Annotated in this window: 49 protein-coding genes (1 of these 49 running past the window's edge); 28 read left to right on the top strand and 21 right to left on the bottom strand. The window is 42.9% G+C overall.

Going from position 1 to position 57671, the window contains the following annotated elements:
• The 4 genes from L4C33_RS03995 to luxS all read left to right on the top strand — a co-directional run.
• A protein-coding gene (locus L4C33_RS03995) for a M16 family metallopeptidase (RefSeq protein WP_428811160.1) crosses the window boundary here: on the top strand, positions 1 to 191 show its final stretch. 2668 nt of this gene lie to the left of the window's left edge; 191 of the gene's 2859 nt are visible here — the last part of the coding sequence; its start codon lies off the left edge, out of view; the stop codon is at positions 189 to 191.
• Positions 192 to 292: 101 nt separating this feature from the next.
• Complete coding sequence (gshA, locus tag L4C33_RS03990; protein WP_428811159.1) at positions 293 to 1861, top strand: glutamate--cysteine ligase; 1569 nt, start codon at positions 293 to 295, stop codon at positions 1859 to 1861.
• Complete coding sequence (locus L4C33_RS03985; RefSeq protein ID WP_428811166.1) at positions 1854 to 2474, top strand: transglycosylase SLT domain-containing protein; 621 nt, start codon at positions 1854 to 1856, stop codon at positions 2472 to 2474. Before gshA ends, L4C33_RS03985 begins: the two co-directional genes overlap by 8 nt.
• A gap of 23 nt (positions 2475 to 2497) precedes the next feature.
• Entirely contained in the window at positions 2498 to 3016 is a 519-nt protein-coding gene (gene luxS, locus L4C33_RS03980; protein ID WP_428811158.1) for an S-ribosylhomocysteine lyase, read from the top strand.
• A 102-nt stretch (positions 3017 to 3118) separates the two neighbouring features.
• On the opposite strand, the gene L4C33_RS03975 is transcribed toward luxS, so the two are convergent.
• Entirely contained in the window at positions 3119 to 4387 is a 1269-nt protein-coding gene (locus L4C33_RS03975) for an HlyC/CorC family transporter (protein WP_428811157.1), read from the bottom strand.
• Between the two features lie 130 nt (positions 4388 to 4517).
• A complete protein-coding gene (locus L4C33_RS03970; protein WP_428811156.1) occupies positions 4518 to 5312 on the bottom strand; it encodes a cytochrome C assembly family protein in 795 nt (264 codons plus the stop codon).
• A 201-nt stretch (positions 5313 to 5513) separates the two neighbouring features.
• Between L4C33_RS03970 and ffh the strand changes: the two genes are divergently transcribed.
• From ffh to rplS, 5 genes are all read left to right on the top strand, one after another.
• Positions 5514 to 6908: a signal recognition particle protein gene (gene ffh, locus L4C33_RS03965; protein ID WP_029223244.1), complete on the top strand. Its 1395-nt coding sequence runs from the start codon at positions 5514 to 5516 to the stop codon at positions 6906 to 6908.
• A gap of 212 nt (positions 6909 to 7120) precedes the next feature.
• Positions 7121 to 7369, top strand: a complete 249-nt coding sequence (rpsP, locus tag L4C33_RS03960; RefSeq protein ID WP_428811155.1) for a 30S ribosomal protein S16 — start codon at positions 7121 to 7123, stop codon at positions 7367 to 7369.
• A 24-nt stretch (positions 7370 to 7393) separates the two neighbouring features.
• Complete coding sequence (rimM, locus tag L4C33_RS03955; protein ID WP_009847609.1) at positions 7394 to 7948, top strand: ribosome maturation factor RimM; 555 nt, start codon at positions 7394 to 7396, stop codon at positions 7946 to 7948.
• A gap of 26 nt (positions 7949 to 7974) precedes the next feature.
• Positions 7975 to 8733, top strand: a complete 759-nt coding sequence (gene trmD, locus L4C33_RS03950; RefSeq protein WP_428811154.1) for a tRNA (guanosine(37)-N1)-methyltransferase TrmD — start codon at positions 7975 to 7977, stop codon at positions 8731 to 8733.
• Positions 8734 to 8773: 40 nt separating this feature from the next.
• Positions 8774 to 9127, top strand: coding sequence for a 50S ribosomal protein L19 (gene rplS / locus L4C33_RS03945; RefSeq protein ID WP_428811153.1), 354 nt, complete (start codon positions 8774 to 8776; stop codon positions 9125 to 9127).
• Between the two features lie 170 nt (positions 9128 to 9297).
• Here rplS and yacG read toward each other — a convergent pair whose 3' ends face one another.
• The 8 genes from yacG to nadC all read right to left on the bottom strand — a co-directional run bounded on the left by yacG (position 9298) and on the right by nadC (position 16373).
• On the bottom strand, positions 9298 to 9495 hold the full coding sequence (yacG, locus tag L4C33_RS03940; RefSeq protein WP_428811152.1) for a DNA gyrase inhibitor YacG: 198 nt from the start codon (positions 9493 to 9495) through the stop codon (positions 9298 to 9300).
• A gap of 60 nt (positions 9496 to 9555) precedes the next feature.
• The gene (zapD, locus tag L4C33_RS03935; RefSeq protein WP_428811151.1) at positions 9556 to 10296 is read right to left on the bottom strand and encodes a cell division protein ZapD; all 741 of its coding nucleotides are present in this window, start codon (positions 10294 to 10296) and stop codon (positions 9556 to 9558) included.
• A gap of 26 nt (positions 10297 to 10322) precedes the next feature.
• The gene (gene coaE / locus L4C33_RS03930) at positions 10323 to 10937 is read right to left on the bottom strand and encodes a dephospho-CoA kinase (protein WP_428811150.1); all 615 of its coding nucleotides are present in this window, start codon (positions 10935 to 10937) and stop codon (positions 10323 to 10325) included.
• 1 nt (position 10938) lies between these two features.
• Entirely contained in the window at positions 10939 to 11808 is an 870-nt protein-coding gene (locus L4C33_RS03925; RefSeq protein ID WP_428811149.1) for a prepilin peptidase, read from the bottom strand.
• Between the two features lie 64 nt (positions 11809 to 11872).
• The gene (locus L4C33_RS03920; protein ID WP_428811148.1) at positions 11873 to 13099 is read right to left on the bottom strand and encodes a type II secretion system F family protein; all 1227 of its coding nucleotides are present in this window, start codon (positions 13097 to 13099) and stop codon (positions 11873 to 11875) included.
• Between the two features lie 36 nt (positions 13100 to 13135).
• Positions 13136 to 14821 (bottom strand): type IV-A pilus assembly ATPase PilB, encoded by a 1686-nt coding sequence (gene pilB / locus L4C33_RS03915; protein WP_428811147.1) that lies wholly within the window; start codon positions 14819 to 14821, stop codon positions 13136 to 13138.
• A complete protein-coding gene (locus tag L4C33_RS03910; RefSeq protein ID WP_428811146.1) occupies positions 14821 to 15237 on the bottom strand; it encodes a pilin in 417 nt (138 codons plus the stop codon). Before L4C33_RS03910 ends, pilB begins: the two co-directional genes overlap by 1 nt.
• A gap of 248 nt (positions 15238 to 15485) precedes the next feature.
• Positions 15486 to 16373: a carboxylating nicotinate-nucleotide diphosphorylase gene (gene nadC / locus L4C33_RS03905; protein WP_428811145.1), complete on the bottom strand. Its 888-nt coding sequence runs from the start codon at positions 16371 to 16373 to the stop codon at positions 15486 to 15488.
• A gap of 134 nt (positions 16374 to 16507) precedes the next feature.
• On the opposite strand from nadC, the gene ampD reads away from it, so the two are divergent.
• The 5 genes from ampD to lpdA all read left to right on the top strand — a co-directional run bounded on the left by ampD (position 16508) and on the right by lpdA (position 24588).
• A complete protein-coding gene (gene ampD / locus L4C33_RS03900; RefSeq protein WP_428811144.1) occupies positions 16508 to 17056 on the top strand; it encodes a 1,6-anhydro-N-acetylmuramyl-L-alanine amidase AmpD in 549 nt (182 codons plus the stop codon).
• Between the two features lie 454 nt (positions 17057 to 17510).
• Positions 17511 to 18278 carry a pyruvate dehydrogenase complex transcriptional repressor PdhR gene (pdhR, locus tag L4C33_RS03895; protein ID WP_428811143.1) on the top strand — a complete coding sequence of 256 codons (768 nt, stop codon included), beginning with the start codon at positions 17511 to 17513 and terminating at the stop codon, positions 18276 to 18278.
• 56 nt (positions 18279 to 18334) lie between these two features.
• Complete coding sequence (aceE, locus tag L4C33_RS03890; protein WP_428811142.1) at positions 18335 to 20998, top strand: pyruvate dehydrogenase (acetyl-transferring), homodimeric type; 2664 nt, start codon at positions 18335 to 18337, stop codon at positions 20996 to 20998.
• Positions 20999 to 21025: 27 nt separating this feature from the next.
• Positions 21026 to 22915: a pyruvate dehydrogenase complex dihydrolipoyllysine-residue acetyltransferase gene (gene aceF / locus L4C33_RS03885; RefSeq protein ID WP_428811141.1), complete on the top strand. Its 1890-nt coding sequence runs from the start codon at positions 21026 to 21028 to the stop codon at positions 22913 to 22915.
• A gap of 242 nt (positions 22916 to 23157) precedes the next feature.
• The gene (gene lpdA, locus L4C33_RS03880; RefSeq protein WP_428811140.1) at positions 23158 to 24588 is read left to right on the top strand and encodes a dihydrolipoyl dehydrogenase; all 1431 of its coding nucleotides are present in this window, start codon (positions 23158 to 23160) and stop codon (positions 24586 to 24588) included.
• Positions 24589 to 24805: 217 nt separating this feature from the next.
• On the opposite strand, the gene L4C33_RS03875 is transcribed toward lpdA, so the two are convergent.
• The gene (locus tag L4C33_RS03875; protein ID WP_428811139.1) at positions 24806 to 25411 is read right to left on the bottom strand and encodes a LuxR/HapR/OpaR family quorum-sensing transcriptional regulator; all 606 of its coding nucleotides are present in this window, start codon (positions 25409 to 25411) and stop codon (positions 24806 to 24808) included.
• Positions 25412 to 25734: 323 nt separating this feature from the next.
• Here L4C33_RS03875 and hpt point away from each other — a divergent pair, with 323 nt between their 5' ends.
• Positions 25735 to 26265 carry a hypoxanthine phosphoribosyltransferase gene (gene hpt / locus L4C33_RS03870; protein WP_428811138.1) on the top strand — a complete coding sequence of 177 codons (531 nt, stop codon included), beginning with the start codon at positions 25735 to 25737 and terminating at the stop codon, positions 26263 to 26265.
• A 92-nt stretch (positions 26266 to 26357) separates the two neighbouring features.
• Here the strand turns inward: hpt and can are convergent, their stop codons facing one another.
• Complete coding sequence (gene can, locus L4C33_RS03865) at positions 26358 to 27017, bottom strand: carbonate dehydratase (protein WP_428811137.1); 660 nt, start codon at positions 27015 to 27017, stop codon at positions 26358 to 26360.
• Between the two features lie 285 nt (positions 27018 to 27302).
• On the opposite strand from can, the gene L4C33_RS03860 reads away from it, so the two are divergent.
• The 3 genes from L4C33_RS03860 (at position 27303) to L4C33_RS03850 (ending at position 30855) form a co-directional block, all read left to right on the top strand.
• Entirely contained in the window at positions 27303 to 28934 is a 1632-nt protein-coding gene (locus tag L4C33_RS03860; RefSeq protein ID WP_428811165.1) for a SulP family inorganic anion transporter, read from the top strand.
• 232 nt (positions 28935 to 29166) lie between these two features.
• Positions 29167 to 30084 (top strand): ABC transporter ATP-binding protein, encoded by a 918-nt coding sequence (locus tag L4C33_RS03855; protein WP_428811136.1) that lies wholly within the window; start codon positions 29167 to 29169, stop codon positions 30082 to 30084.
• Positions 30085 to 30855, top strand: coding sequence for an ABC transporter permease (locus L4C33_RS03850; RefSeq protein ID WP_428811135.1), 771 nt, complete (start codon positions 30085 to 30087; stop codon positions 30853 to 30855).
• Positions 30856 to 31035: 180 nt separating this feature from the next.
• On the opposite strand, the gene panC is transcribed toward L4C33_RS03850, so the two are convergent.
• From panC to sfsA, 7 genes are all read right to left on the bottom strand, one after another.
• A complete protein-coding gene (gene panC, locus L4C33_RS03845) occupies positions 31036 to 31926 on the bottom strand; it encodes a pantoate--beta-alanine ligase (RefSeq protein WP_428811134.1) in 891 nt (296 codons plus the stop codon).
• Between the two features lie 8 nt (positions 31927 to 31934).
• A complete protein-coding gene (panB, locus tag L4C33_RS03840) occupies positions 31935 to 32729 on the bottom strand; it encodes a 3-methyl-2-oxobutanoate hydroxymethyltransferase (protein ID WP_428811133.1) in 795 nt (264 codons plus the stop codon).
• A gap of 22 nt (positions 32730 to 32751) precedes the next feature.
• Positions 32752 to 33237, bottom strand: coding sequence for a 2-amino-4-hydroxy-6-hydroxymethyldihydropteridine diphosphokinase (folK, locus tag L4C33_RS03835; RefSeq protein WP_428811132.1), 486 nt, complete (start codon positions 33235 to 33237; stop codon positions 32752 to 32754).
• Positions 33234 to 34586 carry a polynucleotide adenylyltransferase PcnB gene (gene pcnB, locus L4C33_RS03830; protein ID WP_428811131.1) on the bottom strand — a complete coding sequence of 451 codons (1353 nt, stop codon included), beginning with the start codon at positions 34584 to 34586 and terminating at the stop codon, positions 33234 to 33236. Before pcnB ends, folK begins: the two co-directional genes overlap by 4 nt.
• A gap of 86 nt (positions 34587 to 34672) precedes the next feature.
• On the bottom strand, positions 34673 to 35563 hold the full coding sequence (gluQRS, locus tag L4C33_RS03825; protein WP_428811130.1) for a tRNA glutamyl-Q(34) synthetase GluQRS: 891 nt from the start codon (positions 35561 to 35563) through the stop codon (positions 34673 to 34675).
• Between the two features lie 132 nt (positions 35564 to 35695).
• Positions 35696 to 36142, bottom strand: coding sequence for an RNA polymerase-binding protein DksA (gene dksA, locus L4C33_RS03820; protein WP_428811129.1), 447 nt, complete (start codon positions 36140 to 36142; stop codon positions 35696 to 35698).
• 135 nt (positions 36143 to 36277) lie between these two features.
• On the bottom strand, positions 36278 to 36994 hold the full coding sequence (gene sfsA / locus L4C33_RS03815; RefSeq protein WP_428811128.1) for a DNA/RNA nuclease SfsA: 717 nt from the start codon (positions 36992 to 36994) through the stop codon (positions 36278 to 36280).
• A gap of 68 nt (positions 36995 to 37062) precedes the next feature.
• Between sfsA and hrpB the strand changes: the two genes are divergently transcribed.
• The 10 genes from hrpB (at position 37063) to L4C33_RS03765 (ending at position 53481) form a co-directional block, all read left to right on the top strand.
• Entirely contained in the window at positions 37063 to 39528 is a 2466-nt protein-coding gene (gene hrpB / locus L4C33_RS03810; protein WP_428811127.1) for an ATP-dependent helicase HrpB, read from the top strand.
• Positions 39525 to 41915, top strand: a complete 2391-nt coding sequence (mrcB, locus tag L4C33_RS03805) for a penicillin-binding protein 1B (protein WP_428811126.1) — start codon at positions 39525 to 39527, stop codon at positions 41913 to 41915. Before hrpB ends, mrcB begins: the two co-directional genes overlap by 4 nt.
• A 38-nt stretch (positions 41916 to 41953) precedes the next feature.
• Positions 41954 to 44320: a patatin-like phospholipase family protein gene (locus L4C33_RS03800; protein WP_428811125.1), complete on the top strand. Its 2367-nt coding sequence runs from the start codon at positions 41954 to 41956 to the stop codon at positions 44318 to 44320.
• 299 nt (positions 44321 to 44619) lie between these two features.
• A complete protein-coding gene (gene acnB, locus L4C33_RS03795; protein ID WP_428811124.1) occupies positions 44620 to 47208 on the top strand; it encodes a bifunctional aconitate hydratase 2/2-methylisocitrate dehydratase in 2589 nt (862 codons plus the stop codon).
• A gap of 188 nt (positions 47209 to 47396) precedes the next feature.
• The gene (locus L4C33_RS03790) at positions 47397 to 47768 is read left to right on the top strand and encodes a YacL family protein (RefSeq protein WP_428811123.1); all 372 of its coding nucleotides are present in this window, start codon (positions 47397 to 47399) and stop codon (positions 47766 to 47768) included.
• A gap of 193 nt (positions 47769 to 47961) precedes the next feature.
• A complete protein-coding gene (locus tag L4C33_RS03785) occupies positions 47962 to 48300 on the top strand; it encodes a P-II family nitrogen regulator (protein WP_428811122.1) in 339 nt (112 codons plus the stop codon).
• 27 nt (positions 48301 to 48327) lie between these two features.
• Positions 48328 to 49557 carry an ammonium transporter gene (locus L4C33_RS03780; protein WP_428811121.1) on the top strand — a complete coding sequence of 410 codons (1230 nt, stop codon included), beginning with the start codon at positions 48328 to 48330 and terminating at the stop codon, positions 49555 to 49557.
• A 152-nt stretch (positions 49558 to 49709) separates the two neighbouring features.
• Positions 49710 to 50726 (top strand): Fe(3+) ABC transporter substrate-binding protein, encoded by a 1017-nt coding sequence (locus tag L4C33_RS03775; RefSeq protein WP_428811120.1) that lies wholly within the window; start codon positions 49710 to 49712, stop codon positions 50724 to 50726.
• Positions 50727 to 50827: 101 nt separating this feature from the next.
• Positions 50828 to 52453, top strand: coding sequence for an ABC transporter permease (locus L4C33_RS03770; RefSeq protein ID WP_428811119.1), 1626 nt, complete (start codon positions 50828 to 50830; stop codon positions 52451 to 52453).
• Positions 52453 to 53481: an ABC transporter ATP-binding protein gene (locus L4C33_RS03765; protein WP_428811118.1), complete on the top strand. Its 1029-nt coding sequence runs from the start codon at positions 52453 to 52455 to the stop codon at positions 53479 to 53481. The genes L4C33_RS03770 and L4C33_RS03765 overlap by 1 nt, the downstream gene beginning before the upstream one ends.
• 120 nt (positions 53482 to 53601) lie before the next feature.
• Here the strand turns inward: L4C33_RS03765 and L4C33_RS03760 are convergent, their stop codons facing one another.
• A complete protein-coding gene (locus tag L4C33_RS03760) occupies positions 53602 to 55014 on the bottom strand; it encodes a phosphoglucomutase/phosphomannomutase family protein (RefSeq protein WP_428811117.1) in 1413 nt (470 codons plus the stop codon).
• A 74-nt stretch (positions 55015 to 55088) separates the two neighbouring features.
• The gene (locus L4C33_RS03755; protein WP_428811116.1) at positions 55089 to 57494 is read right to left on the bottom strand and encodes a glycoside hydrolase family 94 protein; all 2406 of its coding nucleotides are present in this window, start codon (positions 57492 to 57494) and stop codon (positions 55089 to 55091) included.
• Positions 57495 to 57671: the final 177 nt, after the last annotated feature.

Here is a 57671-nt window from a genome sequence, read left to right as displayed (position 1 = left end):
TAGATGAAGATTACTTACTGCAACGAAATGACATCGTTGAAAATATAAACAAGAAGACGCTCAATACACTGGCTGCTAAATGGTTTGACCCATCTGATTATCAAATAATCGTTGTTGGTGACGCTAAATCGTTGGCACCTAAACTAGAAAAGTTAGATATTCCAATGGAAGAGCTTGAAATCGTCCGTTAGAGTACATATTAATGGAGAGGGGGAAATGGCTCGAATGTTTTTCCCTCAACCTAATTTATGATAGTTCTAATCAGAACGATACAAGATAAGTGAACTGAATTTTGACTGATTTTGCTGCGCGACTTAAGCAAGTTGCAAACAACCCATCGACCTTTTCTCAATTTGGTCGTGGTGTTGAAAGGGAAACGTTACGTTACACTGAGGAAGGACATTTGGCTTCCACTCCTCACCCTAAAGCGCTTGGCTCAGCGTTAACAAATGAATGGGTAACGACAGATTTTTCGGAATCGTTGCTTGAGTTCATTACGCCAGTTTCACAAGACGTTCCAACGCTATTGAATCAGCTTTCGGACATTCACCACTTTACTCAAACTAAGTTAGAGGGTGAAAAGCTGTGGCCACTATCTATGCCTTGTTATGTTGGTAGTGAAGACGATATTCAGCTTGCTCAATACGGCACGTCAAACAACGGTAAAATGAAGACTCTTTATCGAGAAGGTCTTAAACGTCGTTATGGCAGCTTAATGCAGATCATTTCAGGTGTGCATTTTAATTTCTCTTTTCCAGAAAGCTTCTGGGACAGTCTATTTGGCGAGCAAGATGAAAAAGAACGCTGCGAATCGAAATCTGAAGCGTACTTTGGTCTTATTCGTAACTACTACCGCTTTGGTTGGTTGATCCCATATTTCTTTGGTGCTTCGCCTGCACTTTGTCCGTCGTTTATCAAAGGACGTGAGACTAAGCTACCTTTCGAAAAAATTGGTGAGACACTGTACCTACCAAAAGCGACCGCACTGCGTTTAAGTGACTTAGGCTATACCAACAGTGCTCAAAGCGTATTGAAAATTGGCTTCAATAGCTTAGGTCAGTACCTTGATGGCTTGAATCAAGCGATTCGTACTCCCTCTGAAGAGTTTGGAGAGATAGGCACAAAAGTTGACGGTGAATACCGCCAATTGAATACTAATGTTCTTCAAATCGAAAATGAATTATATGCGCCAATTCGCCCTAAGCGTGTGGCTAAAAGTGGTGAAAAACCATCAGAAGCATTAGCTCGCGGTGGCGTTGAATACATCGAAGTTCGTTCTTTAGATGTAAACCCATTTAGCACTATAGGTATCAACGAACAGCAGGTTCGTTTCTTAGATCTATTCCTAACGTGGAGCGTGTTAACCGACTCTGCCGAGATGGATAGCTGTGAGCTTGAGTGCTGGCGTGATAACTGGAATAAAGTGATTTTAGAAGGTCGTGAAACCGGTTTAGAGCTACAAATTGGGTGTGACGGTGAGAAGCTTTCTCTGCAAGATTGGGCCAAACGTGTATTTAAAGATCTACGTTTGATTGCTGAAATGATGGATGCAGAGCAAGGTGGTAAAGCTTATCAAGAGACTTGCGATACGCTAGAAGAGTGGATTGATAACCCTGAATTAACTATTTCTGGTCAGCTTCTTGCTGAAACTAAGAAACATGGTGGTTTGGGTAAAGTGGGTTGTGCATTAGGTAAAGCTTACGCTCAACAGCATAAAGACCATCAATATAAAGTTTACTCTGCACAGTTAATGGAAAATGAAGTGTCACGTTCCATTAAGGCTCAACAAGAAGTTGAGAGCGTTGAAGAGCAGGACTTTGATGGCTTCCTTAAAGGTTACTTTTCTTACCTTAATGCATAATAGTATTCCCAAAAGAGCGATTCAACTCGGAGCTAGCTGTACAGTGGTACTGCTAGCGGGTTGCGCAACTGCACCGCCCAAGCAGCAGAATAATATCTGTGACATCTTTCGTGAGCATCCTTCTTGGTATGAAGATGCACTCGATATGAAAGATGAGTGGGGCACTCCAATTAATATTTCGATGGCATTTGTTAAGCAAGAAAGCAGCTTTAGACATGATGCAAGACCACCGAAAGATTATTTACTTGGCTTTATACCCTGGGGGCACATAAGCAGTGCTTACGGGTATGCGCAAGCCCAAGACCCTGCGTGGGAAGACTTTCAAAAAGCGACTGACCACGGTGGGTCAAGAACGAATTTTGATGATTCACTAATGTTTATCGGCTGGTATACTAGTGAGACACAACGCCAACTGGGTATCTCTAAATGGGACCCTTATAACCAATACTTGGCTTACCATGAAGGTCGTGGTGGCTACAAACGTAAAAGTTATAACTCTAAGCCATCCTTACTTAAGGTCGCTAGAAAGGTTGAGCAACAAGCAAAAGATTATGGTTGGCAGTTAAAGCAATGTCAGCAGGAATTGGAAAATAATCGGAGTTGGTTTTTTTAAGCCGACCCTCACGGAGAAGAGCAATGCCTTTATTAGATAGTTTTACTGTAGACCACACTCGTATGAATGCGCCTGCGGTACGTGTAGCAAAAACAATGCAGACACCAAAAGGTGATACGATCACAGTATTCGATTTACGTTTTACTGCGCCTAACAAAGATATTCTATCTGAGAAAGGTATTCATACTCTTGAGCATCTTTATGCTGGTTTCATGCGCGCTCACCTAAATGGTAGCAACGTAGAAATTATCGATATTTCGCCTATGGGCTGTCGTACAGGTTTTTACATGAGCTTAATTGGTACTCCTTCAGAGCAAGAAGTGGCAGATTCTTGGTTAGCGGCTATGGAAGATGTTTTGAAAGTTGAATCACAAAACAAGATTCCTGAATTGAATGAATACCAATGTGGTACAGCTGCAATGCACTCATTAGATGAAGCAAAAGCAATTGCAAAAGCAATCATTGGCGCTGGTATCGCAGTGAACAAAAATGATGAACTAGCACTACCAGAAGCTATGTTACAAGAGCTGAAAATTGATTGATTAAATCAATAACGAGCTACTAAATAGCAATTAAAAAAGGCCTTGTTCATTGAACAAGGCCTTTTTAATTTTAGAGGCTGAAGAGTGTATCTAGTTTATCTGCTATTTAGCGATTTGAGGGTAAACCTTAACAAGTTTGATGCGGTTCTCTTCCAGTTCAACAATTTCCATAGGGTGTTTAGCAACTTGTACACTCAGGTGACTTTCGGGAATATCTTCTAGGTGCTCTAAGATAAGACCATTAAGTGTTCTCGGCCCGTCTGTTGGAAGTGTCCACTGTAAGCCTTTGTTGATATCTCGAATATTGGCACTACCTTCAATTAGGAAGCTACCATCGCTTTGTGGAGTGATCTCCTCGGATAAGCTTGGTGCAATAGACGTTGTAAATTCACCAACGATCTCTTCTAAGATATCTTCTAAAGTGACAAGACCATTGATATCGCCGTACTCATCAACAATCAAACCAATACGCTGCTTATTACGCTGAAATTTTAGTAGCTGCACATTCAAAGGTGTTGCTTCTGGAATAAAGTAAATTTCATCTGCGGCACGTAATAAGGTTTCTTTATTAAATTCGTTTTTCTCAAGCATCAAACGATAGGCTTCACGCAGTCGTAGCATACCAACGACTTCATCTATTTGATCTCGATACAACACAATACGTCCGTGAGGAGAGTGCGTTAACTGACGTACAATTGACTTCCAGTCATCGTTAATATCGATCCCCGTAATCTCATTACGTGGAACCATAATGTCATTAACAGTAACGTGCTCTAGATCGAGAATAGACACCAACATATCTTGGTGACGTTGTGGTATTAGAGTTCCAGCTTCATTTACTACAGTTCGAAGCTCTTCAGAACTTAAGTGATCTGTAGCGTTATGATCAGCCTTTACTCCAAGAATTCGAATGAATCCATTAGTAATGAAGTTCACCAAAATAACCAATGGTGATAATACTTTCATTAAGATCGTTAGAAGTATACTACTGGCGTATGACACCCGCTCTGGGAATAGTGAAGCGATGGTTTTAGGTGTGACTTCTGCAAAAACCAGAATAACAAGGGTAAGGGCACCTGTTGCGATAGCGACACCAATATCTCCATAGATACGCATACCTAGGATTGTCGCAATAGCAGAAGCCAATATGTTAACTAGGTTGTTGCCAATCAGGATCAGACCAATAAGTCGGTCAGGGCGGTTGAGTAGCTTCTCAACTCGTTTTGCTCCTTTATGACCAGTGTTGGCAAGGTGCTTTAGACGGTAGCGGTTCAGGGACATCATGCCCGTTTCAGAACCAGAGAAATAACCTGAGATGATAATGAGACACGCGAGTAGCGCAAATAAGATACCCGTTGATATGTCGTTCAAACTATTACTTTCCTATTAATATGTTTGCTTAATTAATTTAGTGACCAGTAAAGGCCAGTAAGTTAATTGAATATAGCGTGTTGTATGCTTGAAAGGCAAGGCGCCATAGTGCCTTACCTATAATGTTAAATTAACTCAGAATGATTTCTTGAACAAACCGACTACCGAAGTAGGCGAGAGTTAACAAACTGGCACCTGCAACTGCGAACCACGTGACTTTCTGACCGCGCCAACCTTTCTGGTAATGGCCCCAAAGTAGCGTAGTGTAAATAAGCCAAGCGATGAAAGAGAGAATAGCTTTATGTGCCTTTCCTTGGACAAACATGTCTTCAACAAATACGAACCCAGTCAGTAAAGTCCCCGTCAATAACAGGTTACCAATCAGGATAATCTTAAAGAGCTGTCTTTCTACCATCATTAAAGGCGGTATATTTGGATTTATCGCGAGAGCTTTCTTTTTCTTTAGCTTGTGATCCAACCATGCTAACTGTAAAGCGTATAAAGCCCCAATAGTTAAGGTGGCGTAGGAAAATAGCGCTAAAGATATATGCATTAATAATTTAGGATCGTTTTCGAGGTGCTTAATGAACGTGCTTGGCAGAAAAGAAGCCGCCATTAAGTTGATTGCTGCAAAGCTATAAACGACTGGAAGAATGAACCAAAGTCGGTTTTTGAGCATTGCGCCGCTCATTACGAGCGAAATGATGAAGCTAATTAATGAAGCGACATTTAGGATGCTAAGGTTCTGGCCGCTAGCATTGAAAATCAGGTCGCCAAGCAACCAAGCATGGAATGCTAGAGCAAGCAGTGCACTGACAAATACCGTTTTTGCACGGATTCCGGTCTGATGCACGAGACCTGGAATGATCGTGGATATCGCCATTGTATAGAGAAAGGCTGCTGCGATAGCAATAAGACTGTCCATGGTATCCATTTAAATGATTACTAATTGACGAATTATACCTTGCATCGCTCCTTGGGGCTATGGTGGATCTTCCTACAATTTCAAGTGAATAATGTCTGACATCACACCGACGAATTATTAACACATTACAACGGGTATGACTCTAATCCGCGCTAATGTATACTCACAGTAATAGTCGCAGTTTTGAGCGAAGAGAAAACTATGTTTGATAATTTAACGGATCGTCTATCCAAAACGCTGAAGAACATCAGCGGTAAAGGTCGTCTGACCGAAGACAATATTAAAGAAACGCTGCGTGAAGTGCGTATGGCACTACTTGAAGCCGACGTAGCTCTACCTGTTGTCCGCGATTTTGTTAAGCGCGTGAAAGAAGGTGCTGTAGGTGTTGAGGTTTCTAAATCTTTAACACCGGGCCAAGAGTTCATTAAAATAGTTCAAGCTGAGCTTGAAGCTGTGATGGGAGAGTCTAACGAGGCTCTTGACTTAGCAGCACAACCGCCAGCAGTGATTTTGATGGCTGGTTTACAAGGTGCGGGTAAAACGACATCGGTAGGTAAGCTGTCTAAGTTACTTACTGAAAGAGATAAGAAGAAAGTTTTGGTTGTATCTGCCGATGTTTATCGTCCAGCTGCAATTAAACAGCTTGAAACATTAGCGAGTGACGTTGGTGTAGATTTCTTCCCTTCTTCAGCTGATCAAAAGCCTCTTGATATTGCAAACGCTGCAATCGACCACGCGAAGAAGAAATTCTACGACGTGCTAATTGTCGATACTGCCGGTCGTTTAGCTATCGATGAAGAGATGATGGGCGAGATCAAAGAGCTTCATACTGCGATAAATCCAGTCGAAACTCTGTTCGTAGTTGATGCTATGACAGGTCAAGATGCTGCGAATACAGCTAAAGCCTTTGGCGATACGTTACCATTGACTGGTGTTATCTTAACGAAAGTTGACGGTGATGCGCGTGGTGGTGCTGCACTGTCTGTTCGTCATATTACAGGTAAACCGATTAAGTTCTTAGGTGTTGGCGAAAAAACTGACGCACTAGAACCGTTCCACCCAGATCGTGTTGCTTCTCGTATCCTTGGTATGGGCGACGTACTGTCTCTTATTGAAGACCTACAGAAAAACGTTGATACTGAGAAAGCGGAGAAGCTGGCTAAGAAGTTCAAAGAGAAGAAAGGTTTTGACCTTGAAGACTTCCGTGAACAGCTAGGTCAGATGCAAAATATGGGCGGCATGATGGGCATGATGGATAAGCTTCCAGGTATGTCTCAACTACCAGATAACGTTAAAGATAAAGTTGATGACAAGATGTTCAAGCAAATGGAAGCGATCATCAACTCTATGACAATGAAAGAACGTCAACGCCCTGACCTAATTAAAGGTTCTCGCAAAAAGCGTATTGCTGCGGGTTCTGGTACACAGGTACAAGACGTAAACCGTATGCTTAAACAGTTCACCCAAATGCAGAAGATGATGAAGAAAATGCAAAAAGGTGGAATGAAAGGCATGATGCGCAACATGCAAGGCATGATGGGCGGCGGCGGTGGTATGGGCGGAATGGGTGGTGGTTTTAACCCGTTTGGTCGATAATCTACAAATGTAAGCTTTAGCTACGTTACTTTTCATAGTGTTATGCGTGTCACAGAAAGTGTACGGTGGCTATGTTGGTGAAAAAATAGCTAAAGCCCTTGCATTGCACCGGAATAAGAGTAAAATTCCGGGGCTTTAATTTGGCACGAGACCCCAAGCTATTTACTTATACTTGGGGTTAATTATTTTATTAAGAAAGCAAAGAGGACGACATGGTAACCATTCGTTTGGCACGTCACGGTGCAAAGAAGCGCCCATTCTATCAAATCGTAGTTGCGGATAGCCGTAACGCTGCAACTGGCCGTTTCATCGAGAAAGTAGGTTTCTTTAACCCTACTGCTCAAGGTCRAGAAGAAGGTCTACGTCTAGACCTAGATCGTGTTAACCACTGGGTTGGTCAAGGCGCATCTCTATCTGATCGTGTAGCTAAGCTAGTTAAAGACGCTCAAAAAGCGGCTTAATTCTTTTTTAAAGAGAAATAGCTTATGTCGATGAAGGGTAAAGAAACTATGAGTGAGCAAAACGAAAGAATTGTCATGGGTAAACTTGGGTCTACCTATGGTATTCGTGGCTGGCTTAAAGTTTTCTCCTACACAGACAATGCTGAAAGCATATTTGATTACAGTCCTTGGTATTTAAAGCTAAAGGGCGAGTGGGTTGAGTATAAAGTTGAAAGCTGGAAACGTCATGGCCAAGGTTATGTATGTAAACTAGCAGGATTAGATGTTCGTGAAGACGCGCAACTGATGACCAACTTTGAAATTGCTATTGACCCTGCTTCATTACCTGAATTGTCAGAAGATGAATTCTACTGGCGTGAATTGTTTGGCATGCAAGTTTTTACCACTAAAGGTTATAACCTTGGTGAGGTCACTGACCTATTAGAAACTGGCTCAAACGATGTTCTAGTTATTAAAGCAAATCTTAAAGATGCTTTTGGCCAAAAGGAACGGTTAATCCCGTACCTTGAAGAGCAAGTGATCAAGAAAGTTGATCGCGAAGCTCGCCGGATCGAAGTTGACTGGGATCCTGGATTCTAACTCCAAATTACAGAGCGAGAGAACACATGTGGGTTGGCATTATTAGCCTTTTTCCTGAAATGTTCCGTTCTGTTACTGATTTTGGAGTAACAGGTCAAGCGGTTAAAAAGGGTCTTTTATCTATTGAGACATGGAATCCTCGTGATTTCACTCATGATAAACATCGCACTGTTGATGATAGACCTTACGGTGGTGGTCCTGGCATGTTAATGATGGTTCAGCCTTTGCGCGATGCTATCAAAACTGCCAAGCAAGCAGCACCGGGTAAGACGAAAGTTATCTACCTTTCACCTCAAGGTCGTAAGCTCGACCAGCAGGGTGTTGAAGAGCTAGCTACAAACGAGAACATTGTTCTAATTTGTGGACGCTATGAAGGGGTAGATGAGCGTATCATTCAATCTGAAGTTGACGAAGAAYGGTCAATTGGAGATTTTGTGATGACGGGTGGTGAACTGCCAGCCATGACGCTAATTGATTCAGTATCTCGGTTCGTTCCGGGTGTACTGGGAGATTTTGCGTCAGCAGAAGAAGATTCTTTTGCAAATGGTTTGCTAGATTGCCCTCACTATACGCGCCCTGAAGTGTTAGACGGAAAAGATGTACCTAGCGTACTGAAGTCTGGTAACCACAAGGATATTCGTCTCTGGCGGTTAAAACAATCGTTGGGCCGAACTTGGCTAAGAAGACCAGAACTCCTGGAAAACCTAGCTCTGACTGACGAACAGGAACAATTACTGGCTGAATTCATTAAAGAGCATCGCTCGGAAATGAAAAGCAAGCAGTAACCTATTAAATTTAGTATCAGTTTATTCTAGGAATTTACAAATGAGCAACATCATCAACGCTCTTGAGCAAGAGCAAATGAAATCAGACCTTCCTAAGTTCGCACCAGGTGACACTGTTGTAGTTCAGGTTAAGGTAAAAGAAGGTGACCGTGAGCGTCTACAGGCTTTCGAAGGCGTTGTAATCGCTATTCGTAACCGTGGTCTTCACTCTGCATTCACAGTTCGTAAGATCTCGAACGGTGAAGGTGTAGAGCGTGCGTTCCAAACTCACTCTCCAATGGTTGATAGCATCGAAGTTAAACGCCGTGGTGCAGTACGTCGTGCCAAGTTGTACTACCTACGTGAGCGTTCTGGTAAGTCAGCTCGTATTAAAGAGAAGCTTACTAAGAAGTAATTCTTTTTGCATTCTATCGATAAAAGCGGAGCCATTTGGCTCCGCTTTTTTGTGGATGAAATTTGATACTTCTTATTGAAGAAGGTAAGGCTGAAATATAAAAAAGGCTGATGTTTCCACATCAACCTCTTAGGTTTCTTCAAATTATAGACATTTACTTAGTACTCTGATTAATGAGGATCTTCAGACCAGCCATCACTATCAGACATATCTGGGGCACCAGCGATGCTATTTTCCTCATCTGCCCACTCACCAAAGTCGATCATCTGACATTGTTTACTACAAAACGGACGGTGAGGGCTTTGTTCGCTCCATTCGACATCTGTATTGCATTGAGGGCACTTAACGACTGTTGGTTTCTTTGACATATTGATTTCTTTTACTGCTTAATAAAAATAGAGTTTAAATGAGGTCGATTCAAAAGGTTCTTAGGTGCAGATTGCTAAATCGAATTCGATATCTTTTGGACACGCTTGGCCAGTTTCGAAGCTCATAAACTTAATGGCGAATCGATTCTTATGACCGGAGATCATCGGATAAGCACCGTAATGCATTGGTATTGATAAGCGTAGAATATTTGCTTCTTCAGCTTCACTTTGAAGAAACCCAGCCCTTGCGATTTGACTCGTAAAGTGACCTGTTTCGCGAGTTAGCTTCAGCCATAACGCTAGAGAGTCGAAAAGAGGCTGTAGACTGTCAGTCCAAGACTTAGCATCACGTATCTTTTTATCAATAGGTAGGTGTAGCCAATAATGCAAAGCGGGAAGATCAAAACAACAAGAACCGCCAGGTAAGTTAAAGCGCTGACGAATAGCACTCAAGAATCGGTCTTCTTTCAAAGACTGACCAAAGCGCTCTGCTTTCATTAGTTCACGGTGAACTTTATCTATGTCGCTTAGTAAAGTCAGTAGCATCTCTTGATCGACGCCATCAACATTTAGCCAGCTTTTATAGGCTAGACGTTGCTTTTCGATATCTTTGGCTAGTTCACTCTTTAGCTGAATTTGTTCGAAGATCTCTAGGAGATCGAACAAAGAACGGAAAAAAAGTTGGTATTGTTGTGGATCAGAGAAGGTTGATGATAGATGCAATTGTCTCAACAGCGCTTCAACTCGTAAGTAGATGCGGGTTTTCTCATTTAATGGATGTTCAAACTTGTGCGGTATCATCTAACTAACCTTAATTGTACTCATTGCTATTTTCGCTGATTTTCCCTACAAATAGCCAGATACTTTTGGTGTAAATCTGTGACTTGAGGCAAAAGTTTTTGGTTTTCTGTACTATTTTTAATCACATCATCGGCATGAGCTAGACGCTGCTCTCTGGAAGCTTGAGAGGACAAGATTGCTTTTACTTGCTCTTGAGAAACATCATCACGTAATACAGTTCTATGTATTTGTTCTTCGGCTGTTACATCGACCACTAAAACTCGATTGGCCATAGATTGCATATTATTTTCAATAAGCAATGGTACTACCAATAAACCATAGGGAGATGAAATTCTGGTGAGTTCTAAGTTAATTCTTTCACGGATCATCGGGTGAAGTAATTGGTTTAGCCACTCTTTATCTTCTGGGGCTGAAAAGATCYTTTCTCTTAACATTTGACGGTTGAGGCTTTTATCTGGATTAAGAATCTCTTTCCCAAACTTTTTTTCAATAGCATTTAAACCATCACTGCCCACTTCAACGACTTCTCTTGCAACAATATCAGCGTCGACAATTTCTATTCCAAAGTGCTGATTAAATAAGTTCGCAACCGTTGTTTTACCACTTGCGATACCGCCTGTTAGTCCAATAATTAATGGCATATTAAATCCCTAGAACTGAGCTAAAGTACCAATTCATAATTTGATCGCCCCAAATTAAACTTATCCAACCCGCAATAGCTAAGTAAGGGCCAAACGGAAACGCTTTATCTATGCCTTTCTTTTGAAGCCTAAGCTGAATTAGACCAAACACAAGACCAACAAGGGATGAAAGCAGGATTATAATGGGTAAATGTTGCCAACCTAACCAGGCTCCTAGGGCCGCGAGCAATTTGAAATCACCAAATCCCATTCCATCCTTTCCAGTCAGGAACTTAAAGCCCCAATACACAGACCATAGGCTCAAATAGCCGGTCATAGCGCCTATCACGGAATCTTGTAAAGATACTGGACTAATACCGAATACAGAAAGAGCGATACCAGCCCAAACTAAAGGTAACGTTAGTTGGTCGGGTAACAGCATGGTATCTAAATCGATAAAGGTTGCAGCTATGAGGGTAAAAGTAAAAAACAACAATGTAATACTAAAGGCACTGAAACCAAAATTGGCGGCAACAATGAAGCACATTATAGCAGTAAGCAGTTCAACAGCTGGATAGCGAATGCTAATAGGGTTGCTGCATTTGTGGCACTTACCGCGTAGTAACAGCCAGCTAAGTACTGGAATATTATCCAGTATACGTAGTTGGCTATTACATTTCGGGCACGTAGAGCGAGGGACACTTAAATTATAAGTACCTTCTGGTACTGGGATCTTATATTCAGGGAAGCACTCAGAACATTCTGCAGTCCATTCACGTTCCATCATTATTGGTAAACGATGGATCACTACATTAAGAAAGCTACCGACAATGAGTCCGAATAGAGTAGCGAGAACGGGGAATAACCATGGGTAATAGTAAAATGCTTCCATTAGAGTACGGTGCTACCAAGAGTAAGTAAGCCGATGGCTTAGGGATAAGATAATTGTATGTATACTACCCTAACACACTCATTAAGTTAAAGATTGGTAAGTACATTGCAACAACTAAGCCACCGACAACGGTTCCTAAAAAAACGATAATAAGTGGTTCTAGGATCTTACCCAAATTGTCGACGGTATTATCAACTTCAAATTCATAGATAGTGGCGACTTTGTTGAGCATATCATCGAGTTTTCCAGATTCTTCTCCAATCATTACCATTTGTAATACCATTTCAGGAAATGCGTTGGTGTTCCGCATTGCGATATACATTGGCATGCCAGCTGCGGTTTCCCTATACACTTCATTGATTGCGGTTTGGTAATGAGTGTTACCTGAGGTTTTTGCAGTTGTTTGTAAGCTCGATAAAATTGGTATACCAGAACTAAAGCTGGTGGCGAGTGTACGACTGAATTTAGCTATTGATGCTTTGGATATCACAGCTCCGATAATAGGAAGCTTTAAACCGATTTTGCTCGTTGTTAACTTCACCGTAAAGGAGCGCTTCCTAAGAGACTGAAAAATGAATATGACAGTGAACAAAACTGCGACGACCCAAATGCTGTAGCTTTGCACCCAATTAGATAGTTGCAATACTTGCTGAGTAAACCATGGTAAATCTGCGCCGAACCCTGAAAACATACTCTCAAATTCGGGTATGACCACGGTTAGCATTAAGTATGAAACGACGAGTGCTACGAGAACTACCATTGCAGGATATATAAGAGCCTTGATCACCTTGGCTCTCAATTGTTCACTTTTTTCACGGTAAGTTGCGAGCCGTTCAAAAACTTCGGATAGGTTTCCAGATTGTTCACCTGTAGCGACCAAATCAGTATAGAGATCGTCAAAGTGACGGCTTGCTGTTCTCATAGCTTTCGAAAGTGGGGTTCCAGCTTCAACTCCTTTACTGATATGAGTCAGTATTGATTTCATTTCAGCTTTGTTGTGGTTGTCCGAAACAAGTTTTATGGCCTGAATGATAGGGACACCAGTAGTCAGCATTGTGGCAAGCTGGCGGGTTAATATTGTGATATCTTTCGCTTTCACTCGGTGAGTGATTCTAGTTAAGGCGGATACGCCTCCCTTTTTAATCTTCTTTATCTGTATGTGTTGTTCTTTAAGTTTGTCTCTCACTTCCATTTCAGTTAAAGCTAGTGCCTGTCCTGATACTTTTTTTCCAGAACTGTTTATACCTTTCCAACGGTAGTTTTTTAGTTGATTCGTTTTCATTTTTTTCATGGAACAGTCCGTTGAATATTTTAGGAAGTCACTGAATTAGAAATAAAGCACGCGCTGTAATTCTTGGTGGCTAGTGAGACCTTGAGCCATCTTTTCTAAACCAGAATCTTGCAAGGTTTGCATGCCATTTTTTTTTGCGATGTCTTCAATCTCTATAATGCTGCACTTATTCATGAGGGCTTCAGCTAGGTTTTTATCAAACTTCATGACTTCGTAGAGGCCAATACGACCGGAATAACCTCCAGTACAATCATTGCACCCTGCAGAGTTTGCTTTGAAGATAAGGCAACTTTCTGCAAGTTGATGTTGAGCTTTTATCGTAGGGGAGTCATCTATAATTTTACAGTGTTCACAGAGTTTTCTAGCAAGGCGTTGGGCGATGATTAAACTTAATGAAGAAGCTAGGTTAAAAGTTTCAATACCCATATGAGAAAGACGGATTACTGTCTCCGCTGCGGAATTTGTATGTAGAGTTGATAAAACTAGGTGCCCAGTTTGCGCTGCTTTGACGGCTATCTCGGCTGTTTCTACATCACGTATTTCACCGACCATTACAATATCTGGGTCCTGACGTAAAAATGATCGTAATGCTTCGGCAAAACCAAAACCTATTTTAGGTTGAACTTGGACTTGATTGATCCCTGATAGGTTGATTTCTACGGGATCTTCTGCCGTTGAAATATTACGTTCAGGAGTATTGAGGACCCTCAAACCTGTATAAAGTGAAACGGTTTTGCCGCTCCCTGTTGGTCCTGTCATTAAGATCATACCTTGTGGGCGCTTCAATGCATCAAGGTAGAGTTGCTTCTGCTGTTCGTTGTAACCAAGCTTATCGATATCAAGATTGGCAGCACTGCTGTCGAGTAGTCGTAAAACGATTTTCTCTCCCCAAAGAGTTGGGAGGGTAGAAACTCGCATATCAATAGAAAGCTCGGCATTCAGTTTGAGCTTAATTCGACCATCTTGTGGTAAGCGTCTCTCAGCGATATCTAGTTTAGCGAGTATTTTCAAACGGGCAGACAACCTTCGACTTAAATGGCTAGCGGGTTGTTGGGTTTCTACCAAAATACCATCGCACCTCAACCTGACTCGATAGACCTCTTCATAAGGCTCAAAATGAATATCTGAGGATCGCTTACGTACAGCATCAACTAATATCTGGTTGATGAAGCGGCTGACAGGTGAGTCGTCTTTACTAAGGTCTTCAACACTTTGAATTTCGTCATCAGATACTTCCACGAGGTTGGCAAGTTCGTCTTGGCTGATTTCTTTTATATTTGAATCTGAATTCTGAATGTTCCGTCCATATAGACGACGAATAGCACCTTCTAGAACCTTGAAGTTAGCGAGTACTAATTCGATTTGTAGACCTGTTGCAAAACGAAAGTCATCTTCAGCTTGTAGATTGGTTGGGTCCGCTATTGCGATAGTGAGAGTAGAAGACGACTCATACAAAGGAAGGGCTTGGTAACGGGTTATGAGTTCACGTAAACCGAGGCTTTCACACAGCAGCTCATATTGATAGTGAGATACATCAGTGACCGAAAGTCCAAATATCGTACTTAAATGCTCTGCCAATTCGTTATAGCTGATTAAACCCAATTGTACTAAAGCTTCTGGTGTTGAAGTACCAGAAGCTTGGATATGAGCGATTACAGCTTGTTCTTGAGTCAGGCTAAGTAAACTAGCCTGACGTAGAATTGTTGGGAGGTTGGTAAGCACTATACACAGCCATCAACAGGGATAGTCGCTTGTTTGCTATTGGTACAAACCCACCCAGTAGTCCCCCTCACAAATTTTATTGTTGCAGCATTGATAGAGCTTGATGCACCAAAAGTGAATAGTAGTGTGTCATCTGCGGAAATTGAAATTACACCTAACGTATTCGCAGCGCCTGTTGTTCCTAGGTCACCTAAACTTGTTGCTTGTGCAATGACACCTTTCTCTTGGTGGATTAACTCTGCTGGTGTAATTAGTGCTCTCATAGTTGCTAGGCCTGAGGAAAGTTCCCCTTTAGTAACATAGTTTTTGTATGCGGGAATTGCTACAGCAGATAAAACACCAATTATGGCCACAACAATCATTAACTCAATTAGAGTGAAACCTTTTTGTTTCTTCGTGTTTATTACATTTTTCATATTCATTTCCGTATAGATTAATTAATCACTAACCTGTGATGTGGGAATGATAAGTGTCTGAATGAATAAGAAAATGTAGTCGAGGATATGGCGCGAGTGGTTTAGTGTTTATTCGGCTTAGTTTTCACTGAGCGCTCAAATAAATGCGATCAAGTTAATGCGAAAATCTAGATTAATTTTCAAGCAGAAAATAAAAAAGCTGAATCTAAGTTAGATTCAGCCTTCATGATAACGGTCTAATTTAATTATTAGACGAAACGCATTGATAAGTCCATAGCTTTCAAGTGCTTAGTAAGTGCACCTACTGAAATGTAGTCGACACCAGTTTCTGCATATTCGGCGATGGTATCGAGCGTAATATTTCCTGAGTTTTCAAGAGCTGCGCGACCCGCATTAATTTTAACTGCTTCACGCATCATATCTTTCGTGAAGTTATCGAGCATGATGATGTCTGCGCCAGCATTGATCGCTTGTTCTAGCTCTTCTAGGCTTTCCGTTTCAACTTCTACTGATTTTCCTGGGTTGAGCTCTTTCGCGGTTGAAATAGCTTTCTCGATACCGCCACAAGCGATGATGTGATTTTCTTTAATTAGATATGCATCAAATACACCGATACGATGATTGAAGCCCCCACCACATGCTACTGCGTATTTTAATGCGCTACGTAGGCCTGGGATTGTTTTACGAGTATCGAGTAGGCGACATTCTGTGTGCTTAATTTTATCTGCGTATATAGACGTTGTAGTTGCGCAGCCAGATAACGTCTGGATGAAGTTCATTGCGTTACGTTCACCGGTAAGCAGAGCGCGAGCTGGTCCCTCAAGTGTACATAACGTTTGGTTTGGCTCCACTCGATCACCATCTTGAACATGCCAGGTGATCTTAACTTCCCCACCGAGTTGCTTAAATACTTCGTCAGCCCAAGCTTGACCGCAGAACACACCGTACTCACGGGTGATAATAGTCGCTTTGTTCATTGCATCAGCGGGGATTAGACTTGCAGTAATATCTGCTGACACATCTAACGTTCCACCAAGATCTTCTTTAATTGTTTCTGCAACCGCGCGAGTGATCTCGTTTGGTAGTTGCTGCTTTAGGTAGTCAAGGCGTTCGTGGCTGTTATGTGTGTTTTTCATCGCAAATCTAATCTTGAAAGGAAGTGAGGTTGGAATGATACTCTTGCTTGAAATCAAATTAAAGAGCTGACCCAACACTGTGCCTTGGGATAGCTCACATCTATAGTCATAGATGTACTCAGTTAAGGGATAAAATGAAAATTGATAGCTCAGGGTGGTGTAGTTCAGCGAGGAAAGTTCCTTCTTCTTATTACGATAAGCGACCGGAAGAAGAAAGTGTTTCGCTTCTTGTTGTCCACAATATTAGCCTTCCGCCAGGGGAGTTCGGTGGACCCTATATCGAGCACTTCTTCACAGGAAAACTGGATCCTGATGAGCACCCGTTTTTCAAAGTGATTCATACCATGGGAGTGTCGGCACATTGTTTGATTCGCCGAGATGGTGAAATTGTACAGTTTGTTTCTTTTTTAGACCGAGCTTGGCATGCTGGGCAATCAAGCTTTGCGGGCAGGGAACGATGTAACGATTACTCAATTGGCATCGAACTAGAAGGTAGCGATTACACTGCTTATACCGACGAGCAGTATCGTGCTCTATCTCAAATATCAGCGCAAATTATGCAAAGCTACCCTCAAGTCACTTTACCTAGAATTACAGGTCACCAATACATTGCACCGTTGCGAAAAACCGATCCCGGTCTATGCTTTGATTGGCAACGTTATCGCACAGCGCTGAAATCATAATGACATAGAAAAATGAGACTGTTACTGGATTGTAGCTGTCAGGTAGCATTTATATTTGCAGTATTTATTCAGTGCCAGTGGAAAACTAAGAAAGTTCTTTCGATGGCGTAGAGAAGAGTGGATGTTAAATGTAATGAGTTATGAGTACTTAAATCAAAAAGAATGAGACTTAAAGTACATTTCTTCTGATTATTAGCTTCATATTTTGTCACTTTTTCCCATATAAATTCAATTTATCTAGCACGCATACTCCCCAAAAGTATTATTGCTGTAAATGGTAAGACCAATTTAGTTATTGTTTTAACTTTCGTATGTTAAACCTAGGTTAATTCGCGCTGTGTTCTATGATGTGGGTCAAATTTCGACTGGACAGTAGCGTTTTAATTATGTTAATTTCTGCCCAAATTAAAATTGGTATTACCAATTGACTGCGAAAAAAGAAGAACAATAAATTATGGCTTATCAAAGGATTCGTCAGCCTAAGCTTTCTGATGTTATTGAACAGGAACTTGAAAGGTTGATTGTGGAAGGAACACTAGCGCCAGGGGAACAACTTCCTCCAGAGCGTGAGCTGGCAAAACAGTTCGATGTGTCTCGTCCTTCAATCCGTGAAGCTATACAACGTTTAGAAGCAAAACGCTTGCTTACCCGCCGTCAAGGTGGAGGAACGTTTGTTAGTGAAAATATCTGGAAAAGCTTTTCAGATCCTTTGCTTAATTTGTTGTCTACGCATTCCGAAACCCAACTAGACTTGTTGGAATCGCGACACGCGATGGAAGGCATTTCTGCTTATTTTGCAGCTCTACGTGGTACCGAAGAAGACTTTGCTCGTATTCAAGCATGCCAAGATAAAATTCGTGGTGAGCAAGAAAAAGGCGATATCGAGGCTGAATCGACAGCGGTGATGGCATTCCTTATAGCCTTGACGGAAGCTGCACACAATGTGGTTCTATTGCACATTGTACGTAGCCTAGCTCCGTTACTTGAGCAAAACGTCTTAGAAAATTTAAAACTGTTGCATCGTCGTAAAGACGTTGTGGAGAAAGTAAGCATACATCGAGCTAATATTGTAGATGCGATTGTTTCAGGCCAGCCAGAACAGGCGCGTGAAATGTCACACTCTCATTTAGCTTACATCGAAGAAACATTGCTGGATTTGACTCGTGAAGCATCGCGCCGCGAACGTTCACTTCGTCGAATTCAACAGGGTAAAGAGTCGTAATACTTCGGCTTTTTACGTGTTTAGTAGAATCCAACTAACAAAAAGGATAGACCGCCATGTCTGACATGAAGCATGACGTTGATGCTCTGGAAACTCAAGATTGGTTAGAAGCTCTTGAGTCAGTAGTACGTGAAGAAGGTGTAGAACGTGCACAGTTTTTACTAGAACAAGTTCTAGATAAAGCGCGTTTAGATGGCGTTGATATGGCTACAGGTATCAACACTAACTACATCAACACAATTCCAGCAGCGCAAGAGCCAGCTTACCCTGGTGATGTAACTCTTGAGCGTCGTATTCGTTCTATTATTCGCTGGAACGCAATCATGATCGTATTGCGTGCTTCTAAGAAAGACCTAGACCTTGGTGGTCACATGGCTTCTTACCAGTCAGCAGCAGCGTTCTATGAAGTATGTTTCAACCACTTCTTCCGTGCTCCAAACGAGACAGACGGTGGCGATCTAGTTTACTACCAAGGTCACATTTCTCCTGGTATTTACTCTCGTGCATTCGTTGAAGGTCGTCTAACTGAAGAACAGCTAGATAACTTCCGTCAAGAAGTTGATGGTAAAGGTATCCCTTCTTACCCGCACCCGAAACTGATGCCTGAGTTCTGGCAGTTCCCTACAGTATCTATGGGTCTTGGCCCTATCTCTGCTATCTACCAAGCGCGCTTCCTTAAGTACCTTGAAGGCCGTGGCCTGAAAGAAACTTCAGCGCAACGCGTATACGCGTTCCTAGGTGACGGTGAGATGGATGAGCCAGAATCACGTGGTGCTATTTCTTTCGCTGCGCGTGAGAAGCTAGACAACCTATGTTTCCTAATCAACTGTAACCTACAGCGTCTAGACGGCCCTGTAATGGGTAACGGTAGCATCATCCAAGAACTTGAAGGCCTATTCAAAGGCGCAGGTTGGAACGTTGTTAAAGTTATCTGGGGTAGCAACTGGGATTCTCTACTAGCTAAAGACACTACTGGTAAGCTTCTTCAACTAATGAACGAAACTATCGATGGTGACTACCAAACATTCAAATCTAAAGATGGCGCATACGTACGTGAGCACTTCTTTGGTAAGTACCCAGAAACAGCTGCACTAGTTGCAGATATGACTGATGACGAAATCTTCGCACTTAAGCGTGGTGGTCATGACTCTTCTAAACTGTTCGCTGCATTCAACAATGCAAAAGAAACAGGTGGTAAGCCGACTGTAATCCTAGCTAAGACTGTTAAAGGTTACGGCATGGGTGATGCAGCTGAAGGTAAAAACATTGCACACGGTGTTAAGAAAATGGACATGACTCATGTTCAACACCTACGTGATCGCCTAGGCCTAGAAGACATCCTTTCAGACGAGAAAATCGCTGAACTTCCATACCTAAAACTGGAAGAAGGTTCTGCTGAATATGAATACATGCACGCTCGTCGTAAGTCTCTACACGGTTACACGCCTGCACGTCTTCCTAAGTTTACTCAAGAGTTCAAAGTTCCTGAGCTAGACGCATTCGCACCTCTACTAGGTGAGCAGAAGCGTGATATCTCTACAACTATGGCTTACGTACGTACGCTAAACATCCTTCTTAAAGATAAGAACATTGGTAAGAACATTGTTCCTATCATCTGTGATGAAGCACGTACATTCGGTATGGAAGGTCTATTCCGTCAGGTTGGTATCTACAACCCACACGGTCAAGACTACACTCCAGAAGATAAAGGCATCGTTTCTTACTACAAAGAAGCAACGTCTGGTCAAGTACTTCAAGAAGGTATCAACGAACTAGGTTCAATGGCGTCTTGGGTTGCAGCGGCAACTTCATACAGCACCAACGACCTACCAATGATCCCGTTCTACATCTACTACTCAATGTTCGGTTTCCAACGTATTGGTGACATGGCATGGCTAGCTGGTGACCAACAAGCTCGTGGTTTCCTACTTGGTGCAACTGCAGGCCGTACAACGCTAAACGGCGAAGGTCTACAGCACGAAGATGGTCACTCGCACATCATGGCGAACACAGTACCTAACTGTATCTCTTACGACCCAACGTTTGCTTACGAGCTAGCGGTAATCATGCAAGACGGTATCCGTCGCATGTACGGTGAGAACCAAGAGAACGTTTACTACTACCTAACAGTAATGAACGAAAACTACGCAATGCCAGCAATGCCAGAAGGCGCTGAAGAAGGCATCCGTAAGGGTATTTACAAGCTTGAGTCTTACGCTGGTTCTAAGTCTAAAGTTCAACTAATGAGCTCTGGTACTATCATGAACGAAGCGCGTAAAGCAGCTAAGATCCTGAGCGAAGAGTACGGCGTAGCATCTGACGTATTCTCAGTAACATCGTTCAACGAACTAACTCGTGACGGCCAAGCGGTAGAGCGTGACAACATGCTTCACCCAGAAGCAGAAGAGAAAGTACCGTACATCACAACTGTTCTTGGTAACGAACCTGCAATTGCAGTAACGGATTACATGAAGAACTACGCTGAGCAAGTACGTGCATTCATGCCTTCTGAATCTTACAAAGTACTTGGTACTGATGGTTTCGGTCGTTCAGACAGCCGTGAAAACCTACGTCGCCACTTCGAAGTAAACGCAGGCTACGTTGTTGTTGCTGCTCTTACTGAACTGGCTAAGCGTGGTGATGTTGAGAAGTCAGTAGTTGCAGAAGCAATTGCTAAATTCGGCATCGACGCAGACAAAATTAACCCGCAATACGCATAAGACTTCCATTAATTAAGGAAACAAACAATGACAATCGAAATTAATGTACCTGACATCGGTGCTGATGAGGTTGAAGTAACTGAGATTCTTGTAAACGTTGGCGACAAGGTTGAAGAAGAACAGTCACTAATCACTGTTGAAGGCGACAAAGCTTCAATGGAAGTTCCTGCGTCTCAAGCGGGTATCGTTAAAGAAATCAAAGTAGCAGAAGGCGATTCTGTTTCTACTGGTTCTTTAATTATGATCTTCGAAGCGGAAGGTGCTGCAGCAGCACCGGCTGCGCCAGCAGTTGAAGCGGCGGCACCAGTTGCAGCAGCTCCTGCAGCGGCAGCTGAGCTTAAAGAAGTACACGTTCCAGATATCGGCGGTGATGAAGTTGAAGTAACTGAAATCATGGTTGCTATCGGTGATGCAGTAGAAGAAGAGCAATCTCTTCTTACTGTTGAAGGCGATAAGGCTTCAATGGAAGTTCCTGCACCATTCGCTGGTATCGTTAAAGAAATCAAGATCGCTTCTGGTGATTCAGTTTCTACTGGTTCTCTAGTAATGGTATTCGAAGTAGCTGGTTCAGCACCTGCAGCAGCTCCGGCTCCTGCGGCGGCACCAGTTGCAGCGGCTCCTGCAGCATCTGCTGAGAAAGAAGTGAACGTTCCTGATATCGGTGGTGACGAAGTAGAAGTTACTGAAATCATGGTAGCGGTTGGCGATACAGTAGAAGAAGAGCAATCTCTAATTACTGTTGAAGGCGACAAAGCTTCAATGGAAGTTCCTGCACCATTCGCAGGTACAGTAAAAGAAATCAAGATTGCAGCTGGTGACAAAGTGTCAACTGGTTCTTCAATCATGACTTTCGTTGTTGAAGGCGCAGCACCAGTAGCAGCGGCACCTGTCGCTTCTGCACCAGCGGCGGCTCCGGCAGCAAAAGCAGCAGCTCCAGCGGCAACTGCACCAGCAGCAACTACAGATGACTTCCAAGAGAACGGTGAATACGCTCACGCGTCTCCAGTTGTTCGTCGTCTAGCTCGTGAGTTCGGTGTAAACCTAGCGAAAGTTAAAGGTACTGGTCGTAAGAGCCGCGTACTTAAAGAAGATGTTCAGTCTTACGTTAAAGATGCACTTAAGCGTCTAGAGTCTGGTGCTGCGGCATCTGGCAAAGGCGGCGACGGTTCTGCACTTGGTCTACTACCATGGCCAAAAGTTGATTTCAGCAAGTTCGGTGAGACTGAAGTTAAGAAACTTTCTAAGATTAAGAAGATTTCTGGCGCTAACCTGCACCGTAACTGGGTAATGATCCCTCATGTTACACAATGGGACAATGCAGATATCACTGAGCTAGAAGCATTCCGTAAAGCACAGAACGCTATCGAAGCGAAGAAAGACACTGGCATGAAGATCACTCCACTTGTGTTCATCATGAAAGCAGTTGCTAAAGCGCTAGAAGCATTCCCAGCGTTTAACTCTTCTCTTTCTGAAGATGGCGAAAGCATCATTCTTAAGAAGTACGTAAACGTGGGTATCGCAGTTGATACACCAAACGGTCTAGTTGTTCCTGTTTTCAAAGACGTGAACAAGAAAGGCATTTACGAGCTATCTGAAGAGCTAATGGCTATTTCTAAGAAAGCACGTGCTGGTAAGCTAACAGCTTCTGATATGCAAGGCGGTTGTTTCACAATTTCTAGCCTTGGCGGTATCGGCGGTACTGCATTTACGCCAATCGTAAATGCACCAGAAGTTGGTATCCTAGGTGTATCTAAGTCTGAAATGAAGCCAGTATGGAATGGTAAAGAATTTGAACCACGCCTACAGCTTCCACTGTCTCTATCATACGACCACCGTGTGATTGATGGTGCAGAAGGTGCACGTTTCATTACTTTCCTAAACAGCGCACTATCTGACATTCGTCGTCTAGTACTGTAATTTTAGAAAGTAATTATTAAGGTGACTTTCGGGTCACCTTAATTCTTTATACAAAGACTATTTTTAGACAATAATTTCCATCTTCTCTCATAAACTGATGGGTAATTGTTGTCTAGCTCACAGGCTAACTTAAAGCTGCTTTCACACTGTTAACATCTCTGTAAAATGTTTGCTGTTTGAAAGCCCAATAATTTAAGAACATCTACTCAGCCTGTTAGGGATAATGACTACAAGAGGTCACAATGAGCAAAGAAATTAAAGCCCAAGTTGTTGTACTTGGTTCAGGTCCTGCTGGTTACTCAGCTGCATTCCGTTGTGCGGATTTAGGTCTAGAAACAGTACTAGTTGAACGTTACAGCACTCTTGGTGGTGTATGTCTAAACGTTGGTTGTATTCCATCAAAAGCTCTTCTTCACGTTTCAAAAGTAATTGAAGAAGCAAAAGCGATGGCAGAGCACGGCGTTGTATTCGGCGAGCCACAAACGGATATCAACAAAATCCGTATCTGGAAAGACAAAGTTGTTACTCAGCTGACTGGCGGTCTTGGCGGTATGGCTAAGATGCGTAACGTAACTGTTGTTAATGGTTTCGGTAAGTTCACTGGCCCTAACAGCATTCTTGTTGAAGGCGAAGGCGAAGCAACTACGGTTAATTTCGACAACGCAATCATTGCTGCGGGCTCTCGCCCAATCAAACTTCCGTTCATCCCACATGAAGACCCACGTATTTGGGATTCTACAGATGCACTAGAGCTTAAAGAAGTACCTGAGAAACTGCTTATCATGGGCGGTGGTATCATCGGTCTTGAGATGGGTACGGTTTACCACTCTCTAGGTTCTAAAGTTGAAGTTGTAGAGATGTTCGATCAAGTTATCCCAGCTGCGGATAAAGACATCGTTAAAGTTTTCACTAAGCGCATTAAAAACAAGTTCAAGCTAATGCTTGAGACTAAAGTTACTGCGGTTGAAGCGAAAGAAGACGGTATCTACGTTTCAATGGAAGGCAAAAAAGCACCAGCTGAAGCTGAGCGCTACGATGCTGTTCTTGTTGCTATCGGTCGTGTTCCAAACGGCGCACTTATCGATGCTGAAAAAGCGGGTATCGAAGTTGATGAGCGTGGTTTCATCAATGTTGATAAGCAAATGCGTACTAACGTTGCTCATATCCACGCGATCGGTGATGTTGTTGGCCAACCAATGCTTGCTCACAAAGGTGTGCATGAAGGTCACGTAGCTGCTGAAGTTATTTCTGGTAAGAAGCACTACTTCGACCCTAAAGTAATTCCATCAATTGCGTACACTGAGCCAGAAGTTGCTTGGGTAGGTAAGACTGAGAAAGAAGCGAAAGCTGAAGGCATCAACTACGAAGTTGCTACTTTCCCTTGGGCTGCTTCTGGTCGTGCTATCGCATCTGATTGTGCAGACGGCGTAACTAAGATGATCTTTGATAAAGATACTCATCGCGTAATCGGTGGTGCTATTGTTGGTACTAACGGTGGTGAACTTCTTGGTGAAATCGGCCTAGCAATTGAAATGGGTTGTGATGCAGAAGATATTGCACTTACTATCCACGCTCACCCAACTCTACACGAGTCTGTTGGTCTAGCTGCGGAAGTATTTGAAGGTTCAATCACTGACCTTCCAAACAAAAAAGCAGTAAAAAAGAAGAAGTAATTCTTTTTTAGCTACTCGCTAATGTTTTTAAAAACCGCTGATGATTCAGCGGTTTTTTTATATCCGTAATAAATTCAAGACTGAAGCGTTTTTCTAAGGTGTCCTACCTTTAAGCATAATACCCGTCGTCAGAGCAGCAGTGGACTCTCGCTTCTAGTAGGTATAAAACAAGCTTGCACGAGGCAAGCTTTTAATTAGCTATGTAGCGTAGCGAAAGCTATTTATAGATGCAAAGCATGTCTAGGTAGCTTGTCGTTAGTTTATCGAGCTCTGCTTGCGACTGAGCGCGGTTTGCTTGAATAAATAGAGAGTAGCAAATACCGTGGAACAAGTTCGCAAGATGCTTAGGGTCATGATTGTCACACACTTCCCCACGTTCAATTGCTTTGCTAAACATATTTTGAACAAGCATTTGATTAGTACGATTCGTTGTTACAAACAGCGGCCATACTTCATCGCGAGTTGATGCACTCCACTCAAACCACACTTTAAGCCAATGGCAGTCATGAGCAACGAGCGTAACCATTTCGGTCGCAATTGTGTTTAGGTTTTCTTTCGCGTGAATATCTAGGTCGATATTGTCCGAAAGGAAGTTAGAGAATTGACGTACAACGTGGTTAAGCACTTCGTCGACGAGATCTTCTCTGGTTGGAAAGTAGTTGAAGACAGTTGCGACTGAAACTTGAGCAATCTCAGCAATGTCTGCATGTCCACCACGCCCTATGCCCCGACGAGCAAATACTTCTAGCGCGATTTCCATTAATTGGAGTTTTCTTTTCAAAGGTGAAAGCCTTGTTCTCGGTCTCTTAGCTATTGAGTCCATATTATTTTCCTTGCCAATGAGTTTTTATTTTAATGATTATTTTGTTATTTAAGCCCAATGAGTGTAATGGTGCATATGCAAATGGTCAAATGTTTATGGCTATTTTGTAGGCAGTTATATCAAATGTGATACGCATTCTGTGACTTATATAGGGTGCTGTGTTGTTAGTGGGAGATGCGGAAGTTTAGAGTGCACACTTCGAGCACAATATATAAGTAAATGTTGGGCTAAGGTGGTGCGCCTTTTTGAGCAGTGCTAAACTTAGCCCGAAATGAACGGCAGGGTTCTAGTTTGCCGTAATCACTAAATAAAATGAGAGCAGTATGAAGCATACAGTTGAAGTCATGATCTCTGAGCAAGAAGTTCAAGATCGAGTAAATGAACTAGGTAAGCAGATCACGGAACATTACCAAGGTAGTGAAGATCTAGTACTAGTTGGCTTATTGCGTGGATCTTTCGTCTTTATGGCCGATCTTGCTCGTGCAATTGATCTTACTCACCAAGTCGATTTCATGACGGCATCAAGCTACGGCAATGCTATGGAAAGCTCGCGTGATGTGCGCATTCTGAAAGATCTTGATGATGATATTCAAGGTAAAGACGTACTGCTTGTTGAAGATATTATCGATACTGGTAACACGTTAACTAAGGTGAAAGAGATCCTTAGCTTACGTGGACCTAAATCAATTGAAATTTGTACTCTGTTAGATAAACCTTCACGTCGTGAAGTCCACGTAGACACTAAGTGGATTGGTTTTGAAATCCCGGATGAATTCGTTGTTGGTGTTGGTATCGATTACGCTCAAAAATATCGTCACCTTCCATATATTGGTAAAGTTGTTCCTCAAGAATAAGCTTTCTCAGATATATGAATTGAATTAAAAACGCCCGCTATCTAATAGCGGGCGTTTTCATTTGGATGTGAAACCTCAGCGTATCGTGATGTTTACTTTAGAACATCACTGCTTAGAATCTTAGCCATAGCTGCTTGATAATTGACTTCTAGAGACTCTCGGCTAGAACAACGCACGCCTAGATCTTGAAGTTTGCCATCACCAATACCGTAAACCACACCATGAATTTCAACCTCTTGCCCGCGTTCCCAGGCATTTTGTAATACTGTTGAATTGCCAAGGTTGTACACTTGTTCTGCTGCATTAATTTCACACAGTTTATCAGCCCACTTTTCCTTTGGCATTTCACCTAACCAATTACGATGTTTTAGGTAAAGATCGCGAATATGCAGGAGCCAGTTGTTAATAAGCCCCAACTGAGGGTTTTCAATCGCAGCTGTCACACCACCACAACCATAGTGACCACAAACAATAATATGCTTAACTTTAAGGACATCTACAGCATACTGGACCACTGATAAACAGTTTAAGTCGGTATGAATCACTTGGTTTGCGACGTTACGGTGAACAAAAAGCTCACCCGAATATAGACCTGTTAAGCGTTCAGCTGGTACGCGGCTGTCAGAGCACCCAATCCATAGGAAGCCAGGGTTTTGTCCTTCTTCAAGAGTSGCAAAGTATTCTGGTCGCTCCGATTTAATGGATTCGGACCATTTAGAATTWTTGTCAAAAAGTTGTTTAATTTCCGGCATCTTATCTCTTACACCCTAAAAAGAACTTTGCTCACTATACACAATGTTACAAAATCCTTCCTATAGAAAATGACGGTTAGAGTACTCATCTGACGTGTTCTCGCCGCTAAAATCATATACTTCCTGTTATTAACATTATTCTGTTATATACCATATCGAATCGGTGGTAGCATCCGATTCAATAGCTTAATAACATTAAGCATATTGATGTGTTTTGAATTTCTATCAGCAGGGAGCTGTGTTTTGTTTGGAAGTCGTTTTGAAGATATCAACCTAAAGGGTGATATGTTTGGTGGCGTTACTACTGCCATTATCTCTTTACCTTTAGCTCTTGCTTTTGGTGTGGCCTCTGGCGCAGGTGCTGAAGCCGGCTTATGGGGCGCCATTATGGTGGGCTTGTTTGCTGCATTATTTGGTGGGTCAAACACCCTAATCTCTGAGCCAACCGGCCCCATGACCGTTATCATGACTGCTGTTATGACTAGTATGGTCGCTAAGTACCCTGAAACGGGAATAGCGATGACTTTTACTGTCGTAATGATGGCTGGTGCATTTCAGGTTTTATTAGGCACATTAAAACTAGGAAAGTACATCACATTGATGCCATATAGCGTGATCTCCGGCTTTATGTCGGGAATTGGCGTTATCTTGATAATCCTCCAACTTTCTCCATTACTTGGGCATGCTGCGCCGACTGGTGGCGTAATGGGCACTTTGTCAGCGCTGCCTGACACGCTGGCTAACATGAAAGCAAGCGAGCTATTCCTTGGATTACTAACGCTTGGCATCCTCTTTTTATTCCCAGCCAAATATCGCAAATATGTGCCTGCTCAGTTGGTCGCATTAGTCGCTGTTACACTATTGTCTGTGATTATTTTCGATACTGATTCGATTCGTCGTATTGGTGAAATACCTGCGGGTCTACCATCTTTTGTTGCACCGACCATAAGCCCTGAACTGTTCACGACGATGCTTATCGATGCCTTAGTACTTGGTACGTTAGGCTGTATTGATACCTTGTTGACTGCCGTTATCGGTGATTCATTGACTCGTAAAGAGCATGACTCAGATAAAGAGTTACGAGGGCAGGGTATTGCGAATATGCTATCTGGCCTATTCGGCGCACTGCCTGGTGCTGGTGCGACAATGGGAACAGTAACGAATATTCAAGTGGGTGCTCGTTCGCCTCTTTCTGGCGTTATCCGTGCACTTGTCCTGGCGTTAGTCGTTTTGGTCGCAGGTGGATTGACCGAGCCTATTCCAATGGCCGTGCTGGCTGGTATCGCTGTCTATGTTGGCTTCAACATCCTTGATTGGAGCTTTATCCAACGCGCCCATAAGGTCAGTTATGCCGGTATGTCGGTCATGTATGGCGTGATGTTACTGACGGTGTTCGTTGATTTGATTGTTGCTGTTGGTTTGGGTGTCTTTATTTCTAATATCTTGATTATTGAGCGTTTAAGCCGAGAGCAAGCACGACAAGTAAAAGCTATTAGTGATGCCGATGATGAAGATGACTTACCACTTACTCAAAGTGAACGAGAGTTGCTTGATAGTGCGAATGGGAAAGTACTGTTCTTCTATCTGTCAGGACCAATGATATTCAGTGTATCGAAAGCGATATCCCGTCAGCATTCCAGTATCGCTGATTATGAAGCGATGATTTTAGATTTAACAGATGTCCCTATGATAGATGTAACCGTAGGGTTAGCACTTGAGAATGCGATTAAAGATGCGTTAGATGCGGATTGTGAAGTGTATTTACTTTGCCCGAATCAAAGTACTCGAGAGCAACTTGAGAAGTTTCATGTGATAGATTTAGTGCCTGAATCTAATACTTATCGCTTTAGATACGAGGCTTTAAACGCCGCAAAATCGTATGTAGAAAGAGATGAACACCAGTTTGAATCTGTATAGATAAGTACTTAGGTACATTGGACGCCACTTTATTTTTAGTAAAGTGGCGTTTTTTTTGAAAGGCATAAATATATAAACTTCCAAATAAGTGGAAATGAACGTTTGTGTTAATCGTTATTCGACGATAGACTTGATGGTGAAATGGTCACACTGGTTCTACGTGGTATCTGATACTTAAGTAAAATAACTAAATGATGATCTCACTAATTTTAAGGTAAATGGTACGAATCTCATGTACGCATTAGAAATTGAGCAATTAAGAAAAACTTATGCTGGTGGCTTTGAAGCTCTCAAAGGCATAACTTTGCAGGTGAAAAAGGGTGACTTTTACGCTCTATTAGGGCCTAACGGTGCWGGTAAATCGACGACTATCGGGGTTATTTCCTCTTTAGTAAATAAGACGTCCGGCAAAGTAAAAATATTCGGTTATGACATAGATAAAGATCTTGAACTGGCTAAACAAAACCTTGGTTTAGTGCCCCAGGAATTCAACTTTAACCCGTTCGAAACCGTTGAGCAGATCGTACTTCAGCAAGCTGGTTACTACGGTGTTCCTAAAGCGTTAGCGAAAGAACGTGCTGAAAAGTATTTATCTAAGCTCGATTTGTGGGAAAAACGCAACGAACGTGCTCGTAATTTATCTGGTGGTATGAAGCGCCGTTTGATGATTGCTAGAGCCTTGATGCATGAACCTCAATTGCTGATCCTCGATGAGCCGACTGCTGGTGTTGATATTGAACTGCGTCGTTCGATGTGGGAATTCCTTCAAGAGATCAATGCTAAACAAGGTATTACGATCATTCTTACCACTCACTACTTAGAAGAAGCGGAAATGCTGTGTCGTAATATCGGCATCATTAATCGTGGTGAGCTGATTGAGAATACGACCATGAAGGCATTGCTTGGTAAATTGAGCGTAGAGACTTTCATTCTCGATTTAGAGGAAGGAACTCAAGAGCCACACCTATCTGGTGTGAATAGCCAAGTCATGACGAATGGCTCTTTGGAAATTGAACTGGATAAAAATCTTGGGCTGAACACCATCTTCAGTCAATTATCAGAACAAGGCGTTAAGGTGCTCTCTATGCGTAATAAGGCCAACCGATTAGAAGAACTGTTTGTCAGTATCGTCCGTGAGGGGAGTCAGTAAATGTATCAGTTATATTGGACTGCTTTTCGTAGCTTATTAGCAAAAGAAGTGAATCGATTTACCCGTATTTGGGTACAAACTTTAGTTCCACCCGCTATTACTATGACGCTGTACTTCATTATTTTCGGTAACCTAATTGGTTCGAGAATCGGTGAAATGAATGGCTTTAGTTACATGGAATACATTGTTCCTGGTTTGATCATGATGTCGGTCATTACCAATTCATACTCTAATGTCGCTTCATCATTCTTTAGTGCTAAATTTCAAAAGAATATTGAAGAGTTATTGGTTGCACCTGTACCAAACTACGTGATTATTGCAGGTTTTGTGATGGGCGGTGTTGTGCGTGGTTTGCTTGTCGGCACTATTGTTACTTTTGTCTCTTTGTTTTTTGTAGATCTGCAGGTTGATCACTGGGGAATCATCATCGCAACTGTCTTTTTGACATCGGTTGTTTTTGCGCTAGGTGGTTTAATTAATGCGGTATTTGCACGCACGTTCGACGATATTTCGATTATTCCTACGTTTATCCTAACGCCTTTGACTTACCTTGGTGGTGTGTTTTATTCGATCAGTTTATTGCCTGAATTTTGGCAGGGCGTTTCTAAATTAAATCCAATTGTTTATATGGTGAATGCGTTTAGATATGGCTTCTTAGGTGTTTCAGATGTAGGTATAGTGACTTCTTTCAGCGTCCTAGGCCTGTTTATAATAGTGCTGTATGCCGTTGCACATTATTTAGTGACTAAAGGTATTGGCTTACGTTCATAGGCTGATTTAGACATATAAGTTCGTGAATGGGGTTGGTGCATGAGTACCAACCCTTTTTTATTGGCTCTACTCGTGAAATTAAAGGAGTGAGAAAGGAGACTGTGAATACATAAACTTCAGATATTAAAAAAGGCTGACACTTTAGTATCAACCTTTTATTTTCTTATTAGCGGTATCTAGCTACTCAGCCGTTTCTTCTTTCACTTCTTCTTTTGTCTCTGCAACTAAATCTAGGACTTGGTTATCAATAAGACGAGTCTTTCCTAAGAAGGCAGACATTAAAATGACAGCTTGATTAGATTCTGCTGTGATTGCTTGCAGCGTTCTTGCATCGCAAATGAAAATCTCATCTGGTTGTAGGTCTGCTGCACGAAGTTGGTCTGTAGCATCTTCAATCACAGAGGCGTAATCATTGCGCCCACCGCGAATCGCACTGCTAATCCAGCGCATAGTACGAGCAAGCACTGGAGCACGTTGGCGCTCATCAATGGTCAAGTTACTATTACGTGAACTCATTGCTAAACCATCCATCTCACGAACGGTAGGTACACCAACGATTTCAATGTCCATTGCAAGATCTAGCGTCATTTGGCGAATGACAGCCAATTGTTGGAAATCTTTCTCGCCAAAGCATGCAAAGTCAGGTTGAACAATGTTGAAGAGCTTAGTCACGATAGTCGCAACACCACGGAAGTGACCCGGGCGAGATGCGCCTTCGAGCATATGAGATAAACTAGGAACTTCAACAAATGTCTGCTTATCTAAACCTTCTGGGTACATCACTTCAGGTGTCGGAGTGAAAACCAGCTCAACGCCTTCACCTGTAAGCTTGTTTAAATCAGCTTCTAAAGTGCGAGGATAGTTGTTTAGGTCGTCAGTACGATCGAACTGCATTGGGTTTACAAAAATACTAACCACAACGATGTCAGCGTGTTCACGCGCTTTACGAACCAATGTTAGGTGACCTTCATGCAGGTTACCCATTGTTGGAACGAAGGCGATGGAGCGCCCATCACGCTTATAAAGCTTGATTTGCTCTCTTAGAGCCGCTATTTCAGCAAAGTTTTGCATGCTAACTCCTAAGCTATCGTATGAGCGTCGTCAGGGAAAATGGCATTTTCAACATCTGCCTTGTACTTCGCTACGGCTTTACGCATGTCACCAGTTTCAGCTAGGAAGTTCTTAGAAAACCTAGGCATGTAGTTAGCTGAAATACCGAACATGTCGTGCATAACCAAAATTTGACCATCGGTCACGCTACCTGCGCCGATACCAATAACTGGCACATCACAGGCATCTGTGATTCTTTTTGCAAGAGATGCTGGAACACATTCTAATAATACGATTTGTGCTCCTGCATTTTGTAATGCCAGTGCATCGGCAACCATTTTATCTGCTTGCTCTTCTTCGCGACCTTGAACTTTGTAACCGCCAAAAATATTAACAGATTGAGGTGTTAGACCTAAGTGAGCACATACAGGTACTGCGCGCTCTGTTAGCATTTTTACTGTGTCCACTAACCAGCTTCCACCTTCAATCTTAACCATGTTAGCGCCAGCACGTACTAACGTTGCTGCGTTCTCACAGGCTTGCTCAGGCGTTGCATAACTCATGAATGGCATATCAGCCATTAGTAAGCAGTTAGGGCTACCAGCTCGCACGCTGCGCGTGTGATAGGCAATATCTTCTACTGTTACAGGTAAAGTGTCAGTTTGACCCTGTAAAACCATACCTAGAGAATCACCAACCAGTAATACAGGCATTTCTTGGCTTTCGAATAGCTGAGCAAAACTTGCATCATAGGCTGTCGAGGTAGCGAATTTACGACCTTCGCGTTTGCATTTGATCAGATCGTTAATGGTTACTTTTTTCATTAGTTTTCCTTACTAGGTTTGGCTATCGTTGCCAAACATTGAGCCCATTTCTATTTACTACTTTCAGTAGTTCAGAGAGCTCAGTCCCGTCAGGGAGTTGTAAACTTGGTGTAATTTCAGCGAGCGGGTAGAGAACGAATTCACGTTCTTTCATTCCATAGTGAGGAACAACTAAGCGCTCGGAATTGATCACCTCATTGCCATATAAAATGAGATCGAGATCTAAGGTTCTTGGACCCCAACGCTCATCTTTACGGACACGCCCTTGCTCTAACTCGATTTTTTGGGTGCAATCGAGTAGTTCAATTGGCGTTAATTCTGTTTTTATTGCGACTACAGCATTGATGTAATCTGGCTGATTTTGCGGACCCATAGGGGTACTACTGTATAGCTGAGAGGTCGCGATAAACTCTGACTTGGGCAGATTCTTTAGAGTTTCAATCGCGAGCTTAGCTTGGCTCACTGGGTCGGCTAGGTTGCTGCCGACCGCTATGTACGCTGTAATCATTGCGCAGGCTTCGACTTTTTATTGCGGTAAGTCTTGCGGCGACGGTTTGATTTAGGTGAACCACCTACATCGGCAGCCATTGCTTGACGCATATTACGGCCTGCTGATTGGAATGTTTCCCACCACTTAGCAAGTTCAGCAACGTCGCCTTCTTCTACTTCTGCACGCATTTCTAAGAAATCAAAACCAGCACGGAACTTATTTAGCTCCATTAAGCGGAACGCTCGTTTGCCATTGCGACGAGGTAGGCGCAATTGTAGCTGCCAAATTTCACGAATGGTTGCGGTGTGGCGACGTGGAATAGCAATTGATTTAACTTGTTGATCTAAAATCAAGTTACTTGCTTCCATGATAGCATCGTAACGTTCAACGCCTAACTCTGCTACAAGCTTGTCTGCCAGCTTATTCATTGGGTACCAAAGAATGGCTGCAAACATGAATGCAGGGTTGATTCGTTTACCTTCTTCAATGCGAAGATCGGTAGAATCTAAAACTAAATCGAGCATCTTTTMTGTTTCTGAAGAGTAGTCTTCAGTGAAGTGTTCCGCGATAGCTGGGAACATCTGTTGGAAAAGGTTGTACTCGCGCATTAGGTGGTAGGTTTCAAGACCATGACCTGATTGCAGCAGTTTAAGTGATTCTTCGAATAAGCGTGCCGCTGGGATATCACGAAGAAGATGAGCGAGTTCCTCAATAGGGTCTGCCGTGTCTTCTTCAATATCGAAATCTAATTTTGCTGCAAAACGCATCGCGCGCAGCATACGTACTGGATCTTCACGGTAGCGAGTTTCAGGATCGCCAATCAATCGGATGAGACGGTCTTCTAAATCTTCTACACCACCCGCGTAGTCATGAATACTGTAGTCGCCAATGTTGTAATACATAGCGTTGATAGTGAAATCACGACGTTCAGCATCTTCATCGACCGAGCCATACACATTATCGCGTAATAGCATGCCTTCTTTTGATTGAGCTGATGTGTTCTTCGAAGGTTCTTGGTGGTGACCTCGGAAGGTGGCAACTTCAATAATATCTCGGCCAAACATAATGTGGGCAAGACGGAAACGGCGGCCAATCAGGCGACAGTTTCTAAATAGGTGTTTGATCTGCTCTGGTGTTGCGTTGGTTGCGATATCGAAATCTTTCGGCTGAGCGCCAAGTAAAATATCGCGAACACCACCACCGACTAAGAATGCGTCAAAACCCGCACCGTGCAGGCGGTAAAGCACCTTAAGTGCATTATCACTGATCTGCTTGCGTGAAATATTGTGCTCTTGTCGAGTGTAAATATTCAGAGCTAGTTCGTGGAATCCACGTTGTTCGCTTGGGGTATTGTCGTTTGTATTCATTAGTTTATAGCAAAGTTGGTATCGCCAACTCTGATTTTCTCTAGTCCAAAGTGGTATTGCAGCTTTCAATTGCGGCTAATAATAGCCTAGCGAGAGCCGTTTGAGAATATAGGAGTGACTGCCAGTTCATCTGGTAACTGTAAACAGTGCCAGTTTTTGCATCCCCAAAGCAAGATATCGTCGATTGATGACGAAGCAATGTCTGAAGGTATTTGGAACCCAAGAAACGTCATTGCCTGTAGTAATGTGGGGACGGGATTCTGATTATCAATCGCTGGTGCATGGTTTTGCTTAGATAATTTATTACCCGTCTCATCTGTTGCCAAGGGCAAATGCAGGTAACTGACAGCGGGCTGCCCTAACATTTGATAGAGGCTGATTTGTCGACCTGTTGGCTCAACTAAATCGGCTCCTCTCACAACTTCAGTGACACCTTGTTCGATATCATCAATGACGACGGCGAGGTTATATGCGAATAATCCGTCGCGTCTTTTTATGATGAAGTCTTCCTGCGCTAACGCTTCCGGGATCTGAATCTCGCCATGACGTATATCTTGGAAGTGTTCAACAGGATGAGTCATGGTTAACCGAACAGCACTGTTGTTCGCATTCTCTATTTGTTTATGGCGACAAGTGCCTTGATAAAAGCCACCTGTCTCTTTGATTTGTTTTCGAGTGCATTGACAATAGTACGCTTGTCCACTGGCTAGCCATCGATCAATTTGTTCTTGATACAAGTGATGACGCTGACTTTGATAAACAACACTGCCATCCCAATAAAGGTGGTAAGCCTCTAGGGTTTCAAGAATAAGTTGCGCAGCTCCTGCCATTTCTCTTGGTGGATCAAGATCTTCCATACGTACTAGCCATTGACCATGGTTCGCTTTAGCTTGGAAATAACTACCAAGTGCTGCGATTAAAGAACCAAAGTGCAAAGGGCCAGAAGGTGAAGGGGCAAAGCGTCCTATGTAGCTCATGGATGAGGGCCTTAAACTTGTATTAGGATTGTCGATGAATATCATTGCGTAGGTAGCCCATTGTCAGGGGCAGATTTTTACTGATATAAATAAAAAAGGGAGCAATAGCTCCCTTTTTTCAAATACTAAGGATTAACCTTGCATTTGTTTCTCTTTGATTTCTGCAAGTGTTTTACAGTCAATACAAAGATCTGCAGTCGGACGAGCTTCAAGGCGACGGATGCCGATCTCGATACCACAAGAATCACAGAAGCCGAAATCGTCTTCTTCGATTTTGTCTAACGTCTTTTCAATCTTTTTGATCAAACGACGCTCACGGTCACGGTTACGTAGCTCTAAGCTAAACTCTTCTTCTTGAGAAGCACGGTCAACCGGATCTGGGAAGTTGGCTGCTTCGTCCTGCATGTGGTGCACGGTACGGTCAACTTCAACTCTCAGCTGGTTGCGCCAAGCTTCTAAAATCTTGGTAAAATGTTCTGTTTGCTCAGGTGACATGTACTCTTCACCTGGCTTCTCTTGATACGGTTCAACACCTGCGATGGCTAGGATGCCTAGCGCTTTTTTCTTAGATTCTGGCATACAGCATCTCCTATTAACACCTAGTCAACTGCTTTACAGCTAATTTTTAGGCGGGTATCTATAGCAGAAAGACTTGGTGCTGGCAAACTCTCAATTACAAACTTGTTGGCAATGTGAACATATCATCACTTTTACTTAGTTACTGATAAATTCAACAGCTTGGGTCAGTGTAATCTCGGTATTGCTAAGCTCTGCTTTATAACAGAGTACTTCCACTCCAGCGTCTTGTGCTTGTTTTAATAATAATGAATATTTGGCGTCTATATGGTGTGCCGCGGACACTTTTTCAATACCTGAATGTAAAACAGTGAATAAAAGTACAGCTCTGCTTCCAGAATTAACCATTTCTGTGAGTTCACGCAGGTGTTTCTGTCCTCGGGTTGTCACTGAATCTGGAAAGTATCCTTGTCCGTTTACTTCTTCATCCAATAAAGTGACGCTTTTAACTTCAATAAAGCAATTCGGTTTGTTGCTATCACTTAGTAGCACATCTATGCGGCTGTTCTCATTACCATATTTCACTTCTGTACGAAGTTCTTCATACCCTAAGAGTTCAACTATAGTTCCATTTTCAATCGCTTCCACTGCTAATTGGTTGGCTCGGGCAGTATTAATGCAGATTTGATGCCCAGCAGCGGTTTGAGAGAGTTCCCAGCTATTTGGATATTTACGCTTAGGGTTATCCGATGTTGAGTACCAGACCGTATTCCCCGGTTCTGCACATCCGGTCATCGCTCCCGTATTAGCGCAGTGAATGGTGCGAGTGCTACCGTCGGCTAGTACTATATCAGTTAAAAAGCGTTTGTAGCGTTTTATAAGAGTCGCTGGCTCTAATGGGAGATTGAAATGCATTTTACTTATTTAGAGGGAAAGTTTTTTATGTACAATGGTTAGCAATACTACACCATAAGGCTTTTCCATTGTCACAACTGCCTATTGAAGCTGTGATGCCTGAATTACTCTCAGGTATTAAACAGTATTCTCAATTGATCCTTAAAGCCGCTCCCGGCGCTGGTAAGTCAACGTTTTTCCCATTAGAGCTTGTTAAAGCCAACTTGGTTAACGGCAAGATCATTATGCTTGAACCTAGGCGTTTGGCTGCTCGTAACATTGCCCGCTATTTGGCTCAGCAGTTGGGAGAGGAGGTCGGTGAGAGCATAGGTTATCGAGTTCGTGGGGAAACGAAAGTCAGCAGCAAGACTCGACTCGAAATCGTCACTGAAGGGATCATGACTCGTATGATTCAATCTGACCCTGAGTTGGATGGTGTTGATCTTATTATTTTTGATGAGTTTCATGAACGTAGTATCCATGCCGATACGGCATTGGCGTTCAGTTTGGAGATTCAAGAAGCGTTACGTGATGACCTGAAAATAGTGGTGATGTCGGCAACTCTTGACCATAAAGCGCTTCAATCTTTATTACCTGACGCTTTGTATGTTGAGTCCCAAGGGCGTTCATATCCTGTAGAGTTTCGCYACCAACCTTTATCTACCAATGATTATCTCGTAGGTAGAATGGCTCGCCAAWTTGAGTCACTTATCGCTTCAGAGCAAGGCTCTCTGTTGGCTTTTCTACCTGGTGTATCTTCGATTAAACAGGTTGAACAGCAATTATCAGGGCTTGGAGCCGATGTTGATATTTGCCCGCTTTACGGACAACTTAATTTTTCTCAGCAGCAAAAAGCGATATCTCCTTCTCCTAATGGGCGTCGAAAAGTAGTTTTGGCGACCAATATTGCAGAAACCTCATTAACGATCGAAGGAATTCGGTTAGTCGTGGATTCTGGCCTTGAACGAGTGGCAAAGTTTGATTTAAAGACCGGCATTACGAAACTTGAACAAGTGAAAATAGCCCAATCTTCAGCTGAACAACGAGCGGGTCGTGCTGGTCGTTTGGAATCTGGCATATGTGTTCGCCTGTATAGCGAAACTCAGTTGAAACAACAGCCGTATGTGCCAGAACCTGAAATCCTACATTCCGATTTATCTTCGCTTGCGTCTGAATTAGCACAGTGGGGTGCGTCTTGTGCGAGTGAACTTCAGTGGCTCGATTTACCTCCTAAGGTTGCGATGCAGCAAGCTCAGCAATTGCTTATTACGCTCGGAATTTTAGACATTCGTGGTCAGTTAACGGCTCAAGGCAAGCAAGCCCAAACGCTTGGAATGGATCCACGAATTGCTAGTATGCTGGTAAAAGCGAGCTCCCATGATGACTTACTGCTGGGAGCTGCGATCGTGACTTCCGCTTTATTGGAAGAGCCAGAAAGAAACGTCACGGATTTACAGCACTCATTGCACCGCTTAAAGCAGGGTTCCCATTCGAAACAGTCAATACTGGTCAGCCGAATCAACCAGTTGTTCAAAAAACTGAGTTGTCATGTTCCATTGCGGAATGTTGATGAGAGCTATTTACCAGTGGCGCTGAGTTTGGCTTTTCCAGATCGTATTGCGCAGTCACGTCAAATCGGTTCTGGTAAGTACTTGCTGGCAAATGGTCATGGAGCGCAGTTGAGAGACGATGACACGCTCGCCAATAATGAGTATTTGATCGCTGTTGATCTTATGCGTTCGAACAATACATCGAGTCAGATCTTTTTAGCGGCTTCCGTGGATATCGAAGAGGTCAGTCGTGAGTTTCCAGATTTGTTCTCTAATTCTGATTACATCGATTGGGATGAAAAACGTGGGCGATTGGTCGCAGAAAGGCGATTACAGTTAGGTGAATTGGTTATTCACAGAGAAGAACTTCCAGAACCTGATAAAAGTTTGATCAGCCAAGCTTTGCTAAGTTATGTGCAACGTAAAGGTTTAAGTTGTTTAAATTGGTCAGACAGCGCTCTCAAGTTAATTGAAAGAGTTCGCTGTGCGATTGATTGGTTACCAGAAAAAGAATGGCCAGCTATGGATGAGGCTAGCTTAGTGAACCAATTGTCTGATTGGTTGGCGCCTTATATGAACAACGTAAAATCGGTGAAAGGACTAGCAAGTATTTCAGTTGAACAAGCGTTATTGGCGCGTCTTGGGTGGCCACTAAATCAAGATATTGATACTTGGTTACCGACCCACTACACCATGCCAACAGGCTCAAAAAAGGCAATTCGCTACCAACACCGATCTGAACCTGTGATTTCCGTTCGACTGCAAGAGGTTTTTGGTGAGCAAGACTCCCCATTAATTGCTCTAGGAAGAAAGAAAGTGGTATTAGAGCTACTTTCTCCAGCACAAAGACCGCTGCAAATTACTCAAGATCTTGCTGGGTTCTGGAGCGGGGCATACAAAGAAGTACAAAAGGAAATGAAAGGGCGTTACCCGAAGCACCCTTGGCCTGATGATCCTGCAAACCATGAAGCCACCACTAAAACTAAACGACAGTTGAACCGATGATGAAAACGTTGACGGCCAAAAAAGCCCCACCGAAAAAAACGCCAGCAAAAAAGACTGCCGCTAAATCGACGACGGCAAAAAGAAAACCGAGAGCGCCTCGTAAGTCAAAGGCGAAAACAAAAGCACAACGTAATTGGTTGAAAGTACTATGGAGCATTGGCTGGAAGTCGGCGTTGGCGGTCGCAGCTATATTGCTATTTATTGGCATTTACCTTGATACGTCAGTGAAGCAACGCTTTGAAGGTCAGTTATTTGATTTACCTACCGTGGTGTACGCAAGGGTTTTGCACCTTGCGCCCGGTGATCCTGTGACCGTTAAACAAATTCGCAATGAACTTGATGTGCTGAATTATAGAAAGGTCAGAGCGCCTCGTCATCCTGGTGAATATTCGTCATCTTCGACGAAAATTGAATTGATCCGTCGTCCATTTGAGTTTGTCGACGGGCCTGAGCCTGATCGCCATATCATGCTGCATTTCAAAGATAATCAGTTACAACGCATTCAATCCTTAGAGAGCAGTGGGGATATGGGGTATTTGCGAATTGAACCTAAGATGCTCGGAATGCTTGAGAAGGCGACTGACGAGCAGCGCCTGTTCTTAAAGCGAGAGCAGTTCCCAGAAGTGATCGTCGATGCGTTACTCGTGACAGAGGATCGAGACTTTTATCAGCATGATGGTGTATCTCCACTGGCTATCGCTCGTGCGATGGTAGTTAACGTGAAAGCTGGACGAACAGTGCAGGGCGGAAGTACGTTAACTCAGCAATTAGCTAAGAATTTATTCCTGTCTAGCGAGCGTACTTTATGGCGAAAAGTGAGAGAGGCGTATATCGCACTCATTTTGGACTATCGCTACAGCAAAGATAGAATTTTAGAAGCTTATTTGAATGAAGTTTATCTTGGACAAAGTGGTGGTCAGGCTATCCATGGTTTTGGACTTGCTTCGCGATTTTACTTCGGTCAGCCAATTCAAGAGTTAAGAATTGATCAGTTGGCGCTGCTGGTGGGAATGGTTAAGGGGCCTTCGTATTACAATCCGATTCGTTACCCTGAGCGCGCTAAAAAACGTCGTGATCTTGTATTACGTTTGATGATGCAGCAAGACATCTTAACCGCTGAGCAATTTGATGAAGCTGCCAGCCGTGGTTTAGATATTCAAGATAATCCGAAAATTGCTAGTCGCCAACCTGCGTACTTTCAACAAGTTAATAATGAGTTGCGCCAATATGTCGGTGACCGTTTTCAGTCTCAAAAAGGCTTGAGAGTATTCACATCACTTGACCCTGTATCACAAGATAAACTGGAAAAAGCGCTCGCTAACAAAGTCCCAATGTTTGCTAAAAAAGCAGGTAAGCAATTAGAAGGGGCGGCGAYTGCTGTTGATCGYAGCAGTGGTGAAATACGAGCTATGGTTGGTGGCAAGCGAACGGGATACGATGGTTTTAATCGTGTGCTTAATGCCAGTCGCCCTATTGGTTCGTTAGTGAAGCCCGCTGTTTATCTTACCGCTTTACAACAGCCTAAAAAATATAACCTTGCAACCACTTTGATGGACACTCCATTGAGCATGAAAGGCAGCAAAGGAAGTGTTTGGAGCCCCCGAAACTTTGATAGGAAGTTTCGGGGTGAAGTCCCTTTGTACGTTGCATTGTCGAAATCTTACAATGTTCCGACGGTTCGTTTAGGCATGCAATTGGGGATTAAAAATGTTTCCGAAACTATTGAAAGATTGGGGGTGGATAAGAATGAAATCCGCCCCGTGCCATCAATGTTTTTGGGTTCGTTTTCTTTGACACCATTCCAAGTCGCTCAGATGTATCAAACACTGACAAATTCAGGGAAAAAGGCTCAATTGTCGGCCTTACGCTCGGTCGTTGATATTGACGGTGATGTTATTTATCAATCAATCCCACGAGTTTCTCAGTCTGTCGATGAGCAGGCGGCATGGTTAACGACTTATGCCATGAAGAAAGGGGTCTCTGAGGGGACTGGACGATTTTTGCAAAGTCAGTTCTCATGGGCAGCCCTAGCTGGTAAAACCGGAACCAGTAATGATAGCCGAGACAGCTGGTTTGTAGGCGTTGATGGCCGTGAAGTGACGACTATTTGGCTTGGTCGTGATGACAACAAACCGACTCATTTAACCGGTTCTAGTGGTGCGTTAAGAGTATATGCTGAATATTTGCAGCAACGTATCCCAGAGCGTTTGGTATTGCCGTGGCCTACAGGCATTGCAACTGCAAACTTTAACCAGACCGTTGACGGTGAATTACAGTTCGATTGTGATGGTAAAGTGCAGCTTCCCGTATGGGATGAAAATGGCGAAATAAAACAAGGCTGTCAAAGCCAACCAAAACAGTGGCTTAAAAAGCTTTTTCAGTGGTAAAGTCAACCTGACTCATAATTTACAAGGATTTAAATTACATGGCAGTATCTCGCAGGCTTAGCCGCTATGCATGTATTTTTGGCTTGATTGGTAGCGTCTCCGTTTTTGCTAGCGATAGTGAGAAGGGCAATGTGGCCAAAGTTCAAGAGGGCAATGCTCAGGAAGAGCAAGTCTTTACGAATTCAAATACTGATTCTCGCCCGACCGTCGCTGTGGTTCTAGCTGGTGGTGGTGCTAAAGGTGCTGCGCACATTGGTGTGCTAAAAGCACTTGAAGAAATGCATATCCCCGTCGATTATATTACCGGTACCAGCATGGGAGCCTATGTTGGCGGCCTGTATGCGACGGGTATGAGTGCTGCCGAAATTGAAAGTTTTATCTATAGCATTGACTGGAACAAAGGCTATCGAGATCGAGTGAATCGCAGCGAGCGTCGTGTTCGAGATAAAGAGTATGAAGACCGTTACCAACTGACTACCGACCTTGGCCTACGATGGGGAGAGATTCGAGCTCCTAAAGGTGTGGTACAGGGTCAAAATATGTTGCGCATTTTGCGTGAAACTACGGGCAACGTATCTAAACTTGAATCCTTTGATCAGTTAGCAGTGCCTTACCGTTCTGTTGCAACAGATATCATCGAGCTTGAAGAAGTCGTCATCGATAAAGGTTTCCTTGTCGACGCTATGATGGCGAGTATGTCGGTTCCGGGGGCTTTACCTCCTTATGAATTAAATGGACAAATGCTCGTAGACGGTGGCGTAACTAATAATATGCCTGTTGATGTTGCTCGTGCGATGGGTGCTGATATTGTTATCGCCGTTGATATCAGCACTGATTACAAAGATGAATTCACCACTTTCCTATCTGCTGCAGACCAACTTTCTAATTACCTCGTTCGTCGTAGTACTCAAAAACAAGCCCAAACTCTTACAGAGCAAGATGTGTTTCTTCAGCCTGATGTAGGGCAAATGGAAACTACTGAGTTTGATAAAATGCCGAGTGCATATCAGGCTGGCTATGAGATTACTTATCAATTTGAAGAACAGTTAAAAGCAATCGCGCTAAACAGTGCTCAATTCCAAGAGTACATTGATAAAAAACAGGCTGCGAGAAAGCAGTTGCATCACATGGATAAATCAGTGGTTGATGAAGTGATTGTAAATAACAACACTCACTACACCGACAAGCTGCTGCTTAACCGCTTGGATTTAGAAACCGGAGAGGTTTTAAAAACCAGTGATTTGGAATCTAGCGTTCAAGATCTCTATGCGCTGGATAGGTTTGAGCTGATCACTTATCGCTATGAAGAAGTTGATGGTGTGGATCAGGTTGTTATCGATGTGAATGAGAAATCTTGGGGACCTAATTATGTGAACTTTCGTTTTTATTTAGAAGACGACTTTTCAACAGACAGCCAGTACTCCCTAGGAATATCGACGAACTTTACTGACATAAACGCTCATGGCGCCGAGCTTAGAACGAACTTAGAAATGGGTACGGATAAACGTATCGAAGCTGAATTGTTCTCTCCATTCCTATCAAGCCAGAAACTATTTACTTCGGCTTCTTATACTTATAGTAAGCAGAACCGTAATATTCCTGCCTCAATCGCTGGGATTGAAGAGCCTTCATTAGACGTTACTAAGGATTTCGTTCCACTGACGTACCTTGAAAATATCGGAGAATTGGCTTTCGGGTATCAACCAACGTTATGGCAAGAATTGAAATTTGGTGTTCGTTATACCGATGGTGAGGTTGAATCTGCTTCTCTTTCTTCTATCGGTAGTGTGGGGTTTACTCGTCAAGGAGCATTCGCATCCTACAAATTGGATACGTTAGACAGCTTTAGTTTACCAACTAAAGGCTATTACTTTGATTTTGAATACCTAGTGTCTCACGATGAAGCTCAATCGAACGTGGTTGCACCCACGTCAGTCGTTGATGATAGCAGTGATACAGTGTACGAATTGAATGTTAACTTCTTAGCCGCAAAAAGCTATAAAAGACATACTTTAGTCGCAAAGCTTGATTATGGAGTAGTAGAAAGCAAAAACTCAAGCTTCCCTATAGACCCTAAAGAGCTAGGTGGCTTTTTGAATCTATCAGGGATCCCTCGGAATAGTCTTATCGGACAGAACCTTGCTTATTCGAGTTTGGTGTATCGCTATAAGTGGTTTGAAAATGATTTTGGACTGTTTGAGTCCCCTGTTTACTTAGGTGCATCCATAGAGCATGGTGGCGTTTGGTCTGATACGAATTTGAAATTAGATGAAGCTCCCATGTATACAGCAGGTTCAATATTTACTGGTATAGATTCACCTATTGGACCCGTAATCTTTGCTTATGGTAAGACTGAAGATAATTATGATTCTGTTTACTTAATTATTGGGACATCTTACAAATAATCAAATGTTTAATAGCAAATGAAACGCATAAATAGCCAAAAAAGTTAAAACTTTAGTCTTAAGTTGCTATGTTGGTCAAAATGATGAGATTTTAATTTATCGTTAAATTTGCTATTGTACTGCCCACAGTTTGGCCTCTCTGGCGCTGCTAATAACTCTTGTATATGACTAAAATAACAATGAGGGTTTAGTTGAATTGGCAATGGAGAGCCAAGTTTCCAAGGATGTTCACTCCATCATTATTCATCACTCTGAAGTAATGATAATAAATGGAGGAACCGCAATGAGAGGAAAAAGTCGTGCTTGAAGCCTACCGTAAACACGTCGCAGAGCGTGCTGCCGAAGGAGTTGTTCCTAGACCATTAGATGCTGAGCAAGTAGCTAGCCTAGTTGAACTTTTAAAGAACCCACCTCAAGGTGAAGAAGCTGTCATTCTTGACCTGTTAGAAAACCGAATTCCCCCCGGTGTAGATGAAGCTGCTTATGTAAAAGCGGGCTTTTTAACAGCTATCACGAAAGGTGAAGTTGAATCTCCGCTAGTAAGTAAAGCGAAAGCGGCAGAACTACTTGGCACAATGCAAGGTGGTTACAACATCGAATCTCTAGTTTCGCTACTAGACGATGCTGAGCTTGCACCTATCGCAGTTAAAGCACTTTCTCATACTCTTTTGATGTTTGATGCCTTCTACGATGTTGAAGAAAAAGCGAAAGCGGGCAACGCTTCTGCACAGCAAGTTCTTCAATCTTGGGCTGACGCTGAGTGGTTTACTTCAAAAGATAAAGTAGCGGAAAAAATTACCGTTAAAGTATTCAAGGYCACTGGTGAAACAAACACTGATGATCTATCACCTGCACCTGATGCTTGGTCTCGCCCTGACATTCCAGTACACGCAAAAGCGATGTTGAAAATGGAACGTGAAGGTATTACTCCTGATGAGCAAGGTAGTGTTGGGCCAATCAACCAAATCGAAGAAATGCAAAAAGACGGCATTCCACTGGCTTACGTTGGTGATGTTGTTGGTACTGGCTCTTCACGTAAATCAGCAACAAACTCAGTGCTTTGGTTCATGGGCGAAGATATCCCATTTGTACCAAACAAGCGCACTGGTGGTGTTTGTCTAGGTGGTAAAATCGCACCAATCTTCTACAACACAATGGAAGACTCAGGTGCACTACCGATTGAATTGAACGTACAAGACATGAATATGGGTGATGTCATTGATATCTTCCCTTACGAAGGTGTTGTTCGTAAAGACGGTGCTGATATTTCAAGCTTCGAACTGGGTAAAGTTCTGTTGGATGAAGTTCGTGCTGGTGGTCGTATCCCACTGATCATTGGTCGTGGCTTAACAGGCCGAGCTCGTGAATCTCTAGGTCTAGCTGAAACAGATTTATTCGCTAAACCAATTGATCCTTCAGCTTCTGATAAAGGCTACACGCTAGCTCAGAAGATGGTAGGTAAAGCATGTGGTGTAGAAGGTGTACGTGCTGGTCAGTACTGCGAACCTAAAATGACAACGGTTGGTTCTCAAGATACTACGGGTCCTATGACTCGTGATGAGCTTAAAGATCTGGCTTGTCTTGGTTTCTCTGCTGATCTTGTAATGCAGTCTTTCTGTCACACATCGGCTTACCCGAAACCTGTTGACGTAAACACGCACCACACATTGCCTGATTTCATCATGAACCGCGCTGGTGTTTCACTGCGCCCTGGTGATGGTGTTATCCACTCGTGGCTAAACCGTATGCTTCTTCCTGATACTGTTGGTACAGGTGGTGACTCGCATACTCGTTTCCCTCTAGGTATTTCATTCCCAGCAGGTTCCGGTCTAGTTGCATTTGCAGCTGCAACAGGTGTTATGCCTCTTGATATGCCTGAATCAATTTTGGTTCGTTTTAAAGGTGAAATGCAGCCGGGTATCACGCTACGTGACCTAGTACATGCGATTCCTCTTTACGGCATCAAGCAAGGCCTACTAACAGTAGAGAAAGCCGGTAAGATCAACGAATTCTCTGGTCGTGTACTAGAAATTGAAGGTGTTGAGCACCTATCTGTTGAGCAAGCGTTTGAACTTTCTGATGCATCTGCAGAGCGTTCTGCTGCGGGTTGTACTGTTAAGTTGTCTCAAGAATCTATCGAAGAGTACCTAAACTCGAACGTAACCATGCTTAAGTGGATGATTGCCGAAGGTTACGGTGATGTTCGTACTATTGAGCGTCGTATTACTGCAATGGAAGAGTGGCTAGCGAACCCTGAGTTACTATCTGCTGATTCTGATGCTGAATACGCTCACGTTATCGAGATCGATCTAGCTGACATCGACCAACCAATCCTATGTGCACCAAACGATCCAGATGATGCTCGTCTTCTTTCTGACGTTCAAGGCACTGAGATTCAAGAAGTGTTCATCGGTTCTTGTATGACTAACATCGGTCACTTCCGTGCTGCAGGTAAGATGCTTGAAGAGTTTAATGGCTCGTTAAGCACTCGCCTATGGGTTGCTCCGCCAACTAAGATGGATAAAGACCAACTGACAGAAGAAGGCTACTACGGCATCTTCGGTCGTGCTGGAGTTCGTATTGAAACTCCGGGTTGTTCACTATGTATGGGTAACCAGGCTCGTGTTGCTGACAAAGCGACAGTTATGTCTACTTCTACACGTAACTTCCCTAACCGTTTAGGTACTGGTGCGAACGTTTACCTGGCTTCTGCTGAGCTTTCTGCCGTTGGTGCGATTCTTGGTCGTATCCCAACAAAAGAAGAGTACTTAGAGTATTCATCGAAGATTGACGCTACAGCTGCTGATACATACCGTTACCTGAACTTCCATACAATGGGTCAGTACACGGATAAGGCAGACACTGTGATTTTCCAAGAGCCTGCATAGCACTTCTGATGTATTTAGTTAATTGCTAACTAGCTAATAAAACGCCTTCTCTTTGAGAAGGCGTTTTTGTTTTTAAGGCGCTAATGACTAATCATAGTCGCATTATTAACTGACTCGACCTCCAATAAACTTCGCTATATACTCTCGCCTCATTTTTGTCATACCTATCGATTAAACCTTGGAGCCTTATGGAATTCGAATTTGTAAGAAACACATTAATGGGCGAATACTATGTGAAATGTAGTATGGGGCATGAAATCGTAGGCCGTTGGCTGCAAGAAGAAATCGGTAAAGACAAACAAAAATTAGAACAGGTGAGAGAGCTTATCGAGCGTTCTCGCCAAGACTTAAGTACAGAAGTCTCTTTATTGGGTAAGGAGATAACCCTTACAATTAATGAAGATGAAGTTACCGTTCAGGAAAATGTTCTTAGCCATGAATATGAACTGGAAGAAGGCAGTGAGTTCGACTTTTATAATTGTGAAAGCCAAGCAAATTGTGGCATTGATGATTTTGAGTTGTTGATTGAACGATGGATAGATTTTCTAGGATATACGTAAATGCCCGATTATAGGGCGCAACAGAAAGTCGCTTTAAGATAGTGAAAAGGCTGCACCAACATGGTGCGGCCTTTTTGGTTTTTATCGATAATAAAAAGGTTAATTTGTTATAAATCAAAAGGTTGGGTTTTTGGCATGCTACTTGATTGTAATGTAAGTGTTAACGGATTAATGAATTATTAAAGGGAACATTATGAAAATAATCAATGCCATTGTTAAACCATTCAAATTAGATGATGTACGTGAAGCGCTTGCAGATGTAGGCATAGAGGGTATGACTGTTTCAGAAGTGAAAGGCTTCGGCCGTCAAAAAGGACACACAGAGTTGTACCGTGGAGCTGAGTATCAAGTGGACTTTTTACCAAAAGTAAAACTAGAAATCGCTACGCAAGCTGAGAATGTTGATCGCGTGGTAGAAGCCATTACCAATGCAGCTCACACCGGTAAAATTGGCGACGGTAAAATCTTTGTCTACGACCTTAGCCAGGCTGTTCGTATCCGAACGGGTGAGATGGACGCTGAAGCACTTTAAGAATTTGATGGATTAGGAGATACAGATATGGAACTTTCAACCACGGTTACAGAATTACGTTACGCACTAGACACTTTTTTCTTCCTCATTTCAGGTGCGTTAGTTATGTGGATGGCAGCAGGCTTTGCGATGTTAGAAGCTGGCCTTGTTCGTTCAAAGAATACGACGGAAATATTAACTAAGAACATTTGTTTGTACGCGATTGCTTGTACTACGTTCTTAGTCGTTGGTTACAACATCATGTATGTCGATAACGGTGAAGGCGGCTGGTTACCATCATTTGGTACTCTGATTGGTACTCAAGGAGAAGGTGCTGACCACTCTCTAGAATCAGACTTCTTCTTCCAGGTAGTGTTCGTTGCGACTGCAATGTCTGTGGTATCTGGTGCAGTTGCTGAACGAATGAAACTTTGGTCATTCCTTATCTTTTCAGTAGTACTGACAGCATTTATTTACCCAATTGAAGGTTACTGGACTTGGGGTGGTGGTTTCTTATCTGAAGCAGGTTTTAGTGACTTCGCTGGCTCAGGTATTGTTCATATGGCTGGTGCATCTGCTGCTCTTGCTGGTGTATTACTGCTAGGTGCTCGTAAAGGAAAATATGGTAAGAAAGGTGAAATCTACCCAATTCCTGGTTCAAACATGCCGTTAGCAACTTTGGGCACCTTCATTCTTTGGTTCGGTTGGTTTGGTTTTAACGGTGGTTCTCAGCTGATGGTTTCGGATTTCGAGAACGCGACTGCGGTTGGTCAAATATTTCTAAACACGAATGCGGCTGCAGCTGCGGGTGCGATTGCCGCGTTGTTTGTATGTAAAACGACATGGGGTAAAGCTGACTTAACTATGGTTCTCAATGGTGCGCTTGCAGGTCTGGTTGCAATTACTGCTGACCCACTATCTCCATCACCTATCTACGCTGTATCTATCGGTGCTGTTGCTGGTGCATTAGTTGTATTTAGTATTATTGGTTTGGATAAAATTAAGATTGATGATCCAGTAGGCGCAATATCAGTGCACGGTGTATGTGGTTTCTTCGGTTTAATGGTAGTGCCACTAAGTAATGGTGATGCAACATTTGGTGCTCAACTACTAGGTGCTGCAGTAATCTTTGCATGGGTATTCGGAGCTAGCTTAGTTGTTTGGGGCGTGCTTAAAGCAACAATGGGTATCCGAGTGACTGAAGATGAAGAACTTGAAGGTATGGACATGCATGACTGTGGTGTAGGCGCTTACCCTGAGTTTGTGACAGTAAAATAAAACTGTGACGTAATAAATATTTACAATATTTACACTTCAAAACCTACCTGAAAGGGTAGGTTTTTTTGTTTCTGATCATTGTAATTACTGTATTGATGAATATAATAACGCAACTGATAGACATTATCATTTCGATATAAAGGATTTTACTAATGAAAAAACTGCTAACTCTTTCAGCAATTGCTTGTAGCGCAATCGCACCAACAGCTGCAATCGCTGCTGAAGAAGTAAACGTATACTCTTACCGCCAACCTTTCCTTGTTGAACCTATGTTCAATGAGTTCACAAAAGAAACTGGCATTAAAGTAAATGTAAAGTTTGCTAAAAAGGGTCTAGCAGAGAAGTTAGCTCAAGAAGGCGAATACAGCCCAGCTGACGTTATTCTGACTGTAGATATCAGCCGTCTAGCAGAGCTAACAAGCAAAGGTTTAGTTCAATCTGTAGATAGCAAGGTTATTGAAGCAAACGTACCTGCTCAATACCAAGACACAGACAACGAATGGTTTGCACTAACGACTCGTACTCGTTCTGTTTACTCTTCTCGTGACCGTGTAGGCCGCCTAGGTGATGACTTCACATACGCAGACCTAACTAAGCCTGAGTTCAAAGGTAAAATCTGTACTCGTAGCGGTAAGCACCCATACAACGTATCTCTAGTATCTTCTATGATTGCTCATAAAGGTGAAGCTGAAACTAAAGAATGGTTAGAAGGCGTTAAAGCTAACCTAGCTCGTAAGCCTCAAGGTAACGACCGCGCTCAAGTTAAAGCTATCAAAGAAGGTCTATGTGACGTTTCTCTTGGTAACAGCTACTACCTAGGTAAGATGGTTAATGATGAGAAGCAAAAAGCTTGGGCTGACGCTGTTTACATCAACTTCCCTAACCAAGAAACTACAGGTACTCACGTAAATATCTCTGGTATGGCGATGGCTAAGTACTCTCCAAACCAAGACAATGCTGTGAAGCTAATGGAATTCCTAACGGGTAACGTTGCTCAAAGCATGTACGCTGAAGTGAACTATGAGTACCCAGTAAAAGTTGGCGTTAAGCGTTCTGAGCTAGTTGCATCTTGGGGTGACTTCAAATCTGATTCTGTTTCTCTAGACGAAATTGCTGAGCATCACGCTGCTGCAATCAAACTTCTAGATGAAGTGAAATTTGACCTTTAATCGAATCTAGGGGTATAACTGTACCCCTATTTTTATAAAGGGATATGAGATGTATTTGCAAACGCATTTATATTTCATACAGCCTTGCTGTAATTAGGCTAATGAAAGAAAAAAACTCTCTATTAAAAACCAGTAGTTTAAGCTTTGCCTTACTGCTGGTTTTGCCGATCTTAGCGATCTTCTATACCGCTATCGGTGAAACCGACGAAGTATTCAGTCACTTATTGTCGACTGTAATGCCTACCTACACCTATAACACCATTGTACTAGTACTTGGTGTAATGGTGCTTTCTCTTATTTTTGGTATTCCTAGTGCTTGGTTTATGGCGATGTGCCGTCTTCCTAGTGAAAAATGGCTTCAATGGGCTTTAGTGTTACCCTTGGCGATGCCTGGCTATATCATTGGTTATATCTTTACTGACTGGTTTGACTTTGCTGGACCTATTCAGATTTTCCTTCGAGATATAACGGGGTGGGGACCCGGTGAATATTGGTTTCCTGATATAAGAACCTTAGGTGGAGCTACCGCGGTACTTGCCTTAGTACTATACCCTTATGTGTACTTACTGTGTCGAGCTGCGTTTATGGAACAAAATGTTTCATTATTGCAGTCAGCTCGTTTGCTTAAATGCTCGCCATGGGAAAGCTTTCGTAGAATATCTTTACCTTTAGTTCGACCATCTATGGCTGTTGGCTTATCGCTGGTGGCAATGGAAACGATAGGTGATTTCGGTACGGTAAGTTATTTTGCGGTTAACACTTTGACTACCGCCGTATATGACACTTGGCTTGGGTATTCGAATTTAACAGCAGCGGCGAAAATATCTGCATTGATGTTAATCATCGTTATCCTGTTGTTAAGCTCTGAACGTTACAGTCGCCGAAAGCAAAAGCTTTTTCAAAGTCAGTTTGCTAGCCATGAAGACTTTCGTTATGTATTAACGGGTTGGAAGAAGTGGGGCGCATTAATCTGGTGTTGGGGATTAGTGGCGATTGCGTTTATCTTCCCATTGTTACAGTTATGCCTCTACTCTTATCAATATTTTGCACAAAGCTGGACTGCGGAGTTTCGTGAATACGCTGTAAATAGTCTACTTGTCTCGATTGCTGCCGCTATCATTGGTGTGTTTGTTGCGTTAGTTGTGAACTTTTACCACCGTGTAAACCCAAGCAAAACAAGCATTAGCTTTGTTCGTCTATCTTCAATGGGTTATGCAGTACCAGGAACGGTATTAGCTATAGGTGTGATGGTGACCGTTATCGCTATGGACCACTTTGTAAATGATTTTGCTAAATTAATGGACTGGGGAAGACCTGGATTGATTTTCTCTGGTTCTATGTTTGCGCTAATATTTGCCTTAGTTGTTCGCTTTTCGGCTGTTGCAATCGGTAGTATTGAAAGTAGCTTAAGTAAAATTTCGCCATCTCTTGATATGGCAGCTAAAACCATGGGCTGCAATACAAACCAAATGCTCAAACGTATTCATTTTCCTTTGATTAAACGCGGTGCATTAATAGCGGCACTGTTAGTGTTTATTGAGTCAATGAAAGAGCTGAATGCCGCATTGCTACTGCGTCCATTTAACTTTGAGACGTTGGCAACCTATGTTTATAACTATGCCTCAGATGAGCATCTAGAGCTTGCTGCGCTACCTGCTGTATTGCTGGTACTAGTTGGATTGATTCCGTTGATTATTGTTAATCGTTCTTTGGAGCAAAAACACTGATGAGTTGTGCATTATCCATTAAAGATTTGACCTGCAAATACGAATCTCAAACTATCTTAGAGTCTTTATCTCTTGAGGTTGAGCACGGTGAAATTGTCTGTCTGTTAGGTGCGAGTGGCTGTGGTAAAACTACGCTACTGAAAGCAGTTGCCGGTTTGCTACCTCTAAGCAGCGGTGTCATGAGTTTAAACTGTCAAACTATCGATGACGGTAAAAACTGGCTACCACCAGAGCAGCGTAACATTGGAATGATTTTCCAGGATTACGCATTGTTTCCCCACTTAACTGTGGCTGAAAATGTTGCTTTTGGGCTGAGAAAATTACCAGAACCTGAAAAGCGTGAAAAGGTCGAAGAAATGTTAGATCTCGTGCACCTTAATGGGTTTGGAGATCGTTACCCACATCAACTTTCTGGTGGCCAACAGCAGCGAGTTGCGATTGCACGTTCGTTAGCATACAAGCCTGATCTATTGTTACTTGATGAACCATTTTCGAATATCGATACTCAAGTACGACATGAACTGATTTCTGAAATTCGTAAGATATTTAAGAAGCAGGGCGTTACAGCGATCTTTGTGACTCATAGTCGAGAAGAAGCATTCGCTTTTTCAGATAAAATGGCGGTTATGAATCGCGGTGTGATAGAACAATATGGTTCGGCTTCTGATCTTTATTACCGTCCGTCGAGCAAATTTGTGGCTGACTTTTTAGGTGGTGGTAGCTACCTAAAAGCAAAACGTTTAACGACTCAAGAGTTTGAAACAGACTTAGGAGTAATTGAGGCGTTTCCGCAGACTAACATTGAGTTAGATTCTTTTTGTGAGCTATTACTGCGTCCACAACACATCCAAGTTTCAGCGGGTGAAGAAAGTGCAATTTCGGTGTTAGAGCAACAATTTATGGGTGACCATTGTCGATATGTCATTGAAGCGAACGGACAGAAATTACTGGCGACTTCAGCAGAGGCGTTAGAAGTTGGACAAACTGTTGCGGTAAAAGTAGACACAAACGGTGTGCTAGCATTTTAGGTGAACTGAATTTTTTAAAATAAACTCACCAGCGATCCTAAAAAAGCCCAGTAATCATAATTAAATGAATTGCTGGGCTTATTTATTTAGAAAACTATACCGAAGTTTTTACTAGCCTTGTTAAAGGGCTAAAAACTCTTTCATTTGATGAAGTACACGTTCTGCTATTTCTTGGTTTTCCATTTCTGCAAATATTCTTAGCAACGGTTCGGTTCCAGAGAAACGAGTAATTACCCAGCCACCGTTTTTGAAATAGACTTTAGCACCATCTTCATAGCTTACTTTATCAATATCGTACTCAAATTCAGGCAGCTTCTTCTCTACATAAATCTTATTATACAGCGTCTCTTTTTCTGATGGCTTAAACGTACAGTCACCTTCTGCCGTATATGCGTAGCCGTACTTACCGTAGATCTCTCCAAGCAATTCAGAAAGCTTTTTACCAGTGACGCTGATCATTTCAACCAATAGACTTGATGCGAATACTCCATCTTTGCCTTTGATATGACCACGAATGGTTAAACCACCAGAGCTTTCACCGCCAATCAATGAATCATCAGCTTCCATTTGAGAGCTGATGTGCTTGAAGCCTACAGGAACCTCAAAGCTCTTTTCGCCATGGTCGGCAGCCACTTTATCTAACAGGTGCGTAGTAGCGATGTTACGAACTACTGAGCCTTTCCAACCCTTGTACTCAAGTAAGTAGTAATACAGCAACAGTAATACTTCATTTGGGTGGATAAAGTTGCCTTTTTCATCAATGATACCTAAACGGTCAGCATCACCATCTGTACCAATACCGATATCATAACCTTCGGCAGCTACTAGATGTTTTAGTCGGTATAGCGTTGCAGCATTTGGAGACGGCATTAGGCCCCCGAAATCTGGGTTTTTACCGTCATTGATCACGTCAACATCGCAGCGACCATTGATCAAAACAGTTTGTAAGGCATTTTTTGCCACTCCAAACATAGGATCAATCAATACACGTAGATTGGCTTTTTTTATGGCTTCTATATCGATAGCGTTAATAATAGAGTCGACAAAATCGTTCATTGGGTTGATGATTTCGATAGCTTTATCGTTGAGTGCTTGCTCAAAATCGACACGAACTACATCTTCAGTCGTTAGAGTTGCTATCTGCTGCTCGATTTTTTGTGTGATGACTTCATCGGCATCACGACCGCCTTCAATAAAGACTTTAATGCCGTTGTAATCTGCTGGGTTGTGGGATGCAGTAATACACGCTGAATAAGTACAGCCCATTTCTTTTGCTTGGAACATAACGATAGGGGTTGGAACAAACTTATCGATGAAACTCACTTTGATGTTGTTAGCAGCCAGTACTTCGGCAAACCAACATGCAGCTTTATCAGAAAGAAAACGGCGGTCATAGCCGATAACGAATCCGTTCTTCGCTGCATCTTCATTGTTGATGATGTTAGCAAGTGCTTGTGCCACTAAGCGGACGTTTCCTCTGGTGAACTCTTCACCAATGAAAGCGCGCCAGCCGCCAGTACCAAATTTAATCATTAGAAAATCCTTTTAGTCTCACTATCTCAAGCCTACAAAGACTGAGATAGTGAGCTGTTCATCAAATTGAGTGATTAGCCGAGAACAACGATAACTTCGTTCACGCTGCCTTCTGCTTGTACTGGGATAGCGCCTTCAATCTTCTCACCGTTGATAGTGATAGAGGCAACACCTTTGCTTACTGCATTCGGGTTTTGCACTGTGATATTGTAAGTTGCGCCGCGCCATTGACGAGTTACTTCGAATTCAGGCCAATCAGTTGGGATGCAAGGGTCAACCGTTAGGCTTTCAAAGCCTGTGCGAACACCAAGGATGAAGTTAGTTACTGCAAAGTAAGCCCAACCAGATGTGCCTGTTAACCAAGGGTGGTTTGCACGGCCATGGTCTTTGTGGTCTTTACCCATGATGAATTGTACGTACGAGTATGGTTCTGCGTAACGCGTTTCAATCATCTCGTTTTGGTTGTATGGGTTTAGTGCATCGTAGAATTTCATCGCACGGTCACCACGGCCTAGTTTCGCTTCTGCTACCCAAGCCCATGGGTTCGGGTGAGAGAAGATAGCGCCGTTCTCTTTCACGCCTTGGTATACACGAGTGACAAAGCCAATATCGTCGTTTGGTGTAGCGAATGATGGAGAGTTTAGATGTAGGCCGTATTCAGAGAATAGGTTCTCATCGACAGCGTCCATCGCTTTCTCGCCACGCTCTTGAGATACCGCGCCAGATAGAACCGCTAGCGTGTTTGACTCAAGGTGTACTCGACCTTCGGCTTGTTGCGCCGTACCAATCTTGTCGCCATTTTTAGTCAGGCCACGAATGTACCAACCGCCTTCGTCATCCCATAGGTGTGTTTCACATGCTTCACGCACGTTCGCTGCCATTTCTGTGTATTTATCAACATCAGCGTTGTTATTACGGAATTTAGCAAGGTCTAAGAATTCTTGTAGAGCCCAGAAGTGTAGGAATGAAACCATTGAAGACTCACCACCACCTAGGTTCAAACAGTCGTTCCAGTCAGCGCGAAGACCTTTACAGATACCTGTTTGACCAACGTATTCTGCCGAGAAATCGAGTGCTGCTTTCATGTGCTCGTAAACAGTTGCGTCACCACCGTCTGCGTATGGAATCACTTCATCAAAGAAGTCGTGCTCACCGGTTTCCATTACGTATTTGATGATGGTCGGGACGATCCATAGGTGATCATCAGAACAAGTATCTTCAATGCCGTGGATCTTGTCGTCGTCTGACGGTGTTGGAACAACCGTTGGAGATTTTGAAGGCTCAACGTCTGCTTTCTCTGGATCAAACCAGTCTGGATCGAACAAGTGTAGACCGTAGCCCGCTTTCACTTGGCCGCGAAGCAGATCGATAATACGCTTCTTGGTCATTTGTGGGTTTGCATGAGGTACAGAGATAGCATCTTGCGCCGTATCACGGTAACCAAGACCAGTTCGGCCACCCACTTCGATGAACGAAGCAAAGCGCGACCACACTACACAAGTCTCAGCCTGGTAAAGTGTCCAAGTGTTGATCATTGTGTCTAAGCCTTCGTTCGGAGACTTAACTTGGAATTTGTTACAGCGCTCATCCCAGTGGTCTTTGATGCCTTGGAAAGCCGCATCTACGTTTGCTACGTCTTGGTACTTTTCACGTAGGCGCTCACCGTTGCCTTTGCCTATACCTAGGATATACGCAAAGCGAACTTCTTCACCTGGTTGAATCGTAAATTGTTTGTGCAGTGAGCCACAATGGTTGTAACAGGTTTGAGCGCTGTTAGAACACTTACCGTTTTCAACTGCAATTGGATTTGCTTCGTCACGGTACATACCTAGGAAGTTGTCACGTTGACCATCATAACTATCAGGTGAGAACGTTGATGCTAGGTAGTAGAAACCTTCAAAGTCGTTAGTGTTGTAGTACAGGTCGTACTCAAGTACACCTTCTTTGTATTCTGTACCCGCAGAGTACAAAGACATTTGATGGTTTTGGTTGTCTGATTGAATGTGGCTGAAAGAGAACTCAACAAAAGAGAAAGTGCTGATGGTTCTTGGTTTGTCGGTGTTGTTTTTAAGAACAACATCCCATACTTCTGCGTCTTCGCCTTTAGGAACGAATAACGTTTTAGTTGCTGTGATACCGCTGTATTCACATTTGAATTTAGAGTACGACAAGCCATGACGAACTTCATAGCTCGCTTCATCTAGGCTTTTAGCCACTGGCTGCCATGAGATAGACCAGTAATCACCTGTCTCATCATCACGCAAATAAACATAGTGCCCCGGACGGTCGAAAGTACCGTTTGGGCGGAACTTTGTAACACGGTTGTATTCCGGTGAGTTGTAAAACGAGTAGCCGCCAGCATTGTGCGAAATTACAGTACAAAACTTTTCTGTACCAAGGTAGTTAGTCCATGGAGCCGGAACATCAGGGCGAGTGATGACGTATTCGCGATTATCGTTATCGAAATAGCCGTATTTCATTGTCATTTCCTTTTTAACATACTGCGTAAATTGGCAGTTAAACTTACTAATTTGATATGGCTAAGCGGCGAAAGAGCAGCTTAGCGGCTAGATTATTTCCAAGGGTTCCGATATTGGATTTTGAATTTGTCCAACAGTGGTAAGTGCCCTTTGAGTCGTGATAGGTAACCATTCCAA

The sequence above is a fragment of the Vibrio makurazakiensis genome (genome assembly GCF_050337375.1).
GTDB classification, from domain to species: domain Bacteria; phylum Pseudomonadota; class Gammaproteobacteria; order Enterobacterales; family Vibrionaceae; genus Vibrio; species Vibrio makurazakiensis.
The sequence above is the reverse complement of the archived record's forward strand: the minus strand, read 5'-3'. Positions and strand labels throughout refer to the sequence as shown.

Coding starts and splice junctions, on each gene's coding strand:
- L4C33_RS03985 (WP_428811166.1), top strand. CDS start 1,854: ATGCATAATAGTATTCCCAAAAGAGCGATTCAACTCGGAGCTAGCTGT.
- luxS (WP_428811158.1), top strand. CDS start 2,498: ATGCCTTTATTAGATAGTTTTACTGTAGACCACACTCGTATGAATGCG.
- L4C33_RS03970 (WP_428811156.1), bottom strand. CDS start 5,312: ATGGACAGTCTTATTGCTATCGCAGCAGCCTTTCTCTATACAATGGCG.
- ffh (WP_029223244.1), top strand. CDS start 5,514: ATGTTTGATAATTTAACGGATCGTCTATCCAAAACGCTGAAGAACATC.
- rimM (WP_009847609.1), top strand. CDS start 7,394: ATGTCGATGAAGGGTAAAGAAACTATGAGTGAGCAAAACGAAAGAATT.
- rplS (WP_428811153.1), top strand. CDS start 8,774: ATGAGCAACATCATCAACGCTCTTGAGCAAGAGCAAATGAAATCAGAC.
- yacG (WP_428811152.1), bottom strand. CDS start 9,495: ATGTCAAAGAAACCAACAGTCGTTAAGTGCCCTCAATGCAATACAGAT.
- zapD (WP_428811151.1), bottom strand. CDS start 10,296: ATGATACCGCACAAGTTTGAACATCCATTAAATGAGAAAACCCGCATC.
- L4C33_RS03925 (WP_428811149.1), bottom strand. CDS start 11,808: ATGGAAGCATTTTACTATTACCCATGGTTATTCCCCGTTCTCGCTACT.
- L4C33_RS03920 (WP_428811148.1), bottom strand. CDS start 13,099: ATGAAAAAAATGAAAACGAATCAACTAAAAAACTACCGTTGGAAAGGT.
- L4C33_RS03910 (WP_428811146.1), bottom strand. CDS start 15,237: ATGAAAAATGTAATAAACACGAAGAAACAAAAAGGTTTCACTCTAATT.
- nadC (WP_428811145.1), bottom strand. CDS start 16,373: ATGAAAAACACACATAACAGCCACGAACGCCTTGACTACCTAAAGCAG.
- ampD (WP_428811144.1), top strand. CDS start 16,508: ATGAAAATTGATAGCTCAGGGTGGTGTAGTTCAGCGAGGAAAGTTCCT.
- pdhR (WP_428811143.1), top strand. CDS start 17,511: ATGGCTTATCAAAGGATTCGTCAGCCTAAGCTTTCTGATGTTATTGAA.
- aceE (WP_428811142.1), top strand. CDS start 18,335: ATGTCTGACATGAAGCATGACGTTGATGCTCTGGAAACTCAAGATTGG.
- aceF (WP_428811141.1), top strand. CDS start 21,026: ATGACAATCGAAATTAATGTACCTGACATCGGTGCTGATGAGGTTGAA.
- lpdA (WP_428811140.1), top strand. CDS start 23,158: ATGAGCAAAGAAATTAAAGCCCAAGTTGTTGTACTTGGTTCAGGTCCT.
- L4C33_RS03875 (WP_428811139.1), bottom strand. CDS start 25,411: ATGGACTCAATAGCTAAGAGACCGAGAACAAGGCTTTCACCTTTGAAA.
- hpt (WP_428811138.1), top strand. CDS start 25,735: ATGAAGCATACAGTTGAAGTCATGATCTCTGAGCAAGAAGTTCAAGAT.
- L4C33_RS03860 (WP_428811165.1), top strand. CDS start 27,303: ATGTTTGGTGGCGTTACTACTGCCATTATCTCTTTACCTTTAGCTCTT.
- L4C33_RS03850 (WP_428811135.1), top strand. CDS start 30,085: ATGTATCAGTTATATTGGACTGCTTTTCGTAGCTTATTAGCAAAAGAA.
- panC (WP_428811134.1), bottom strand. CDS start 31,926: ATGCAAAACTTTGCTGAAATAGCGGCTCTAAGAGAGCAAATCAAGCTT.
- panB (WP_428811133.1), bottom strand. CDS start 32,729: ATGAAAAAAGTAACCATTAACGATCTGATCAAATGCAAACGCGAAGGT.
- folK (WP_428811132.1), bottom strand. CDS start 33,237: ATGATTACAGCGTACATAGCGGTCGGCAGCAACCTAGCCGACCCAGTG.
- gluQRS (WP_428811130.1), bottom strand. CDS start 35,563: ATGAGCTACATAGGACGCTTTGCCCCTTCACCTTCTGGCCCTTTGCAC.
- dksA (WP_428811129.1), bottom strand. CDS start 36,142: ATGCCAGAATCTAAGAAAAAAGCGCTAGGCATCCTAGCCATCGCAGGT.
- sfsA (WP_428811128.1), bottom strand. CDS start 36,994: ATGCATTTCAATCTCCCATTAGAGCCAGCGACTCTTATAAAACGCTAC.
- L4C33_RS03800 (WP_428811125.1), top strand. CDS start 41,954: ATGGCAGTATCTCGCAGGCTTAGCCGCTATGCATGTATTTTTGGCTTG.
- L4C33_RS03790 (WP_428811123.1), top strand. CDS start 47,397: ATGGAATTCGAATTTGTAAGAAACACATTAATGGGCGAATACTATGTG.
- L4C33_RS03785 (WP_428811122.1), top strand. CDS start 47,962: ATGAAAATAATCAATGCCATTGTTAAACCATTCAAATTAGATGATGTA.
- L4C33_RS03780 (WP_428811121.1), top strand. CDS start 48,328: ATGGAACTTTCAACCACGGTTACAGAATTACGTTACGCACTAGACACT.
- L4C33_RS03775 (WP_428811120.1), top strand. CDS start 49,710: ATGAAAAAACTGCTAACTCTTTCAGCAATTGCTTGTAGCGCAATCGCA.
- L4C33_RS03770 (WP_428811119.1), top strand. CDS start 50,828: ATGAAAGAAAAAAACTCTCTATTAAAAACCAGTAGTTTAAGCTTTGCC.
- L4C33_RS03765 (WP_428811118.1), top strand. CDS start 52,453: ATGAGTTGTGCATTATCCATTAAAGATTTGACCTGCAAATACGAATCT.
- L4C33_RS03760 (WP_428811117.1), bottom strand. CDS start 55,014: ATGATTAAATTTGGTACTGGCGGCTGGCGCGCTTTCATTGGTGAAGAG.
- L4C33_RS03755 (WP_428811116.1), bottom strand. CDS start 57,494: ATGAAATACGGCTATTTCGATAACGATAATCGCGAATACGTCATCACT.